This is a genomic window from Sporomusa termitida (genome assembly GCF_007641255.1).
Classification (GTDB): Bacteria; Bacillota; Negativicutes; order Sporomusales; family Sporomusaceae; genus Sporomusa; species Sporomusa termitida.
Map to the genome: position 1 here is coordinate 3,160,172 of NZ_CP036259.1, position 57,671 is coordinate 3,217,842.

Annotated in this window: 55 protein-coding genes and 2 riboswitches (2 of these 57 running past the window's edge); of the genes, 6 read left to right on the forward strand and 49 right to left on the reverse strand. The window is 51.6% G+C overall.

Annotated elements, in window-relative coordinates:
* Both lysA and SPTER_RS14925 read left to right on the forward strand, forming a co-directional pair.
* Nucleotides 1-77: the 3' portion of a diaminopimelate decarboxylase gene (gene lysA / locus SPTER_RS14920; protein ID WP_144351103.1), read on the forward strand. Its footprint begins 1,180 nt before the window's first position; the window shows 77 of its 1,257 coding nt (coding positions 1,181-1,257); its start codon lies beyond the left edge, outside the window; its stop codon occupies nucleotides 75-77.
* 49 nt (nucleotides 78-126) lie between these two features.
* Entirely contained in the window at nucleotides 127-924 is a 798-nt protein-coding gene (locus SPTER_RS14925) for an aminotransferase class I/II-fold pyridoxal phosphate-dependent enzyme (protein WP_144351104.1), read from the forward strand.
* Between the two features lie 13 nt (nucleotides 925-937).
* On the opposite strand, the gene SPTER_RS14930 is transcribed toward SPTER_RS14925, so the two are convergent.
* The 11 genes from SPTER_RS14930 to SPTER_RS14980 all read right to left on the reverse strand — a co-directional run bounded on the left by SPTER_RS14930 (nucleotide 938) and on the right by SPTER_RS14980 (nucleotide 12,032).
* Nucleotides 938-1,384, reverse strand: a complete 447-nt coding sequence (locus SPTER_RS14930) for a hypothetical protein (RefSeq protein WP_144351105.1) — start codon at nucleotides 1,382-1,384, stop codon at nucleotides 938-940.
* Nucleotides 1,377-1,970: a GTP-binding protein gene (locus SPTER_RS14935; RefSeq protein ID WP_144351106.1), complete on the reverse strand. Its 594-nt coding sequence runs from the start codon at nucleotides 1,968-1,970 to the stop codon at nucleotides 1,377-1,379. Before SPTER_RS14935 ends, SPTER_RS14930 begins: the two co-directional genes overlap by 8 nt.
* A 71-nt stretch (nucleotides 1,971-2,041) precedes the next feature.
* A complete protein-coding gene (locus SPTER_RS14940; RefSeq protein ID WP_144351107.1) occupies nucleotides 2,042-2,839 on the reverse strand; it encodes a methyltetrahydrofolate cobalamin methyltransferase in 798 nt (265 codons plus the stop codon).
* Nucleotides 2,840-3,095: 256 nt separating this feature from the next.
* Entirely contained in the window at nucleotides 3,096-4,475 is a 1,380-nt protein-coding gene (locus SPTER_RS14945; RefSeq protein ID WP_144351108.1) for a methyltransferase MtaB domain-containing protein, read from the reverse strand.
* Nucleotides 4,476-4,517: 42 nt separating this feature from the next.
* Nucleotides 4,518-5,156: a cobalamin B12-binding domain-containing protein gene (locus SPTER_RS14950; protein WP_144351109.1), complete on the reverse strand. Its 639-nt coding sequence runs from the start codon at nucleotides 5,154-5,156 to the stop codon at nucleotides 4,518-4,520.
* A 349-nt stretch (nucleotides 5,157-5,505) separates the two neighbouring features.
* Entirely contained in the window at nucleotides 5,506-6,168 is a 663-nt protein-coding gene (locus SPTER_RS14955) for a corrinoid protein (protein ID WP_144351110.1), read from the reverse strand.
* Between the two features lie 14 nt (nucleotides 6,169-6,182).
* Nucleotides 6,183-7,454 carry a PocR ligand-binding domain-containing protein gene (locus tag SPTER_RS14960; protein WP_144351111.1) on the reverse strand — a complete coding sequence of 424 codons (1,272 nt, stop codon included), beginning with the start codon at nucleotides 7,452-7,454 and terminating at the stop codon, nucleotides 6,183-6,185.
* A gap of 58 nt (nucleotides 7,455-7,512) precedes the next feature.
* Nucleotides 7,513-9,354, reverse strand: coding sequence for an ASKHA domain-containing protein (locus SPTER_RS14965; RefSeq protein WP_144351112.1), 1,842 nt, complete (start codon nucleotides 9,352-9,354; stop codon nucleotides 7,513-7,515).
* Nucleotides 9,332-10,009 carry a DUF1638 domain-containing protein gene (locus SPTER_RS14970; protein ID WP_144351113.1) on the reverse strand — a complete coding sequence of 226 codons (678 nt, stop codon included), beginning with the start codon at nucleotides 10,007-10,009 and terminating at the stop codon, nucleotides 9,332-9,334. The genes SPTER_RS14965 and SPTER_RS14970 overlap by 23 nt, the downstream gene beginning before the upstream one ends.
* A gap of 266 nt (nucleotides 10,010-10,275) precedes the next feature.
* The gene (locus tag SPTER_RS14975; protein WP_144351114.1) at nucleotides 10,276-11,145 is read right to left on the reverse strand and encodes an MBL fold metallo-hydrolase; all 870 of its coding nucleotides are present in this window, start codon (nucleotides 11,143-11,145) and stop codon (nucleotides 10,276-10,278) included.
* A 59-nt stretch (nucleotides 11,146-11,204) separates the two neighbouring features.
* Nucleotides 11,205-12,032 (reverse strand): polysaccharide deacetylase family protein, encoded by an 828-nt coding sequence (locus SPTER_RS14980; RefSeq protein WP_170233289.1) that lies wholly within the window; start codon nucleotides 12,030-12,032, stop codon nucleotides 11,205-11,207.
* Nucleotides 12,033-12,250: 218 nt separating this feature from the next.
* On the opposite strand from SPTER_RS14980, the gene SPTER_RS14985 reads away from it, so the two are divergent.
* Nucleotides 12,251-14,836, forward strand: a complete 2,586-nt coding sequence (locus tag SPTER_RS14985; protein ID WP_144351116.1) for a RyR domain-containing protein — start codon at nucleotides 12,251-12,253, stop codon at nucleotides 14,834-14,836.
* A gap of 2 nt (nucleotides 14,837-14,838) precedes the next feature.
* On the opposite strand, the gene SPTER_RS14990 is transcribed toward SPTER_RS14985, so the two are convergent.
* Nucleotides 14,839-15,600: a 4Fe-4S binding protein gene (locus SPTER_RS14990; protein WP_144351117.1), complete on the reverse strand. Its 762-nt coding sequence runs from the start codon at nucleotides 15,598-15,600 to the stop codon at nucleotides 14,839-14,841.
* Nucleotides 15,601-15,653: 53 nt separating this feature from the next.
* Nucleotides 15,654-16,097 (reverse strand): MarR family winged helix-turn-helix transcriptional regulator, encoded by a 444-nt coding sequence (locus SPTER_RS14995; protein ID WP_144351118.1) that lies wholly within the window; start codon nucleotides 16,095-16,097, stop codon nucleotides 15,654-15,656.
* 413 nt (nucleotides 16,098-16,510) lie between these two features.
* Between SPTER_RS14995 and SPTER_RS15000 the strand changes: the two genes are divergently transcribed.
* Nucleotides 16,511-17,716, forward strand: a complete 1,206-nt coding sequence (locus SPTER_RS15000; protein ID WP_144351119.1) for an ornithine--oxo-acid transaminase — start codon at nucleotides 16,511-16,513, stop codon at nucleotides 17,714-17,716.
* Between the two features lie 393 nt (nucleotides 17,717-18,109).
* Nucleotides 18,110-19,882, forward strand: coding sequence for a hypothetical protein (locus SPTER_RS15005; protein WP_211367291.1), 1,773 nt, complete (start codon nucleotides 18,110-18,112; stop codon nucleotides 19,880-19,882).
* Nucleotides 19,883-20,059: 177 nt separating this feature from the next.
* Here SPTER_RS15005 and SPTER_RS15010 read toward each other — a convergent pair whose 3' ends face one another.
* From SPTER_RS15010 to SPTER_RS24815, 30 genes are all read right to left on the reverse strand, one after another.
* On the reverse strand, nucleotides 20,060-21,754 hold the full coding sequence (locus tag SPTER_RS15010) for a two-component system sensor histidine kinase NtrB (protein ID WP_170233290.1): 1,695 nt from the start codon (nucleotides 21,752-21,754) through the stop codon (nucleotides 20,060-20,062).
* A 366-nt stretch (nucleotides 21,755-22,120) separates the two neighbouring features.
* Nucleotides 22,121-22,408, reverse strand: coding sequence for a hypothetical protein (locus tag SPTER_RS15015; RefSeq protein ID WP_144351121.1), 288 nt, complete (start codon nucleotides 22,406-22,408; stop codon nucleotides 22,121-22,123).
* A 67-nt stretch (nucleotides 22,409-22,475) separates the two neighbouring features.
* A complete protein-coding gene (locus SPTER_RS15020) occupies nucleotides 22,476-23,342 on the reverse strand; it encodes a DMT family transporter (protein WP_144351122.1) in 867 nt (288 codons plus the stop codon).
* Between the two features lie 87 nt (nucleotides 23,343-23,429).
* Complete coding sequence (locus SPTER_RS15025; protein WP_144351123.1) at nucleotides 23,430-24,005, reverse strand: GNAT family N-acetyltransferase; 576 nt, start codon at nucleotides 24,003-24,005, stop codon at nucleotides 23,430-23,432.
* Nucleotides 24,006-24,276: 271 nt separating this feature from the next.
* The gene (locus SPTER_RS15030; protein ID WP_144351124.1) at nucleotides 24,277-24,681 is read right to left on the reverse strand and encodes a GNAT family N-acetyltransferase; all 405 of its coding nucleotides are present in this window, start codon (nucleotides 24,679-24,681) and stop codon (nucleotides 24,277-24,279) included.
* Nucleotides 24,682-24,778: 97 nt separating this feature from the next.
* Nucleotides 24,779-25,741 (reverse strand): L-lactate dehydrogenase, encoded by a 963-nt coding sequence (locus SPTER_RS15035; RefSeq protein WP_144351125.1) that lies wholly within the window; start codon nucleotides 25,739-25,741, stop codon nucleotides 24,779-24,781.
* Between the two features lie 216 nt (nucleotides 25,742-25,957).
* Nucleotides 25,958-26,080 (reverse strand): hypothetical protein, encoded by a 123-nt coding sequence (locus tag SPTER_RS25690; RefSeq protein ID WP_281289446.1) that lies wholly within the window; start codon nucleotides 26,078-26,080, stop codon nucleotides 25,958-25,960.
* 179 nt (nucleotides 26,081-26,259) lie between these two features.
* Nucleotides 26,260-27,141: a radical SAM protein gene (locus SPTER_RS15040; RefSeq protein WP_144351126.1), complete on the reverse strand. Its 882-nt coding sequence runs from the start codon at nucleotides 27,139-27,141 to the stop codon at nucleotides 26,260-26,262.
* Between the two features lie 60 nt (nucleotides 27,142-27,201).
* Nucleotides 27,202-27,795, reverse strand: coding sequence for a molybdenum cofactor guanylyltransferase (gene mobA, locus SPTER_RS15045; RefSeq protein ID WP_144351127.1), 594 nt, complete (start codon nucleotides 27,793-27,795; stop codon nucleotides 27,202-27,204).
* A gap of 355 nt (nucleotides 27,796-28,150) precedes the next feature.
* Nucleotides 28,151-29,410, reverse strand: a complete 1,260-nt coding sequence (locus SPTER_RS15055) for a [FeFe] hydrogenase, group A (protein WP_144351128.1) — start codon at nucleotides 29,408-29,410, stop codon at nucleotides 28,151-28,153.
* 131 nt (nucleotides 29,411-29,541) lie between these two features.
* The gene (locus SPTER_RS15060; RefSeq protein ID WP_144351129.1) at nucleotides 29,542-30,780 is read right to left on the reverse strand and encodes a molybdopterin molybdotransferase MoeA; all 1,239 of its coding nucleotides are present in this window, start codon (nucleotides 30,778-30,780) and stop codon (nucleotides 29,542-29,544) included.
* 19 nt (nucleotides 30,781-30,799) lie between these two features.
* Nucleotides 30,800-31,822: a molybdopterin-binding protein gene (locus SPTER_RS15065; protein WP_144351130.1), complete on the reverse strand. Its 1,023-nt coding sequence runs from the start codon at nucleotides 31,820-31,822 to the stop codon at nucleotides 30,800-30,802.
* 36 nt (nucleotides 31,823-31,858) lie between these two features.
* Nucleotides 31,859-32,293 (reverse strand): MOSC domain-containing protein, encoded by a 435-nt coding sequence (locus tag SPTER_RS15070; RefSeq protein WP_144351131.1) that lies wholly within the window; start codon nucleotides 32,291-32,293, stop codon nucleotides 31,859-31,861.
* A gap of 82 nt (nucleotides 32,294-32,375) precedes the next feature.
* Nucleotides 32,376-32,894 (reverse strand): cyclic pyranopterin monophosphate synthase MoaC, encoded by a 519-nt coding sequence (gene moaC / locus SPTER_RS15075; RefSeq protein ID WP_342787094.1) that lies wholly within the window; start codon nucleotides 32,892-32,894, stop codon nucleotides 32,376-32,378.
* Nucleotides 32,891-33,871 carry a GTP 3',8-cyclase MoaA gene (gene moaA / locus SPTER_RS15080; RefSeq protein WP_144351132.1) on the reverse strand — a complete coding sequence of 327 codons (981 nt, stop codon included), beginning with the start codon at nucleotides 33,869-33,871 and terminating at the stop codon, nucleotides 32,891-32,893. Before moaA ends, moaC begins: the two co-directional genes overlap by 4 nt.
* 135 nt (nucleotides 33,872-34,006) lie before the next feature.
* Nucleotides 34,007-34,136: riboswitch (molybdenum cofactor riboswitch) on the reverse strand.
* 19 nt (nucleotides 34,137-34,155) lie between these two features.
* Nucleotides 34,156-34,749, reverse strand: a complete 594-nt coding sequence (locus SPTER_RS15085) for a flavin reductase family protein (protein WP_144351133.1) — start codon at nucleotides 34,747-34,749, stop codon at nucleotides 34,156-34,158.
* A 51-nt stretch (nucleotides 34,750-34,800) separates the two neighbouring features.
* Nucleotides 34,801-35,589, reverse strand: coding sequence for an MBL fold metallo-hydrolase (locus tag SPTER_RS15090; protein WP_144351134.1), 789 nt, complete (start codon nucleotides 35,587-35,589; stop codon nucleotides 34,801-34,803).
* Nucleotides 35,590-35,627: 38 nt separating this feature from the next.
* Nucleotides 35,628-36,095 (reverse strand): GNAT family N-acetyltransferase, encoded by a 468-nt coding sequence (locus SPTER_RS15095; RefSeq protein WP_144351135.1) that lies wholly within the window; start codon nucleotides 36,093-36,095, stop codon nucleotides 35,628-35,630.
* Between the two features lie 15 nt (nucleotides 36,096-36,110).
* Nucleotides 36,111-37,076 carry an NrfD/PsrC family molybdoenzyme membrane anchor subunit gene (gene nrfD, locus SPTER_RS15100; RefSeq protein ID WP_144351136.1) on the reverse strand — a complete coding sequence of 322 codons (966 nt, stop codon included), beginning with the start codon at nucleotides 37,074-37,076 and terminating at the stop codon, nucleotides 36,111-36,113.
* 11 nt (nucleotides 37,077-37,087) lie between these two features.
* Nucleotides 37,088-37,663, reverse strand: a complete 576-nt coding sequence (locus tag SPTER_RS15105; RefSeq protein WP_211367292.1) for a 4Fe-4S dicluster domain-containing protein — start codon at nucleotides 37,661-37,663, stop codon at nucleotides 37,088-37,090.
* A complete protein-coding gene (locus SPTER_RS15110) occupies nucleotides 37,630-39,825 on the reverse strand; it encodes a molybdopterin-containing oxidoreductase family protein (protein ID WP_144351137.1) in 2,196 nt (731 codons plus the stop codon). The genes SPTER_RS15105 and SPTER_RS15110 overlap by 34 nt, the downstream gene beginning before the upstream one ends.
* Nucleotides 39,826-39,863: 38 nt before the next feature.
* Nucleotides 39,864-40,814 (reverse strand): DUF169 domain-containing protein, encoded by a 951-nt coding sequence (locus tag SPTER_RS15115; protein ID WP_144351138.1) that lies wholly within the window; start codon nucleotides 40,812-40,814, stop codon nucleotides 39,864-39,866.
* Between the two features lie 25 nt (nucleotides 40,815-40,839).
* Nucleotides 40,840-41,925: a (Fe-S)-binding protein gene (locus SPTER_RS15120; RefSeq protein ID WP_144351139.1), complete on the reverse strand. Its 1,086-nt coding sequence runs from the start codon at nucleotides 41,923-41,925 to the stop codon at nucleotides 40,840-40,842.
* A gap of 50 nt (nucleotides 41,926-41,975) precedes the next feature.
* Nucleotides 41,976-42,806: a TIGR04282 family arsenosugar biosynthesis glycosyltransferase gene (locus SPTER_RS15125; RefSeq protein ID WP_144351140.1), complete on the reverse strand. Its 831-nt coding sequence runs from the start codon at nucleotides 42,804-42,806 to the stop codon at nucleotides 41,976-41,978.
* A gap of 540 nt (nucleotides 42,807-43,346) precedes the next feature.
* Entirely contained in the window at nucleotides 43,347-44,504 is a 1,158-nt protein-coding gene (locus tag SPTER_RS15130) for a DUF362 domain-containing protein (RefSeq protein WP_144351141.1), read from the reverse strand.
* Nucleotides 44,501-45,829 carry an MFS transporter gene (locus SPTER_RS15135; protein ID WP_246105314.1) on the reverse strand — a complete coding sequence of 443 codons (1,329 nt, stop codon included), beginning with the start codon at nucleotides 45,827-45,829 and terminating at the stop codon, nucleotides 44,501-44,503. The genes SPTER_RS15130 and SPTER_RS15135 overlap by 4 nt, the downstream gene beginning before the upstream one ends.
* A 126-nt stretch (nucleotides 45,830-45,955) precedes the next feature.
* Nucleotides 45,956-47,203: an L-lactate MFS transporter gene (locus tag SPTER_RS15140; RefSeq protein WP_144351142.1), complete on the reverse strand. Its 1,248-nt coding sequence runs from the start codon at nucleotides 47,201-47,203 to the stop codon at nucleotides 45,956-45,958.
* 817 nt (nucleotides 47,204-48,020) lie between these two features.
* Nucleotides 48,021-48,356 (reverse strand): 4Fe-4S dicluster domain-containing protein, encoded by a 336-nt coding sequence (locus tag SPTER_RS15145; protein WP_144351143.1) that lies wholly within the window; start codon nucleotides 48,354-48,356, stop codon nucleotides 48,021-48,023.
* Between the two features lie 28 nt (nucleotides 48,357-48,384).
* Nucleotides 48,385-50,625, reverse strand: a complete 2,241-nt coding sequence (locus tag SPTER_RS15150) for a molybdopterin-dependent oxidoreductase (protein WP_144351144.1) — start codon at nucleotides 50,623-50,625, stop codon at nucleotides 48,385-48,387.
* Between the two features lie 554 nt (nucleotides 50,626-51,179).
* Entirely contained in the window at nucleotides 51,180-51,320 is a 141-nt protein-coding gene (locus SPTER_RS24815) for a hypothetical protein (RefSeq protein ID WP_170233291.1), read from the reverse strand.
* Between the two features lie 518 nt (nucleotides 51,321-51,838).
* Between SPTER_RS24815 and SPTER_RS15155 the strand changes: the two genes are divergently transcribed.
* Nucleotides 51,839-52,798 carry an Rpn family recombination-promoting nuclease/putative transposase gene (locus SPTER_RS15155; protein WP_144351145.1) on the forward strand — a complete coding sequence of 320 codons (960 nt, stop codon included), beginning with the start codon at nucleotides 51,839-51,841 and terminating at the stop codon, nucleotides 52,796-52,798.
* Here the strand turns inward: SPTER_RS15155 and SPTER_RS15160 are convergent, their stop codons facing one another.
* The 6 genes from SPTER_RS15160 to SPTER_RS15185 form a co-directional block, all read right to left on the reverse strand.
* Entirely contained in the window at nucleotides 52,799-53,074 is a 276-nt protein-coding gene (locus SPTER_RS15160; RefSeq protein ID WP_144351146.1) for a hypothetical protein, read from the reverse strand. It abuts the gene before it with no gap.
* A gap of 91 nt (nucleotides 53,075-53,165) precedes the next feature.
* Entirely contained in the window at nucleotides 53,166-55,319 is a 2,154-nt protein-coding gene (locus SPTER_RS15165) for a sigma-54 interaction domain-containing protein (protein WP_246105631.1), read from the reverse strand.
* Nucleotides 55,320-55,433: 114 nt separating this feature from the next.
* Nucleotides 55,434-55,547: riboswitch (molybdenum cofactor riboswitch) on the reverse strand.
* A gap of 104 nt (nucleotides 55,548-55,651) precedes the next feature.
* Nucleotides 55,652-55,897 (reverse strand): hypothetical protein, encoded by a 246-nt coding sequence (locus SPTER_RS15170; protein ID WP_144351147.1) that lies wholly within the window; start codon nucleotides 55,895-55,897, stop codon nucleotides 55,652-55,654.
* A 15-nt stretch (nucleotides 55,898-55,912) separates the two neighbouring features.
* Entirely contained in the window at nucleotides 55,913-56,218 is a 306-nt protein-coding gene (locus tag SPTER_RS15175; RefSeq protein ID WP_144351148.1) for a hypothetical protein, read from the reverse strand.
* 19 nt (nucleotides 56,219-56,237) lie between these two features.
* Entirely contained in the window at nucleotides 56,238-56,489 is a 252-nt protein-coding gene (locus SPTER_RS15180; protein ID WP_144351149.1) for a hypothetical protein, read from the reverse strand.
* Nucleotides 56,490-56,678: 189 nt separating this feature from the next.
* Nucleotides 56,679-57,671: the 3' portion of a sulfurtransferase gene (locus SPTER_RS15185; protein ID WP_144351150.1), read on the reverse strand. 9 nt of this gene lie beyond the right edge of the window; 993 of the gene's 1,002 nt are visible here — the last part of the coding sequence; its start codon lies off the right edge, out of view — the gene reads right to left on this strand; its stop codon occupies nucleotides 56,679-56,681.

Below are 57,671 nucleotides of genomic sequence, written 5' to 3' on the forward strand. Positions count from 1 at the left end.
TTACAAACACCGGTGAGGATGTGCTCATTCGCCGCCGGGAGACAGTCGACGATTTAATAAGACACTTTGCGCTGTAAAAAAGCAAAAGGGGGTAAACAATGACAGGCAACTTTATTCAGCAGTTGTTTGCACAACGCATCGGGGGAAACTTATTCGGGCAAGACACAGTCGAGCAACTCTTTTTTGCCGGACCTGGCTTCACTGACGGCGGCCCAACGCCGTAAAGCCAAACTGTTATACCTCAATTACCCCAATAACCCCACCGGAGCAACGGCAACCAGGGAATTTTACGAAAAAGCAGTCCGCTTTGCCTATGACAACGAGATTATCATTGTTTCTGATGCTGCCTATGCCGCCCTGACCTTTGACGGTGAAACACCGCTGAGTTTTTTGTCAGTCGCCGGTGCTAAAGACGTAGGGGTAGAGATCCACTCCCTGTCTAAAGCCTATAACATGACCGGCTGGCGGTTAGCCTTTATCTGTGGCAACGAACTGGTTGTCAAAGGCTTTGCCGCTGTCAAGGACAACAATGATTCCGGCCAGTTTGCGCCTATTCAGAAAGCAGGCGTTTACTGTCTGCAGCACCCGGAGATATCGGTAAAAACGTCCCTAAAGTACTCCCGCCGCCACGACCTGCTGGTAGAGGTGCTGCGCAGCTCTGGGTTCCCGGTAACAAAACCCAAGGCCTCATTTTATCTCTATGCTGCGGCTCCCCGCCGAATAAAGAATGGCCCGGTGTTTCATTCGGCCGAGGATTTCTCCGAATACCTGATTACAGAAAAACTGATTTCCACCGTTCCCTGGGATGATGCCGGTGCCTATATCCGCTTTTCAGTCACGTTCCCAGCCCGGGACGCGGCTGAAGAGCGCCGGCTTATGGCCGAAATCAAACACCGCCTGGCTGATGTTGAGTTTATCTTTTAGGACATCCGGCCGGTTATTGCTTTACCGGCTGCAAACCTCTTTTCCTGCCGCCGGCCAGTTGCCCAGACCGGCCGCGCCGTGGATAAACCCGCCCGCCGAGCTCATGCAGTGCTTCTGCCACCACCTGCTCAACCTGGTTCATTGTATAGCCAAAAACGAGAACATTGACACACAGCTCCATATTGCTGACACCGGCTTCTTCATCATTAGGCCAGTATTTGGACGGGGTAATATCTACCTGCGTCAACCGGGTATGGGACAAAAAAAGAAACTGCTCAGGCACTGAGTCCGACAATTTTGCCAGCACTTTAATATGTCCCAGAATAACTTCATTCCGGGATAAGGCTCTGCCGATAGCACCAATGAACTCCTGTAACAGGCTTTCAGCCGCCGGGGTTGTAAGAGGCTCCGCAAAAATAATACGCTGATTCCGGCTAAAAACTGTTGCCTCGCTATTCACAGTTGATAACCTCCTCCAGCACGGCAGCGGGCAATTCCCGGATAGCGCTGACACTGACAACCCGGAGGCCGGGATCAATGTCCTGCAAATCACATTTGATCTTCTGGATCTCTTCACCGGCAAGATCGGCTTTATTAAGCACAATCAGGTCACTTCCCGCCACTTGTCCAATCACCAGCGGTTTTAACATCGCCACCAGCTCCGACCACCGTCCCCGGTCAACAATAGTAACCGTCTTAAAAGCGGAATATACCTTACTGTATTTTCTTATCATGCCGGCCGTTTTCGAGGGATAGGCCAGGCCGGTCATTTCAATAATCAGCCAGTCCGGTTTCACTGCCGTATAAATTTCGTCCATGGCACTGATCAAATCCGTGCCAATCTGGCAGCAGACGCAACCGCCAAACAGCCGTTTTACCTGCAGCCCGCGGTCGGAAAAAAGTTTGTCGTCAACCCCGGCGGCGCCGATCTCATTTTCAATTATAGCAACGGTCTGCCGGCGGCTGTCGGTCAGATATTTTGCCACCTGCAAAATAAGCGTGGTCTTGCCTGACCCCAGAAAGCCGCCAAAAAGCAAAATATGCATAGGTCTCTCCCCCTCGCCCTGATAACAGCAAGAGGCTATCCCCCCCACTTGGAGACAGCCCCTGCATCTAATTACCAGACAAAAGCGTCGCTGCGATAGGCCTCAAGATAGTTTACACAAAAATTATCACGGCCGGCCAGTGTTTCAGCCGTAATAATACTGGCCATCATCGCTTTGTCCAGCGGATTAATAATCAACCCGTCCAACCCTTTGGCAATCCCCATGACCGCAAACAGCTGATTCATGAATTTACGGTTAGGCAATCCGTAGGAAATATTGGATAACCCGCAAATAGAATGCACGCCTGGATAGTTATTCATAATGGCCTGGATCGCATCTAAAAACTCGATCCCGAAGGAATCGCTGGTAGCAATCGGCTGGACCAGGGCATCGACATAAATATTATCCAACGGCACATTATGCTGGGTTAAATTATTGATCAGTTTATCGGCAATTTTCAATCTGGCCTCGGTAGTCTCCGGCATGCCGTCATCACTCATGCATAACGCCACCACCTTAAGATCGGTGCCGGCAACAACAGGCAGCAAAGCATTATACCGCTCTTTCTCCAAAGAGATTGAGTTGACCATCGCTGTTCCCTTATGAACCGCAAGAGCCTGTTCTACGCATTTCGGGTCAGGACTGTCAATGCAACAGGGAGCATCTACAGCTTCTTGCACAATCTTAACCAGCCATTTCAGGTAATCTGCTTCCTTGCCAACGAAAACTCCGGCATTCACGTCAATATAATTTGCTCCGGCTGTCAGCTCATCTCTGGCTACTTTTTGAATGGTTTCAACATCCTGGGCTTCTATCGCCGCCGCGATGGCTTTACGGCTGGAATTAATCAGTTCTCCGACAATGATCATGCTTTTTTGTCCTCCTTCTCTCACGATTCAAAGTAAACCTGTGACTAGTAGTCCGCCCCGTCTAGCTATAGGCTGAATTGCAAGAACACTATAGATTTAGGCGTGGCGGACTACTAATCCCGCTCTAAAACTCCCGCTTCTCCAGTGGGAGTTAAGAGCAGCTAAGCCCCTGGCTAAGGGCAACTAACCTTCAGGTGGGAGAGGGGTAACCCACCTGAAGCTAAGTTTTCTTTATCACACCCGCGCCTGTCAGCGGTCAGTCCAGCTCATACTCGGACGGAATAAACTTATCCAGTTCCAAATCGCCTTTCACTTCATGCCAGAATTTCTCTTCATCATCAGGAATAGCGGCCACCTGGTCATCCATAATGTCCAGCCAGTTCTTCTCCCGTTCGGCAATAAAGACTTCTTTGTTGTCGACGGCCTTTCTGATGGCATCAATGGCCAGCTTCGCCCCGGCTTTGGTCCTGAGGAAAGGTGTCTTGGCCTTGACCAGCTCCCTGCTGATGTCAAAGACAACGTCAGGCCGCAAAATATAAGCCTGCGGGTCCCATTTGGAGTCAGAGTCTGCCAGTAGATCCCGGAAGGTAATCCCATAGCCCTTTTGTTTAGCCACATTCATCAGCCGGCAATCATAAATCAACTGCTCAATCGAAACGACCGGGGCGATGTCAGACAAGAGCCGGACGTTAGTCACTGATTCATTGCTCCAGAGATCGGCCACCGCGGCGGCAATATTGCCGACAGCACTCAGGTGGGCGCAGGCCGCTGATTTTCCTTCCATAGCGATCGGAATACCGGCAATGGCTTTGGCGTACACGCCTTCATAACCACAATCCTTATTCGGACCAACCGCACCGGCTTCATAAGCAGCAAGGGTTCTAGCCGCACTGGCTACCCGTACTACCGCCGCGAACACATTGGGGATAAAACCTTTGTGGGCCAGGACCATCGCCGTATTGGCAAAGCCACAGGCAGTATCACCGGCAGCCAGAGCCCCATGCTCCGCCGAGATCCGTACAATGTGCTCCCACAGGAATTTCATATCGCGCGTACCCATAATCCCTAAGGCAAAGATAACCTTGGTCAGATCGGCATTCACCAGCGCCTCGTCATGGATCTCTTTGCCGCCGGTTGACTCAATGGCGATAAAGTCGGCTCCGCCTTTAGCGGAACCTTCAATTGTCCGCAGCAGATTATCAAAGATTTCGCCACTGCGCATCAGCGGCGGCCGCTTAAATTCCCGCACATCACCGGGCGTACTGCGCAGAGCGCTTTTCAACCCGTATTTGGCTTCATATTCAGACATGGCATTGCGCAGCAGATTACTGACTTCAATGCCCCATTCCGGGACAAGAGTCATCTCCGGCAGCATTTCAAATTCCACCACAAGCCCCGGTGCATACAATTCTTTCGCCCGTTTCAGCACCCCATTAATCATTTCACTGTAAATCTCTTTGATTTCCGGTATCGTGCCTGCGTTCACTTCCATCGGCGGCAGGGTAAAATTTAATTCCGGATAAATTTCACCGCCACCAATCACCATCCCGTTTTTGCATTTAACAGGATTGGGTGCACTGCCATAGACAAAATCGTTCAAAGAATTATAAGCCAGTTTATCATACGTTCTTGCCATTTTAATCTACCTCCCCAACTCTCACTGTACTTTACTGGTCCTTTATTGTTTCTTTGCCAGTATTTTTTTAGCAACATCCACGGCCACAACAGCGTCTTCCGCGTAATAGTCGGCTTTGATGGTCTTGGCATAGGTTTCACTGACAGGAGCACCGCCGATCATAAACACAAACTGGCTGCGCACGCCGTCTTTTTCAAATTCCTTGATTACGCTGTCCATATAAGGCATTGTTGTCGTAAGCAGGGCCGACAGGCAGACCATATCAGCCCCTACCTCTTTGGCTTTATTTAAAAACGCCTGGGCAGATACGTCTATCCCTAAATCATACATCTCAATCCCCGCACCCTTCAGCATCATCCGTACCAGATTCTTGCCGATATCATGCAAATCACCTTTTACGGTACCAATAACAGCCTTGCCGATAGGCTTAACACCGGTAGCCGTCAAAATAGGCTCCAGAACCTGCATGCCGGCATTCATGGCCTTCGCTGCCATTAACATCTCCGGTACATACACTTCGTTATTTTTAAACTTTTCTCCTACTACCGCCATCGCCTGAATCAAGCCTTCATTTAAGATTTCGGTTGGTGATACGTTCTGGGCCAGAGCATCAGACACCAGCTCTTTTACCTTGGCAGTACTTCCTTTTTGCACAGTAAGTGAAAGTTGATTTAGATCCATTTTTCTTCCTCCTCTTATTTTTTCGGTGATTTTCTTTTCAGTCCTCACACTCATTATGTCACAATGGCCATATATGCTCTGATCATCTGAAATCGGCGTATTCACCTCCTTCTGACATACCCTGTTCCATATATTGCCTTTAACTGTTTTCATTATAGCACTGTTTTTATTCTGAAAATTCGCAACAGCTATGTACTTTTGAGTGCAATCCGTGCATATTCATACTTGCGAAGAAAATCACAAATTAAATTCACCGTAACCGGTAATATTCGCAGCTAAAATAAAACAGCCGGCCCTTGCCAAAAGGGCCGGCTGTTTATGCCAGCAGACGGTCAATATCCATTTTAGTCTATGTAGCCAGTTTCCGTCTTAATACAATCTTATTTAGATTATGCTCCAAAAAGCTTTTGGCATCCTTAGCGCATTTAAAGTAACAATCGGCCCCGATAGCCCGGGCAAAGGCTTCATCCACCGGCGCCCCGCCGATGGCTACAATCATGCCCTGCCGCATCCGCGCTTCCTCTAAAGCATTGATCACCTTGCGCATTACCGGCATCGTCGTTGTCAGCAATGCCGCCATCATCAGGATCTCGGCCTTCGTTTTATCCACAGCCTGAATAAATTTCTGCGGCGTGACATCAATCCCCAAATCGACAATATGGGCACCGGTCCCCATTACCGTTAACTTTACCAGATTTTTGCCAATATCATGCAGGTCTCCGGCCACAGTACCAATCACGATGGTACCTGTTGTCGGCCGTTTGGCTCTATGTTTCAGCTGCGGTTCCAGGATAGTCAGGCCGGCATGCATGGCCCGCGAGGACATTAATACCTCAGGGACAATGACCCGCCTGTGGCTGAATTTATCGGCAACCAGGTCCATACCGACAATAAGCCCTTTTTCCAGTACGGCAAGGGCCGGATACCCCTGGGATAAAGCTTTGCAACAAAGTTCGATTACGGCTTCTGCATCGCCGGCCTTGACTTTCTCAGTAATTTCCGTATAAATCATGGCCCATCCCTCCGTTATGACAAACTATTACGATAAGTTAATGGTGCTACGCCGATATGTTTGCAAAACACCTTGGCGAAATAACTTTGACTCTGAAAACCAACTGACTGGGATACCTGGGCGACACTCAGTTCCGGCTTTTTCATCAGCTCAACGGCCTGCTCCACCCGGACCCGGGTAATATAATCATTGACAGTACAATTAAGCTCCTGCCTGAACAGGCGGGACAGATAAGAGGGGCTGATAAACAGCTGCGCCGCAACATCATCAATTTTAATCGACCGCGAAAAATTCTCCATGATAAAACTTTTCGCCTCATTGACCAGTCCGCTGTGTTTCTTATCCTCCAGCGACAGGCTTTGATCCAAAAATGCCGTCACCAGTTTTTGCATACGGGAAAAAAACTCTTCCATCTGACGGCAGTCATTAATCTTCTCGTTAAATTGCTGCAGCATAACCATGACGACCTCCGGTTCAGCACCGCCTTCGACCGCAGCGCGGGAGACCAGCGCGGCCAGTTCAACAATCCGCATTTTAATGGTCCTTTGATCACCGGTGGCTTTAACAAACAGTTGGGTCAGCAGTGTATGCAGATTTTTTTCCGCCCGGGTTTTATCACCAAGCCGGATATAACGAAGGAAGCTTCGCTCCCGCTGCAGATAGGTCCCATAATCATTTTCCTCTTTAGCGGTAGACCGCTGTTGTTGTTTGCGCTCCTCCAGCTCTTTGCGGATTCGCTGCTGGATCTTATAGGTATCAACTTTTTCCAGGACCAGCAAATCCCGCTGCATCAGCTGATTGACAGTAACATATAAAACATCGGCCGCCGCTTGAAAGCGGTCCGGGGCAATAATATCCAGCTGGTTTACTTTTATTTCCATCTCCGCAAAATCATCCACTTCCGGATTCAGTTCGCGCAGTTCCTGGTAAAAGAACCGGTCCGGTTTCCACAGCAGCACCTGGCTGCAGATAATACTGCCCAGCGAAATCCCCCGCAGGCTGATAGGTACTACCCAGATCACCAGGCCGGCACGGCAGCGGAAGAAATACGGTTCCTCCCACTTTGATGCCTCCTGCGTGGCCTGCTTGTAAGAAGCCCGGCATTTGGCCACGCCGCTGGGTTTACTGCGGATATAACGGCAAAACTCGCAACGCTCGGCTGTGGCAAACAACCCGAAGGACTCGCCGGCTTTATTGACAATTGCCACATGCAGCCCGGTTGCTTTCGAAAAATTCTCTAATACCTCCTGGAGATACTGGAGATCCACCAGATTTCTGTCAACCATCGCTCTACTCCACCCCAATCTGTCTCATTATCTATTTAGTCCATCGGGGTAAACCTGATCATATCTGGCAGGGGGCTATATACATGCTTTCCATAAAATACATACTAAACGTGGCGCTGCCCCCCAGTTCAACATGAGTAATATTATCAGCCTGCCGGCACAGGCTGTCGAACGCCCGCTGGTCTAACAGCGCCTTAACGGCCCCGGCATGAGCCGCATTGCCTGCTGTCTGGAGTTTATGCAGGCTCAGTTGCGGAATAAGGCCAATGTCCACCGTACTGGCCAAATTAAGATGGGAGGCAAAAGTACCGGCCAGCACGACTGAATCCAGTTCAGCCAGCCCCAGGCCGGCAATGTCGAGCAAGGTCCGGATACCGGCACAAACCGCCCCTTTCGCCAACTGCAGCTGACTGATATCACGCTGGGTTAATACAACATCATTGCCGTCGGCGCTATAGGCCAGAACAAACTCCCGCCCCTGCTGGCCCTCACGGATATGGGCAAGCAGTCCGGGACTCAGTCTGGCCCGGACCTCCGGCTCAGCCGGATTCCGAATGCCGCCCTGTTCATTGATGATACCGGCCTGGCGCATTTGCTGCACCGCTTCAATAAGCCCGGAGCCGCATAGGCCTGTCGCCGCTACCCCGCCGATGACGGCAACCGCCACCGACTGGCTGTCAATCATGACCCGCTCAATGGCCCCCGGCTGAGCCCGCATACCGCAGGTAATGCCGGCACCTTCAAAAGCAGGGCCTGCAGCAGTGGAGCAGGCCCACATCCGGGACCCGTCCTGCAAATACAACTCGCAGTTCGTACCAATATCAATTAACAGATGGCGCCCCGGCCGCAAAAGCTCCTCGGCCCCAAGCACGGCCCCCAGGGTGTCACCGCCGACAAACCCCCCTACATTGGGAAATAAGAGGACTTTAGCCTGAGGATTGAGGTCCAGGCAGGTTTCAGCGGCACTAAGCTCCAGGGCGGTGTTGCAGACCGAAACAAACGGCGACAGGGCCAAAAAGGAGACATCGAGTCCCAGAAACAAATGGTGCATCGTTGTGTTGCCCACCACCACCGCTTTATAGACTTGCTGACTGTCAACCGCGGCGGCCGCGTACACTTTCTGCAACAGGCCGTTAATGGTCCCGGTTACCGCCCGGCGCAGCAAATCACGGTTATGCTGGCTCTGATTCGCAAACTCGATCCGGGAAATTACATCAGCGCCATACAGGGTCTGGGCATTTTCCGCCGCCGCCAGGTGCATCAGGGTTCCTGCCGCCAAATCATACAGCGCAACAGCAATATTCGTGGTCCCGATATCGATGGCCACGCCGTAAACAGGCGGCTTATCGGTTCCTGGCAGCACCGCAAGAATGTGGTGCTGCCATAAAACGGCGGTAACCGCAAAATGGTCCTGTCTGAGTAAAGGGGCTAACGTTTGCAGTTGCGGCAGCCCAATCGTCACCTCAGTAAGCGAGTAGCCGGCCTGCAGTTTCGCCACCAGCCGGTCCCTGTCGCTGCGTTCATCAGCAAGAGTTGGCAGGTCCAGTTTAACTTGTGCCAGCAGCAGACCACAATGCTCGCAGCTGGCCTGTTCTGCCAAAAACAGGAGTGCGGTCTTGCGGTCAATGTGGCCGCCGGTGCCGCAGACCACATTCATCCCTTCAGCCGGCTGAACCTGGCAGGCCAGACGGATGCCAGTGGCAATCTCGCCGGCACTAAGCCGCTGATATTCCACTGCTGTCGGCTCCGGCGCCTGACCGGCTATACTGACTTTGCATTTTCCGCAGGTTCCCTTCCCATTACAGATATTGATTACAGGCAGATTCCGGCGGAGCAATGCCGCCATTAAACTTTCCCCCGGCAATACATTCACCGGTTCAGCATTTACCTTGATCTGCATACCAATTCCCCTCCTCCACTATTATCGGGTTGCCGGGAGCGACCCGGATCACATCAGGCAGCAGCTCTCTGTTAACCACTGCTGCCAGTAACGCAAGATCACCCGGCACTTCGCTAACCTTCCAGTTGAAGAACCCGGCAATCCGGTTGACCTGCTGCCGGCATTGCCTGAGTGTTTCGCCCTCACAGGTCCTGATAAATACAGCTTCCTCGTATTTGCCATACAATGTCTGAATCAGATACAGAGCATCCTCTTCGCCGTATTTTTCCAAATATTCCTGATATTCAGCATAGGGATCTCGTCCATATTTCAGCCAGCCCTGGCTGAAATAATAGACTGCCGGATTACGGGCGGAGAGTTGCTGCCGCCGCCGGTCTGAGCCCAGTAACAGGCTGACACAGTCATGGGCGGCCGGCACTACCATGGGTACACTGGCGGAAACCAGTCCCGCCAGCGCGTGCGAACACCGCCCATAGGTCAGGATAATCAGGTCATAGTTCTGACTGGCATCAATGCGCCGCTGGATTTCCTGGTGCAGCTCGTCGGGAAAGGCATGCCAGGAAAAATCGAGAAATTCACAGTCTACCGTGGCTGGAAGCCCTAACCCTGTTACTTCGTTTTTAGTGGCCTGGCAGCCAATTAACTTAATGCGCAATCCTCACCCCTCCACTCCCCGGCCGGCAATTGGCAATTTATTTATATGTAAAAATTATGCAGTTACAAATTAATGATATATAATTTCAATTTTAAAGTCAATTGCCATTCGGCTGCGGCTAATCCTTCGTCTTTTCTTAAAATCTGGCATTGATTTAAGGAAGATGAAGGATTAAGGACTAATTTTTATTGTGAAAACCCTTTAAAATTGCTGAAATAAAAGAACCGGCCTTGGAAAATTAATAACAAGCCGGTTTTTGATTCTTTTTATGTCAATAATCTTTTTGTTTTTAATACAGTTTTTATCATTCCCTGCGCATTTAAGGCAAAGGCGCTGAACGGCTGCTCCAGCCTGCTTTCCTCATCGCGAAAATTTTTCTCATATGCGGTTAAAATTTCTTCATTCGTATAGCCCTGCGCAAATAAACCAAGAATAAATTTTCTGGTGTCCCCTATTGCGGTCAGACATTTGTCCCAATACCCAGCCGCCTCCGCTGCACTCAGCAGACCGAGGTGGGGTGAAATAATAAAACGGGGATTGGCAGCCCTGCACTTATAAATAGAGTCAATGGCGTCGGTATAACTTGTTATAAAGCCTGGATACACCACACCGGCTTTACTCATATACCCGGTAGTTTCACTGGGAAACAACGTGCCGTTACTGAGCATAAAGGATAACGAGCATTGGGTGTGGCCTTTTGTTGCCAGCACGGTAATGCGCAACCCACCCAGTTCCAGCATGTCGCCATCATAGAGGCACTGGTCCACTTTCAGCAATGCATTGTCATATTCTGCCGGCATGGCAGCCCCATACAGCAGGGCGGCCTGCCGTCCAAGGTCCTTAATTGTCTGCAAGGCATTCTGCCTGTTTAAAATACGCATGGCATATTCGGCACCAAGCACCCTGGTGTCCGGCCAGGTCCCTTTCAGATAAGGGATGGCCCCGATATGGTCGTAATGGGAATGGCTGATCAGAATAAAATCTAATGAGCGTGCAGCCAGCACCTGCCTGATATTGTTAATAAGCTGACCCGCACAATAGGCCATGCCGCAATCAATCAAGGCTGTTTTTCTTTCTCCCAGGATTAAAAAAGCGTTGCCGCCTTTACCGCCGGTAACATCTACAATTCTATCCATTGGTTCACCTTGTCATCGTTTGTTTGTCGGATTAGGAGCATTTTCTCCTTAGCTATTTATTACGGTTCAACAACCTCAGGCAGATAATCCAGCAATTTGGCCGGCGTCGGCGGCCTGTTAAGCCGGGTAAGCAACAGTTCAAAATCAGTAGTATCAAAAATGGGAATCCGCCTTAGTAAAAAAACATGATCCCGGCCGGGTTTGTTCAGACCACTTAATACGGTAAAAGCGCCCTGATAACCGCTGGCTTCTGCCACTTCCCAGACAGGCAGGTTATAATAACCGTAGGGATAGGAAAAAAGCACTGCCGGCTGGCCGGCGATCTGTTCGAGCTGTCGTTTATTAACCCGGATTTCGCGCCTGAGCTCCCTGTCATTCAATTGGGTCAGGTCCCGGTGCGTCATGGAATGACCGCCGACACTAAAACCGGTTTGCGCCATAGCCCGCACCTGCCGGGCGGAAAGACGCCGGTCACTGTCAACATTGATTCCCACCACCAAAAAAACAGCCGTAAAGCCATATTTCTTTAAAACCGGTACAGCATTCACATAATTATCATCATAGCCATCGTCAAAAGTAAACATAATCGGTTTTTCCGGCAGCGATACCTGCCGGCCATGCATATAAGCAACCAATTGCGCCGGGGTAATGCTCTCAAAACCGGCTTGTTGCAACAGCCTGAGTTGCCGTTCAAACTCAGCGGCGGTAACTGTCAGGCGGGGTAAGCCGCCGTCATCGTTGCCGACATGATGGTACAGCAGGACAGGGATGCCCTCTTCCCCACCGGCGCTGGCGATCCCCCCCGGCAACAGCATTAACGCTGCCAGCATGAAACCGATCACTTGTTTCTTTAGCGTCAGCAAATCGCCCCGCCTAATCAATAACAAACACCTCAAGCTCAGTATACCAGTTTTAATGATTTTCGACAATGCTTACCCGGGCAGATTGCGCCCAGCGTTACAAGCGGGGAATTTTTCTGTGATCCAATAATATTATTGTTACATTTTTATTTAATATCAATTACAATATTGGTAATACATACAGTCAATAAATGAGAGCAGATTAGCCTTAATTCGGCTGTCAAACCAGGGGGAGGTCACGAACTGTGAAGAATACCAAAATAAGTATTGTCGTCTCTGGCGATATATGTGTAAATGTACATCAGTGGCAAACAAAACATCAGGGTCCGCAGGGGTTAAACTGGCAGCATTTCCCCCAGCTGCATCAGGACATCAAAGGCGGCACAGCGTTATTACTGGCCAAGCTTGTTGCTTTGTCGACAGGGGCGGCCATTCATTCCCCCGAACTGCAGGCTGAAGATAAAAACCTGCCGCCGGAGATTCTCCGCTCCACGCTGGAGCTGGGTCTCTTTCCCGTACAGCCGCAGGCAGATCAGCCTGACAGCGTCTACCGCATAACCCGTTTTCTTGGCTTTACCGGGCCTGCTGCCGGCCCTCCCGCCTTGCTGCCAATTACCGGTGATGATGTTCAGGCCCGACTGGTGATATTAGATGACAACAATGACGGCTTTAACGCCCGGGAAGAATACTGGCCGCTGGCCCTGAAGACGCCCGGCACATCGCCTGTTGTTATTTATAAAACCAACAACCCCGCCAGTTCCAGTCCAATTTGGCAGCAGATAGAAAAAACCCACCTGCAAAATACCATTGTCGTTATTTACGGCGACGATTTGCGGGCCAAAGGCGTTAATATCAGTCAAGGCCTCTCCTGGGAAAAAACAGCGCTGGAGTTTGTCTGGCAAATCAATAATAACCCCACCCTTGCCTATCTGGCCAACGCCCGCCACCTCATCGTCCCCCTGGGCCTGGAAGGCGCTGTCTATTATCGCAATGACGGCCTGGCTGCTGAATCGCGCTTGTTTTTCATGACCAATGAGTTTGAGGGCAGTTTCATTAAAGAGTCCCAGGGCAAAATGTACGGCCTCTCGTCCTGTTTTGTTGCCGGTCTTGCCCATAGTATTGCCGCCGGTATCCTGATTCAGGAGGATCTGACTAAATCAATCGAAGAAGGAATCCGCGAGGGAATTGTTGCGGCCCAGAAATACTATAACCTCGGTTTTGGCGCCAGCCTTCCGGAAACCGCCTTTCCTGATCCCTGTATATTTATCGAAAGCGAAAATGATTTTATCTATAAAGAACAAATTCAGGATGTTCCCATTCGCAATTCCAACAACCCCAAATGCCGGGCCTGCTGGTATATTATTAAAGACAAAAGCTCTAGCGGCCTGTCGGAGATTGCCTATGATATTGTAAAAAACGGCGAAAAGAGCGCCCTGAAATTTATCCCTATCGCCAGATTCGGCAACTTAATCACAGTGGACAGAACAGAAATTGAGGGTTACCGCAGCATTAAAAACCTTATCCTGGAGTACATCTCCGCCAAAAATATCACCCGGCCGCTCTCCATCGCCGTGTTTGGCACCCCGGGCTCCGGCAAATCGTTTGGTGTTACCGAAGTAGCCGCCACCATTGCCCCCGGCTTAATTCAAAAACTAAACTTTAATCTGTCCCAGCTGCAAAGCCTGGCAGACCTTATCGCCGCCTTTCACAAGGTACGGGACCTTGTCCTGGAAGGCAAACTCCCGCTGGTCTTTTTTGACGAGTTTGATTCAGCGTTCAATGGCAGCCTGGGCTGGCTGAAGTACTTTCTGGCCCCGATGCAGGACGGAGTATTCCGGGAAGGAGATTCGCTGCATCCACTCGGCAAAGCCATTTTCGTATTTGCCGGCGGCACCAGCAGTACCTTTACTGAGTTTTGCGGCGAAACACTACAGGATGAAGCAGAATACAAACAGTTCTTCAGGCATTTCCAAAGTGCCAAAGGGCCGGATTTTGTGAGCCGCCTGCGCGGTTATGTCAATATTCTGGGACCCAATCAGACCGATGAACAGGGGGACCATTTATTTGTGATTCGCCGGGCTATGCTGCTGCGTTCCCTGTTAGAACGCAAAACACCGCATTTGCTTAATGAACACCGGCAGGCGCAGATTGACGACGGCGTGTTGCGGGCCCTCCTGAAGGCACCAAGATATAAGCATGAGTCAAGGTCAATGGAAGCAATACTGGAAATGAGCCGGCTGTCCACAGCCAAAAAATGGGAACAGTCCCATCTGCCGCCGAAAGAGCAGTTGAAACTGCACGTAGATGAAGAACAATTTGCCCGGCACCTGATGCATGATGCCTTCTTTAGCGAAAAGATTGAACAGCTGGCGATGAACCTCCATCAAAAATCAGGTTATCTGCGGGAAGAGAATGACAATCCGGCAGCCAGTTGCCGGTGTCCCTGGGCTGACCTCAGGGAAGAGCATAAGGCTTCCGCCCGCAGCCTGGCCAAACACATTCCCAACGCCTTGCGCAAAATTAACTATGATGTTGTTTCTGTTAATGAAAAGCCGGCGCCCATCGAATTCTCCGCCAAGGAGCTGCGGATTTTAGCGGAATATGATCATAAACGCTGGTCACTGGAAAAAAAAGAAGCCGGCTGGAAGCACGGCCGGCTGTATAACGAACAAAAAAAGCTCCATCCATTATTGATTCCCTGGGATATTCTGACCGCGGAAGTACAAACCAAAATCATGGAGAATATTAAACACTGGCCGGAAATTCTGGCCGACGCCAGCTTCACGATTGAGCGCCTGAAGTCGCTGTGTTATTGCGAGACGCAGATCTGATCCTAAGCTAAGCCGACAGGACAATTCTTTAAACAGTTGAAGCACATATACTGGTTCCCTAAATAGGCGGCCTGCCTCAGCCGGGCATAATGTTCATCCACAAGCATTGCCTGTTGCTCTGCCGGTGATTTTCCCAAACGCTGCAGTTGAAACGTAATATCTGCCCCCAGGCCATAGGGCTGTGAATGGCTCAGACATTTCATAACATCGGTGCGGCCTTCCTCAGCCAAGGCTCCGGCCGGGCAGTTTTCCACACACAGATTGCAGTGAATGCAAAAGTCCTCATCACACCGGGCCGAGGGCCGTAAATCAAGATTGGTGATAATACTGGTAAAAATAACACGGGTGCCAAACCGGGGATGAATAACCAGATTATGCCGGCCGATTTTTCCCAGGCCGGCAGCAACTGCTGCATGGCGCTGGGAAAAATCGGCGATTGCCCGGCGGTCATTATGCATTTCAAAAGGATAAGAGATCGATATGGTAGCAACCTTGGCCTGGTATTTGTTCTCCAGCTGCCGTGCAATACGGTAGCTGGCCGTATGGGCAAAGGAGCCTAAATCCAGATACCCGTTTTGGGCTGCGCTCATACTGGGGCTTTCACAACTTGTCAGCGGTTTAAAGGCCAGCACAATGACCGATTTCGCATCAGGCAGAAACTTGGTAATGGCATATGACTTGGGGCTTTGATAGTCAGCAGCACAGGCAACACCAACATCATCCACCCCTAACTCCAGAATATAATCTCTAATTTGTTGTTCCAATTCTCACCACTCCTTTTGTTTTACGTGTACATACACTCAATTTCAAAAAAAAATTACGGCAGCAGTGCCTCCAGTTTGGCAATCAGGTGATTAAACTGCTCAACCTCCGGCTCGCCCAGATATTGCCGCAAGGCTGCCTGGGCCTCGTCCCACAGGCCTGTCGCAATATTCACCGCCGATTTTCCCGCGGCGGTAAGGCTGATGTGCCGGGAGCGCGGGTCTGTGCCGGTATTCACGGTAATAAGACCAGCCTCAGTAAGCGGCTTCAGATTGCGGTTTAGCGTAGTCCGGTCAATACGCATAATTTTGGCAAGTTCACTGATTGTAACAGGCTCCACATGCTCAAGATACCGCAATAATGAATATTGTGTAACCTTAAGTCCGCTTGGCCCTAGAATCTGCTCATAAAACTCGGTTACCGCCCGGGAAGCCCGCCGTATATTAAGACACAGGCAGGGACTGGGGGTTTTAGGATAATAGCCTGTAACAGATTCCATTGCTCCAGCACCTTTCAAAGATATTTGCAAAACAAAGTGTATATGCACATATTTGTCTACTGCTATAATATAACCTAAATTACGGCCTGTCAATACTACAAAGGTAAAAAAAGGGGTATCTCCGCAGGTAATTCCAGCCTATTGCTAAATACCTAAGTTTCGTTAACCGTTAACAAAACGCAGAGCTTTTACAGGTCTGCGCCGGATAAGTAAAAAATACCTTAGCCTATAAGACTTCAGCTTAGGCCTTACCCATTCCTGAACAGGTGCCGGTGGGTTCGCCAGGGTTGGCCCTGACCTGCGGCGGGCTGTATATTTTGATCAGATACCCCGGAACGGCAGGATTTGGCCTGGCCATCATTGAACAGGTTACAGGAGAAGCAGCAATAACAAAGTTATAAGGGAGAGCGATTATGGTTATTTCCGATGAAATTATGCGCAGGACCGATTTGCTGGGAGCCCATAACTATCATCCCCTGGCAATAGTAATAGCCCAGGCAGCAGGGGTATGGGTGGAGGATCCCGAAGGCAACCGCTATATGGATATGCTTAGTTCCTACTCGGCCCTCAATCACGGTCACAGGCACCCGAAGATTATCAGCGCGTTAAAAGATCAGGCCGATAAAGTAACCTTAACCTCCAGAGCTTTTTATAATGATCAGTTATATCAGTTTTTTGAGCAGCTGGCCAGGCTCACCGGCAAGGATATGTTCCTGCCCATGAATACCGGCGCGGAAGCGGTGGAAACGGCAATAAAGGCGGTACGGCGCTGGGCTTATCGCCATAAAGGCGTGCCGGAGAATCAGGCCGAAATCATCGTCTGCACCGGGAACTTTCATGGCCGCACAATGACGATTACCTCCTTTTCCTCCGAACCTGAATACCAGGCCGGCTTTGGCCCCTTTACGCCCGGTTTTGTCCTGATTCCGTATGGTGATTTGGCCGCACTGGCGAAAGCGATAACTGCCAACACAGCCGCCTTCCTGCTGGAACCGATTCAGGGCGAGGCCGGCATTGTACTCCCCCCTGACGGCTTTCTCCGGCAGGCCTGCCAACTGTGTAAGAATAATAATGTCTTGTTTGTCGCTGATGAGATTCAGACCGGTTTGGGCCGGACGGGAAAACTGTTTGCCTGTGACTGGGAGGATGTCAGCCCCGATATGTACATACTGGGTAAGGCGTTAGGCGGCGGGGTGCTTCCCATTTCCGTCGTCGCCGCCGATAAAAGCATTCTGGGGTTATTTAACCCGGGCTCCCATGGTTCTACCTTTGGCGGCAATCCCCTGGCCTGTGCAGTGGCAATAGCCGCCCTGGAGGTGCTGGCCGAAGAAAACCTGGTGGAAAACTCGCTTACCCTCGGCCAGTATTTTCTTGACAAACTCCGGCAGCTCTCCAATCCGGTCATCCGCGAGGTGCGCGGCCGGGGTCTGTTTATCGGCCTGGAACTGACAGTACCGGCCCGGCCCTATTGCGAGCAACTAAAAAACAAGGGCTTGCTGTGTAAAGAAACCCATAAAAATATTATCCGCTTTGCCCCGGCCCTGACAATTACCAGGGAAGAAATAGACTGGGCCTATACCCAAATACAGCAATGTTTTGCCGAGTCTGCCAGTAAATAGCAAGCTGAAAAATCGCCTGCTTTCGGCCATTAAACCGAAGGACAGGCGATTTTTTCATTCGGAAAAACTGAGCTGTAGTACAAATTATTATCGGCCTTCCAATGCTTCGCTACTAACACCTGCTCAGTTTTTCTGCAAGCTGTATTGGTCAATATATCTACCAAATTATCCTGCATAACATATCGCATTATGTACTTACTCATCATAATATATATTATATGATAGAGATTATGAAACAAATAAAAGCGGCGGAAAACATAAACTTAAATTTGTCTCGTCATTATTACCCGCTTAACGGCAATGTACACGAAGACTATATACTTCTGAATGTAAAGCAACTATTGAAGTTCAATTCTATTGCTTATTCCATAGCGTAATGAGGGAGGAATATACTTGAGTACAATAGGTCTTCAACTGCAAAGGTTCTTAGATGGCACAGTTTCTTCAGGCTCCAATGTAATATTTGACACTATAGTAAGCAGTTTTGGTCTTGTAAGCTATAATGCACTTACAGGTGAAATAACAATATCCAAAACAGGGCGATATCTTATCAATTGGGGGGTTATAACGCAGTCAACCCTGGGAGCAGGTGGTTTATCTTTTTCAATAGTAACATCGCAAGGCGATAATTTGCCGGGAGATTCCCCCATAAAAACAGGGGAGATCATCGGCTTTGCACTTATCCAGGTTGATTCAGTACCGCTAACATTAAGTTTAGTGAATCAGTCACTGAACACCATAACTTACTCTTCTGTGATCCCTATTAAGGCTTTGTTAGTATTAGTTGAAGTACCTGAAGAAGAAGGTGTTACCGGAGCAACCGGCTCTACCGGTACGACAGGCGCTACCGGCGCTACTGGTGAAACCGGCGCCACCGGGGCTACCGGCGCCACTGGTGAAACTGGTGCCATCGGTGCTACTGGCGCTACTGGAGATGCTGGAGCCACTGGTGAAACTGGCGCCATCGGTGCTACTGGTGATACCGGGGCTACTGGCGCTACTGGTGCAGGGGCTACTGGGGCTACCGGCGATACTGGTGTTACTGGCGCCACCGGTGCTACTGGTGATACCGGTGCTACTGGTGATACCGGCGCCACTGGTGCTACCGGAACCACCGGTGATACCGGCGCTACTGGTGATACCGGTGCCATCGGCGCCACTGGTGCGACTGGTGATACCGGAACCACCGGTGCGACCGGTGCTACTGGTGATACCGGAACCACTGGTGATACCGGAACCACCGGTGCTACCGGTGCAACTGGTGATACCGGAACCACCGGTGCTACCGGTGCGACTGGTGATACCGGAACCACCGGTGCTACCGGTGCAACTGGTGATACCGGAACCACCGGTGCTACCGGTGCAACTGGTGATACCGGAACCACCGGCGCCACTGGTGATATCGGCGCCACTGGTGATACCGGCGCCACTGGCGCCACTGGCGCGACTGGTGATACCGGAACCACCGGTGCGACCGGTGCAACTGGAGATATCGGAACCACCGGTGCGACCGGCGCCACTGGTGATACCGGCGTCACCGGTGATACCGGCGCCACTGGTGATACCGGCGCCACCGGCGCTACCGGCGCTACCGGCGCTACCGGCGCTACCGGTGATACCGGCGCTACCGGCGCTACCGGCGCTACCGGTGATACCGGCGCTACCGGTGATACCGGCGCTACTGGTGATACCGGGGCCACCGGCGCTACCGGCGCTACCGGTGAAACCGGCGCTACCGGTGAAACTGGCGCACAAGGATTATCGGCATATGCTTATATATACAATACAAGTGACCAAGTAGTAGCTCTGGAAGCTGATGTTACTTTCGATGCTAACAGTAACCTCAATGGTATTTCTCATACCCCCTTAACAGCTTCAATTACCCTTGATACTGCCGGTGATTATGCAATATGGTTCGTAGTTGCAGGGGTAGAGCCAAACCAGTTTACCCTCTGCCTGAATGGCACTCCCATTACGTCCAGCACCTATGGCTCTGGCGCTGGTACTCAACCCAATCCAGGTATGGTGATTGTTACTGCCGGTGCCGGCGATATCTTAACTTTAAGAAATCATACTAGTACTGCGCCGATAACATTGCAAACACTAGCAGGCGGCACCCAAGCTAACGCCAACGCCTCTGTCCTGATTCAGAAAATCAGCAGCTAAAAAAACAACCCGGCACAGGGGAAAAACACGGTCATTAGTTGACCGTGTTTTTTATGTCCTACTGCTATTTTCCAGGGCTGAATCCACAGGTGCGGAAGCCTGGACCTCAGGGATCAATATCCTGCCAAATCACCTCAGCTGACCACCATGTACCAATAAATCGCTGCATTCGGCGCTTTAAGGAGTTGTCATTTCACACCCCATAGAATAAATGCCTACTTCCGGGCCGGACTTGGGTAAACGGCAGCATTCTTCCTTGACATTTGGGAAAAACATAATGAAAGTTGTCCCTTTATCGACCTCTGATTCCACCTTAATCGTCCCGGCATGCCCTTCAATGATATTTCGGCACACTGCCAAACCTAATCCGGTTCCATTCTGCTTTGAGGTATAAAACGGCTCAAAAATTTTGTTTAGTAATTCAGGTTGAATACCGGTACCTGTGTCCTGGATTATAAGATTTATACCACTCATAGTTTTTTCAGTGGAAATCCTGAGGATACCGCGGGGGCTCATGGCATCAATCCCGTTGCGGGCCAGGTTAAGAACAAGTTGCCGTATTTCTCTTGGATTGAGACGTAATGCTTCAGCCTTTTCGCACAGATTATACTCCAGCTCAATACCGTTTTTTAGTGCATCAGATAAAATAAGGGGGTACAGCGAGCGTAGTACCTCATTAATATCAAGGGGCGTTTTATCAATCAACCGATTCCTGGTAAGCGACAAAAAGTCTTCAATAATTCCATTCATCCGGTCTAGTTCTTCTAAGATAATCCCATAATATTCCTGCTGGTCCTCCCGGCATTTCCTTTGTAATAATTCCACAAAACCTCTTATTGCACAGGCCGGATTCCGTAACTCATGAGCCATAGAGGCTGCCGTCTCACCAATTGCATTAAGACTCTCCAGCCTTGCCATTTCCTGCTTGGTCTTCTCAGCTTCGGATATATCATGATAAATTGCAATCGCACCGTTAACCCGGCCGGTATCGGCATTGATGATAGGTATCCCGTTTAATATCCAGTCGTAGCCAAGCTGTCTTAGGTATTCATTCCTAATCTCCTGTCCGTCCATTACCCGGGCAATAAAGCTTTTCTTGTATTCAATACCCAACTGACTGGATAATGCCTGAATGGATTCTCCAATTAACACTTCCCGGCTGTATGTGAAATATCTGTTATATAAATCCTGCATTGCTTTGTTCAAATTTGCGATACAACCGTTATCATCCAGTTCAATAATTGGCAACGGGCAAAGATCTATTAGGCAGGCAAGCTTTGAGCTTGCCTGCCGGTCTATCGCTTCCCTGCCTTCGGCCTCAGCATCACTGGTTAGACAGGATAACCGGCTGCTTTCAATTGTAAATTTGTAAAAAACCAAATATAGCAACGACATTAATAAAACCCAGACACCAAACACCAAAGTTAATAGCGTTGTTGTGTACTGACCAATCTCCTTATCCAGATAATCCAACATATAACCTGCCCGCATATGGCCGCTAAACTGGCCGTCAATATACAGCGGGTGGCTTATATATAGCACAGACTGTTCTTCCCAGCCTGCCGGTTTATCAAAAGAAATCCCAATGTCATACTCAGGGTTTTCCTTTGCTGTCTCTAATAAAAGCGGTTCATATAGGTTATTAAGAATAGCAGCCTTTTCTGCCTGATTAATTGCTAGTCCGTTAACCCTGCTAATGTCTTTGGTCAGATCGTCAGCATTAAGCTTTCTTTCAAGGGTTGAGGCTAATTTTAATAAACCAATCTGCTTATTTGTAATAAGCACATTCTTTTTTTCAGCTATTAAATAACCGGCTATAGCTGCGGCGGCTATAGTAATTACAACACTGACAATCAGATACGCCTTCCACATAATGTTCAAACGATGCAAACAAAACATCCCTCTCTTCCTTTATAGTTTACATCTCCATTAAAGTTGATCTTCTCGAAATGACTTGCCAATTACCATTACCGCTTATTAAAATTAAGGTTGCTTACGCAAACATCTGCCCGGTAAGCTGTTTACCGGACCTCCACCAACTTAATACTGTTTCCTGTCATTTTGCCGTATCGCCTAAAGAATACATCAAATACGTATCCCGACAAATCCCTAAAACCCTCATTATTTCAACATATAAACTTGTTCGTCATTATTATTTTAATTCCTTTATTTTCCAATGAGCAGAACATATTTTTTCTGACTCAAGAGTAACCGGGCCGTTGCGTCTATCCACTTTATTTATTGGATTTCTTCCATTGAATCAACCTGGAACATGCATGACCCAGCCTCGTTAAGAAGCTGCCGGAGCATTGCCTTGTCTATAGCTGCCGCTGGAGCTTGAATATCAACGACGGCCTGACCGACATGCTGCGGAACTGATTTTGCCGCTTCAATATTCAGGCCGGCAAGTTCACTGACATAACTGCGGATATAAACGATTATTTCGTCTGCCGTCCGGTCAGTATTGCCGAATACAATCCGTAAACGGCCGGCCTGATTTTGAGGTAACCCTTTTGATTGACTCATCACATAGCCTCCTAAAAAGCGCATTTTTATTTTTAATTATACCTGCACTGCCAGAAAGAATTTGGACTCAAAGAGACGAGGCCCCTGCGTCTATGGACTTGTATACAACCGTACCGAGAATAATCAGGCCGCCGAGAATTTCTCGTAGTGTTGGTATCTCTTGCAGTAACATAACCGCAAAAATGATGCCATATACCGGCTCAAGGCTGGAGATAATACCGGCAGTCTGGGTTTTAATCCTTTTCAGGCCACTAATAAACAGGGAATGAGAAACACCTGTAAAAACGACACCTAACAGCAGCAGCAAAAGTATATCATTAACCTGCACCACCGGCTGCGGGCGGAGGAAGACAAACGGAAAGAGCAGGATGGCCGCCGCCGCTTGCTCATAGAAGGCAATGACCAAGCTTGAGTATTCAGCGGCAAAATTCCGGTTAAGCAGCGACAATACCGCATACGTGAAACCGGAGGTTATTCCCCAGACAACACCCTGGGTTACACTATTATTTAATTGAAATTCCGGGATCACCAGGATAACACCACCGAGTGTAAGTAAAGCAGCAATTATATCGGCAAGCCTGATTTTTTCTTTAAAAAAATATGGTTCCAGAAAGGTTACAAAAACAGGAAATGTGGAAAATGTAAGCAACCCGATAGCAACAGTGGCTACCTGAATCGATAGAAAAAAAGTCACCCAGTGGACTGCCAAAAGCATGCCCATAACGGCCAGATAAACATAATGCCGCTGCTGGTTCAGCTTGATGTTTTGCCGGAGATAAACCAGCAGCAATATTAGAAATATACTGGCAAAAACCACCCTGCCAAAAACAATGAGGCCGGCCGGCAAAGTCACCAATTTCCCAAATAAGCCTGATAACCCAAATAAAAAAACTGCTACGTGAATCTGTAATAAGCCTGCGTTCTTTGCTTTCATATGGTACTCCAATCATCTTTCCCGGCGCCGGCAGCAAGCTGCTGCTGCCCTGTGCAGCTGAAGCCCCTGCCCGCGATGCTGTTAGCGTTACTGAATTCCTCTTGCCTGGTGCCAGTCCGACCGGAGAATGGCGTATTGTTTAACATCCCAGTACCTGCCTTTAGCGAACATTCGCTCACGGGCAATCCCTTCAAAAGTCATACCCGCCTTTTGCATAACCCGGCCTGACGGCTCATTGGGCAAAGCGTGAATACACTCAATACGGTTAAGCCTCAGCTCATTAAAAGCAAATTGCAGTATCCGCCTGACGGCTTCGGGCATAAGGCCGGCTCCCCAATAGCGGCGCCCCGACACATAGCCGATGGCCGCCTGATTATTTTTCCTGTCGACCTGGGGAAACCCCAGGGTACCAATGAGTTTTCCGGTTGCCCGCAGAATAATCCCCCAGTCCCCGGCCTCATCCCTGCAATACCGCTCTAACGTAAAATTTATAAAGGCCCGCGAATCTGCTATCGTCTTATGGGTAGCCCATGACAGGTATTTCGTTACTTCCTGATCTGAGGCATATGCAAAAACTGCTTCTGCATCTTCAGGACCAAGCCTTCTCAACAGCAACCGCTTGGTCGCCAACTGTGGTGTATTCCGAAAAAAAAGTTCACTCATAGTCATCCCGCCGCCTTTCTATCACTGAGTGATGTTACTAACCCCTTCTCACTCTACCACTGCCGGCAATGAAGTGTAAAACCCGGACAGTCATGCAAGCGCTGCCTTAAACCATAAAAGAAAGCCCCGCAGAATCACAGTCCTATGACTCCGCGGGGCTGTACCCACGTGTAAGGCTTGCCAAGCCTCTGTGCAGCTCCAGCATCGCTGCTGTTATGCACACTCACTTTAAAAATATTTTTACATAAATTTTCCAGAAAGTCAATATTGATTAGAGGCCAATATTGCATGAATAGATACAGATATCCGCTCTTTCCTGAAAGCCGATACGGTCCCAGAAGTCCATCCCCTGCCGGTTATCTGCCAGCACAAACAAATGGCACTTGGCGATACCGGCTGCTTTAAGCTGCGCTAAACACCGTTCTGCCAGGGCCCGCCCGATTCCCTGCCGACGGTAGCGGGGATGCACTGTCAGGTGATAGAGAAACCCCCGCCGCCCGTCATGGCCGCACAGACAGGTGCCAATCAGCTCCTGCCCCGCTGCCGCAACAAAGCTCAGCCCCTTGTTCCGGCTTAGAAACTGGTCAATATTCGCAGCGGAATCGGCCTCGCTCAACCCCAGCCCCGGTGTCCGTTGCCACAGGTCCAGAGCTGCTTCATAATCTGACGGCAACAATTCCCGTATTATATATTGCCTGAAAATGCCCACCTCCTGCCGCTGCCGGTCTTGCCTATCCGCAAACTTATCAACCTGCAGCGCTCTGTAGGGTTAGTTAGCCGACTAACCCTACAGAGCGCAATACCTGGGAGATGCTGGCCGCACTCTTATGCAGCTTTTCTTTTTCAGCCGCCGGCAGAGGAACGTTGAGCCTTCTGGTTACACCGGTGGCAGTAATCTGGCAGGGAAGGCTTAAGGCAACCTGACTCAGCCCATAGTCTCCCTTTAGGGTTGTCGATACAGGAAAAATACTGCCTTCATTAAAGAGCACTGACCGGGCCAGCCGGCAGGCAACCATGGCGATCCCGGAGTTTGTGCAGCCTTTAAAATTAAGGACATCATAAGCCACACTCACAACCTCCGCCGCTGTTTTCTCCCGATCCAGCGGCTCAGCCGGCTGAAAATATTCATCCAGTCTGTCACTGGGGATTCCGGCCACATTCACAAGGCTCCACGCCGGAAAAGCCGAGTTGCCGTGTTCCCCCAGCATATAGCCATGGACATTCTTGGGGTCCACAGCGTATTTATTGGCTAAAATTCGCCGGAGCCGTGCCGTTTCCAGAGTTGTGCCGGTGCCGAACACTTTATGCCGGGGATAGCCAAAGAGGTTCTGGGCGCAATACAGTGTTATATCAAGCGGATTAGTGATTATAATGATAATGGCATCCTTTGTATATTGCGTTATCGCGGTCATGACATCTTTGATTACCTGGACATTTCTGTCGGCCAGCAGCAGGCGGTCTGTTTTCTCTCCCGGCAGAATGCTGGGACCGGCGGCGACAATAATCACCTTGGCATCCTTGCATTCTTCATAGCCGCCAGCATGAATATGTACGTTCGGGCTATAGGTAAACGGGGTGCCGTGGCTGGCATCCAGGGCTTCACCAATTGCCTTTTTTTCAATGATATCGATAAGCGCAATGTCTGCTGCCAGGTTAAAAGACAAAGCGCAGTTCAATACCGCTGAGCCCACGTGGCCCACACCAACAATTGCCAGCTTGTTCTTTGCACAATTCATAGTCATACCTCCAGTATATAATTGGGGTTAATCGCTGGCAGCCGGTCCCTGCCTTATTCTTACAGCCTGCCATTCTCCAGGCAGACTAAAAATCCCGGTTGCCAGCAAACACGGTTGGGAAAACGGCTTGCACTACGCCCTGACCGACAAGGCGGCAGCTGCGCCTGATAGACAATGCTGCCGCCGGCGATTGTGCACCGGCCCCGGGTCTCGGCGCTAGCATCCAACTAAGCTGATAACACATCCCCGGTAGACCACAATGAGGTCAGCCAGTTTGCCTGCTGCCAGCGGCCCCTTGGCAGTTTCGCTGCCGGCATAGGGGACTGTTCCACAGATCATTATTCCAGCCGCCGGTCAGGCATTTGTCCGGTTAGTATAATTTTACGCCCATATTGCTGCCAATTCAATAAAATCATACAATTTTACAACACAAAAAATAGAGCTGCTCAATAAACAAGTAGCTCTAATTAGTTTTTCATCTTATTAGGACTCAGCAGCAGACATATAACTAAATGTGGTTATACCCGGTCTGTATCACGGACACGAAGCAGGTTTATCTCGTTACCCTCAATAACCCGGGTAAGGGTTTGTAACAGTTCGTCTTTACCCGCCGGCAGCACCTTATCCAGATAAATACAATTAGAAGGATGCATGGAAGTAATACCTGTGTTTGCCAGCTCCATATTCTCAATCATTAACCGCATTTCCTGCAGAATCTCCCGGTCTGTCGGCACTAGGAACTCCCCGCTCTGCATTTTTTCATAAAGTTCAGTTCCCGGTTGTACAATAATAGTCAGCATACCGATATAATCGGGCTGTATCTGATTACAAATGTGCGCCGTATTTCGGGCATGCGCCCGCGCTTGCGGAGTTCTTCCTGCCAACCCTAAAATTACGGTAATAAACAGATTGATCCCGGCCTGCCTGACCTTTCTCCCGGCCGCCACCATTGCTTCACAGCTAACGCCCTTGTGAATCTCCCGCAGAATTTCCTCATCGCCACTTTCCACCCCCAGATGCGCCTCAACTAAGCCATATTTTTGCAGTTTCTGCAATTCGCTCAGACTCTTATTTAGTATGCTGCCGGCACTGGCATAGACGCCGACATAGGCAAGCCCGGGAAAGGCAGCATACAGATATTGCAAAATCGTTACTAAATCTTGAGTCGGCATAGTCAGGGCATCACCATCGGCCAGGAATACCTTTTTCACATCGCCATAATACTCTTTCGCAAGCTCAATATCCTCCAGAATCTCATTGAGTTCGCGGACGCGGTATTGCTTGTCTTTATACATATAGCAAAATGTACATTGATTATGACTGCACCCGATCGTACACTGCAGGATGTAATCATCCCCGGCTATATGGGGGCTGTAAATATTTCCTTCATATCGCATCATACCCCTCCCTAAACTACGACTGCCCGCTGTCGCTGCCCGCAGACTCCATTTCAGTGCCGTTTATTTTACATACCGCCCGTTCTGGTCAAGCCGGGTTAAGTCGCCCGGTGTATTAAGATTGTAAAACAGTTCTTCCAGATTTCCGACCGCCTGTAATTCAGGTTCGGCAATTTTAAGGACCCGCACCAGGGGATAAAATTGATATACCTGGCTCACCCCGGCCTGCAAGCACTGCTCGATAGGGCCGATACAGCTGCGGGAATATACGGCACACAGGGGTTCCCACCGCTGCCGTATTGCCGGCGCTATAACATCATATCCGCTTCTCCGGGCAAGCAAGTATCTGGCCAGCTCGCCTGTAAATAGCGGCATATCACAGGAAACCACAAAGGCGTACTGATATTGCGCCGCCAGTAGACCGGCATGCAGGCCGGCCAGCGGCCCCAGGCCCGGATAATGATCAGGTACCTCTTTAACACCGCTGCAGTTATATTTTGCCGTATGATTGCTTGCAATAATAATTTCATCCACAACACCTGCCAGCTTGTTTAGCGTCCGTTCTATCAGTGTTTCATTATTAAACGAGAGCAGCGTTTTGTCCCGCCCCATCCGGGAACTGCGCCCGCCTGCAAGAATAATACCACTTACCTCCATGGCTTTGCCTCCTAACGGCTGCATACTTCTTTACCTATAGCTTAAACCGGTTAACCGCATTTTGCAATTGCTATGCAAGCTGGGCCAGGTGCTGGCTGGCAGCAGCAATCTCTTCCATAGATGCCAACTCAGAACCATGCTTTACTTCCTGCGTACCGGCCGTCATAGCGATGACCGCCTAGCTCGGTTTTGCCCTGGATGGCGCCGATAAGGGCAGCGATCTGTTTTGGCTGCCTCCTGCGATTGTTCGGCAGCCGGCGAACCGCCTCGGCTACCACGGCAAAGCTGTTCACCGGCCCTGAACGCTTCGATCGCAGCGTTCAGGGCCGGAGATTGGTTTGAGCGCCCTCAGGGCTTAGGCCAGGGATAGCATCGCCCGGGCTTTGCCCAACCACAGGGAATCCATCGGATTAACAGGCTGCCCGCCGCCATTTACACAGCCGCCGGGACAGTTCATTATTTCAATAAAATGATAGGGTGACCGGCCGGCCCGGACCTGTTCCAAAAGCGGCTTAGCATTCTCTTTAAGCCCATGGGCAACCGCCACTTTAAGGGTAACGTCCCTGCCGGTTTTAGCATCTTTCATAGTCGCTCCGGCTTCTTTCACGCCAGCGAGCCCCCGCACCTGCTTAAACTCAGGTACCGCCAGCTCCCCGCCGGTAATAACAAAATAAGCGGTGCGTAAAGCAGCCTCCATGACGCCGCCGGTATTGCCGAACAGCACGCCCGCACCACTATATTGGACAAAAGGATTATCCTGGTCGGTAAATTCGGGAACATTGGCAAAGTCGATGCTCAGCTTTTTAAATAGACGAGCCAGGTCCCGGGTGGTAAGCACTGCATCCACATCCGGATAACGGCCGGCTTTACCATGCCTGTTCCAATAGGCCGCAGCACTGGTAAACTCTGGTCTTGATGCTTCAAATTTTTTGGCAGTGCAAGGCATTATCCCCACCATAAAAAGTTCTTCAGGCTGTACCTGCCACACTTCTTTTGCGCCATAAGTCTTAGCCAAAGCACCAGCTATCATCATCGGCGACTTAACAGAAGACAAATGGGGGATAAGCTCAGGGTAATACAATTCGGCATATCTAATCCAGGCCGGACAGCAGGATGTAAATTGCGGCAGCGGTCCCACCGGCTGCCCGGCCGGCTCTCCCAGGGCATAATGCCGGATTTTGCCGATGAGTTCCAGGCCTTCTTCCAGGATGGTCTGATCAGCAGTAAAGTTGGTGTCCAGAATCTTAAATCCGGCCTGCTTAAGAGCACCATACAGCTTAGCAGTAACTAAACTACCCGGTTCCATGCCAAACTCTTCGCCAATGGCAACCCGGACAGCAGGTGCGATAGTACCCACAACCGTTAGTTGCTTAGTCTCCAGCTTTTCAATCACCTTGTCGACACCATCAACCATATCCCTGGGCGCCCCAAACGGACAATGGACTAAACACTGACCGCAGGCCACACACCGGGTCTTATCGATGGTGTGCGCGGTCCCGTATTTGCCGTCAATGGCCTCTGCCGGACAAAATGCTTTACAGAAATCACAGCCTTTACAAATTTTGCGGTCAATTTCGATCACCCGGACTAATTCCCGGGCTTGAAATCCTTTCATAGTAGACCTCCCCTCTAAAGATTAGTAAGAGAACTCAGCTCACACCAAACCTTCACCGCTTGCCGGCAGGGCAAGTTACCCTGTTAAGATCAAGCGTTACAGGGTTGTCTGCTGACAGTTTGATAAAGGTCTTACAGGAAACCTCCCGGCTCATGGCCTAACACCACTGCGGAAACTTCCTGGCCGGCAAGCAGCGGGCCGCTCCCGGCCGGCACGTCGATCAGTGCGTTGCAGTCAATCATTGATTTTAACACCCCGTTGCTTTGCTCACCGGTAAGCTTCACATAATTCATGGCCTTGTCGCGTTGCACCCGCGCCCGCAAAAAGCGACGCTGCTGGCTGGATTTATTAAAGTTTTCGGTCAGAATGGCCGAAACTTTAAGGGGAAACTGTTTCTCCAAGCCCATCATTTTCTTGATCAGCGGCACCACCAGCAGGTCGAAAGTGATTAAGGCGGCAGCAGGATTGCCCGACAGACCGATAATTAATTTATTATTATAGCTGGCGGCAATAACCGGTGAACCGGGTTTCATATCCAGCTTCCAAAAAATGAGTTCAGCCCCCAGCTGCGTCAGCGCCGCCGGAACAACATCATAATCGCCCACGGAAACGCCGCCGGTGGTGATAACCAGATCCGACGCCTGGAGCGCCTGAGAAATTCGCGCAGCAATGGCCGTGGTTTCATCAGGTACAATGCCCATATCCACCGGCGCTGTTCCCAGTTGCAGACAGTAGGCGCCTAAACTGTGGAGATTGCTGTTATATATTTTTCCCGGCAGCAAGTCCCGGGACGGGTCCAACAGCTCATCACCGGTACTGAGAATAGCGATCCTGACTTTTTCAAAAACCGGCACTGCCGCCACGCCAATGGCCGCCAGTAACCCGACCAGCGGCGGCGTCACCACCATACCGCCGGGGGCAATCGTCTCGCCCTGGATTACATCTTCCCCCGCCCTGATCACATTTTTACCCGGTGTAACCGGACTAAATAACTTAATGCTATTTCCTTCTCTGGTTACATCCTCAAATTTAACAATCTCGTCCGCCCCCTCCGGGACAGGCGCCCCGGTCATCACCTTTATAGCAGTGCCGGCCATGACCTTATTACGGGGCACATAACCGGCCCGGACCTCTTCGATTACGGTGAGCGTTACGGGCTGGGACGGCTTAGCCTGTTCACTGTCTTTGGCCTGCAGGGCATAACCATCCAAAGGCGATTTACTAAAAACCGGCAGATTTACGCCGGACTGGATATCCCGGCCCAACACCCGGCCTGTCGCGGCCAGCAAAGGTACCTGGCCCTGTGCAACAGGCCGGACTAATGTTAATAATGTTGCCTGCGCTTCTTCCAGGGAAATACTTGTTTTCATTCTTTATCCCCCTTATCATCTATGCACCAGTCCCAAAGGAACAGGCCGGATACTGGCAAACCTCACATTCCAGACATAATCCTCCCAGCCCCAGCTTTACGATCATGGGTCTGGTAAGCTGCCGGCCGGTCAGGACTAAGGGCAGCAGCAAATCAAAAACAGTCGTTTTATGATACATGACACAGCCCGGCAGTCCCAGAACAGGGACCTGCCCCAAATACGCCACCATCAGCATTGACCCCGGCAATACAGGCGCGCCATAGGTGACAATTTCCGCACCGGCCTTCCTGATCCCGCTGGGGCTGACATCATCCGGGTCAACCGACATGCCGCCGGTTGTCAGGATCAAATCAGCCCCGTCAGCGATTAAGGCCCTCACGGCCTGGGCGATTTGGTCCCGGTCATCAGGCACAAGGATATGCTGCATTACTTCACAGCCGTAGCCTTCCACCTTGGCTTTTACGACCGGTCCGAACTTATCCTGAATACGCCCATGATAAACCTCGCTGCCGGTCGTAATAATACCGACCTTACAGGCGCGATATGGGGAAACGGCCGTGACCGCGGCGGCTTGTCCAATCGCTTCCACTGTTTTGATTTTCGCTTCCTCAATCAGCAAAGGAATAACCCGGACACCGGCAACGATATCCCCTTTTTTTACCGGTCTGTGGTTGTTCCGGGTTGCGGCAACAATCTCCTCAATCATATTGATGCTTGTTAAAAACTCTTCATTTACCGTGAACAGGCCGTCATACTCGGCTACAAGACTGACTTTACCCTCCCGGGGCTCAGTCAGAGCAAGCCCGACCCCTTGTATTGCCCGGGCAATACGCAGGCCGGCGTCATTTTCATGCAAGAATCCTTCCTTAACCTCCCATACATATAAATGCTCCTTCCCCAGCTGCAAAAGCCTGGGTATATCCTGTTCGGTAATGATGTGGCCTTTTTTAAACGCCTGGCCCTTGAATTCACCAGGCACTATTTGGGTAATGTCATGGCAGAGCACGTTGCCGATGGCTTCTTCCACTCTGACTATCTGCATATCTCCAACCCTCTCTGTTGTTGCTTAACACCGTATTTAGTCGAGCCTCACTATTTCATCCCCCGGTTTTATCCAGCCCGGGGTAATTACCCTGGCAAAAATCCCTTCCCGGGGCATGACACAATCGCCTGTTTTTTCCCGGATGGCACAACCCTTATGGCACTCTTTACCAATTTGTGTCACCTCCAGCACGGTTTCGCCTACCCTGAGCCGGCTGCCGACCGGGAGCGTAAATAAAACGATGCCGGCGGTGGTAATGTTTTCGGCAAAGCTGCCTGTGGCCAGATTGTCAAGGCCCAGTCTTCTGATTTTATCAATACTTTCATTGCCAAGCAGGCTTACCTGCCGGTGCCAGTCGCCGGCGTGGGCATCGCCCTGCAGCCCCCAGTTCAGCGCAAAGTAGCCTTTCGCCACCGCTTGCTTGGGCTGGCCTTTTTCCTTACTGCTATTTATTGCCAGTACTTTCGTCATTCCCGGGACCTCCCCGGCGATGCTTGTACCGGCCGGCCGCTTTCATCATGCCGCTTACCGCGGGCGCCTTTATCACTCATAATCAGAATTGCTGTTTTATACATGGTATCCCCTCTCCCAACTGTTCCCGTTTGACATGGCCGCTCTTCCCGCCGCTTTTTTCCAATAGCCGGATATCGCTGATTTCCATCCAGCGGTCAATCGCCTTGGTCATATCATACACCGTCATGGCCGCAATCGAGGCGCCGCTGATAGCCTCCATCTCCACGCCGGTCTTCCCGGTTGTTTTTACCTGGCAGCAAATGGTGATGCTGGCGTCCGGTTCATTGATGGCAAAGCTGATATCTACCGACGTGAGCATCAAAGGATGGCACATGGGAATAAAACCGGCAGTCTGCTTGGCCCCCATGATGCCGGCAACCTGGGCAACCGCCAGAACATCCCCTTTTTTGATGCCGCCGTTTCGGATCGTCTGCAGGGTAGCAGGCTGCATGCGGACAACCGCCTGGGCGGTGGCGATGCGTACAGTATCTGTTTTTTCACTGACATCCACCATCCGGGCATAACCAGCCGTATTAAAATGGGTAAAATCCATCATCATCCCCCTATTTGATACATCTTGCGTTTATTATCGGCGCCCCAGCCTTCAGACATATGATGACAGCGCGGCTTTTCCCTGATTGCTTTGCTGAACAGGTGGGCAAGTTTCTCATCACTGGCCCCGTTTTGCAGAGCCATTTTCAAATTAATTTCCTGTTTGCCGAACAGGCAGCCCCGCAGCTTGCCATCGGCAGTCAGGCGCAGCCGGTTGCATTCGGAACAAAAATGATCGCTCATCGCGCTGATAAAGCCAATACTGCCAAGGCCGCCGTTTATCTGGTAACATTTGGCAGGCCCATTCCCCTGTACGGCCGGGCCGCTGTATAAATCATACTGCTGGGCAATAATTGCTTTGATCTCACTAACACTTACCATCCGGTCCGTCTGATAAAAGGGCAGGTCCCCGACCGGCATAAACTCGATAAACCGCACATGGAGCGGCATTTCTTTGGCCAGCCTGACAAAAGCAAGGATTTCATGGTCATTGATCCCTTTCATAACCACGGTGTTTATTTTTACCGGGGCCAGCCCCAGCGCCAGCGCCTTGGCAATAGCCCCGGTCACATCAATCAAATTCCCCCGGCTGGTAATATAGTGGAAACAGTCCGGCTCAAGACTGTCCAGACTGAAATTCACCCTGGTTAGCCCGGCAGCTTTAAGCTCTGCGGCCAGGTCCGCAAATAGTACCCCGTTTGTTGTCAGCGCGATCTCGGTAATTTGCGGAATCGCCGCGATTTGCGCAACAAGGTCTGTGATATTTCTACGAACCAGCGGCTCGCCGCCGGTTAACCTTACCTTGCGAATTCCCACCCGGGCCGCCACCCGGACCAGCCGGACAATCTCCTCCAGGGCCAGTATCTGCGTATGCCCAAGACTTTCTATTCCCTCAGCCGGCATGCAGTACTTACAGCGTAAATTGCACCTGTCCGTGACCGAAACGCGCAAATAGTCGACCTCTCTGGCATAACTGTCAAGCATATAGACTCACTTCCTTCCTGGTAAAATGAATATTGCGCTGCTGCGTATGCTTCAAGCCGCCCGGCGCGTAACAGCTTGCTAAAGTTATTACCAAACAAAAACTTCTGTGCCGCAAGCGCACAGAAGTTTTATCTCAAACTCATGAAACGCCTCCTTTCCCAAATGGGAGGTAGTGGAATTTCTTCCACTGCCCCGTGAACCGCCAGGTCCAGACTGACAGACCATAGATATCTTTAGGTCATGCAGCTCGGAGTGTCAATTGTTATGGAATTTACAGGCCAGTCTTATACATTCTTCCCTTCTTCTTGATCCACAAGCTGTAAGCCAATGTGATAGGTCTGTCCCAAGCACTCACCCAGTGCATAATACTTTCGGTCGGCGGCACTGCTAATAAGCGGGCTAACACTCGCCATCGCCGGATTTTCATTATCACGGAGCACAGCCGCATCGGCTTTGGCATCCAGGATCTGCCCAATAAACTGGGTATGGCCGCCAAGCGCAACCGTATGCAGCAGCTTACACTCCAACACCAGCAAAAATTCCCCGATATAAGGCGCATCGACCAGTTCACTCCTGACAGGAGTGAGACCGGCAACGGCAAACTTATCGGTGTATTTGCCGGAGGCAATACCGGCATAATCGGCCGCAGCCAGATGGTGCCTGGAGGGGACATTCACCGTAAAGGCCTTGCGTTTGGTAATATTGCTATGGGTTAACCGTGACTGCTGCACAGCTATGGCAATACACGGCGGGACTGAACAGCATATTCCGCCCCAGGCAACGGTCATAATATTGGGCCGGCCATGATCGCCGTACGTTCCCACGATCCATACCGGCGAAGGCATGGCCACCACTTTTGCTCCCAGCGACTTTTTCATTGTTTCTCCCGCTTCCTTGTGGTATTGCCGCCATAAGCTTTTCAGCTGCGGCTACAGCGTAATATGCATACCGTCATAAGCCACCACCACATTACCATAGGGCGCCACCTCTGCCTGCAGCTCCCTGGCGGTCACCGGCCGGCTGTAGTGGATGGCCAGATGAGTGGGCACCGTCTGCCTGGCGTTGACCTGCCGGCCAAGAGCAATGGCTTGTTCCAGGGACATGTGCACATCAGGGTACCAGTTGTCACCATGGAAGGTTGCATCACAGATCAGCCAGTCCACACCGGTCACCTGTTGTGCGCTTAGGGCCGGCAGTCCGGCTGTATCGGGGAAATAAGCCAGCCTGGCAGCCCCGGCGGCCAGCAAAAAGCCGGCCGTTTCGATGCCGTGATTGGCCGGCAGCGGCGTTAGGCCCACTGCGCCGAAAAGGTATTGCCGGCCAAATGCCCAGGACCTGACGGCAAAAACATCCGCCAGATTGGGGAAGGCTGCCGCAAACTGCTTCCCGGCACTAGGCGGCAAAAACAGGGGCACCGGTTCCCGCCTTGCCAGTTTTACGTAGTACTCCAGCTCGCCCAGGCCGCCAAAATGATCATAATGCCAGTGGGTCAGAAAAACATAATCAATCCGGTCAATACCTTCCCTGAGCAGCTGCCGCCTTACATCCGGCGAGGTGTCAATAAGGATCTTGCTGTCGCCGGTGTCCAGCAGCGCACTGCTGCGGGTCCGCGCCAGCTCCGGCTTTCGTCTGGCTTCCTGACAGCCGGCGCAGTTGCAAAAGAACGACGGTAAGCCTGGCCCGGCTCCGGTCCCCAGTAAAATAAAACTTCCTTCCATTTCCGCTTCGCTCCTAATTGTAATATTGCAGGTTTGCTTCAGGAGCGCGCAAACAGCATGGCCACAGGCCGGCAGGCTGCTTGTTCCGGGCACGCCTCACACTGCCGGTCATAAGGGGCGGCAAGTGCGGAAAAAGCACAGGCCGCAAACCCGTTTTTTTCATAAAAGCGGGCCGCTTCCCCTTTGGCAACTGTTGTCACCTGGTAAGGCCGGGCACGATGGCTGCCAAACTCAGGCCGGCAATAGTGTCCCGGTCTGTGCAGCAGTTCCTGCAGCAAATGCCGGCCGGTCCCCTGGTTGCGGGCGTCCGCTCTTACAGCAAATACCAGTAAATGAAACCGGTGGTCATCAACCTGGGCCAGCATCGCCCCGGCCATAATTTTATGATCCCGTTTTATCAGCAGATGCTCCTCGATATCGCCGGCAAGCCCCATCCCGCACTCTGTAAACAATTCCTGCAGCTCTTCTTCATCGTTATCGGTGGCAAAGACGATCTCTGTATTCATAGCAATACCCCTGCTTTACTTGTGAGGATGCAACCAGCAGGCCTTTTCCTGCCAGCGGCTTTCAAGGGCACCAGCCAGTTTGGTGATTTCGGCCTTGCTCATTTCCGCCCGTTCCTCACCAGGCAACACAACCCTGACCGCCGCCCGTAAGAAATCAATCCGGAAACAGATCCCGCCGGCCAGAATCAGCACGGCGGCAATAGCCAGCCAGTATACTGAGGAAAACAGCAGGTTAATCAGCAGCGGTATGACCGTCCCCAGGCTAATGACCCCGCCCCAGAAGGTTTTGCTGAACTCGCCATTCCATAATTTATTGGCCCCCCGCCGTGCCTCTTCCGCCGAGGACAGCCGCATTCCCAGCACATAGCCCGGCACGGTAAGCAGCTGGACAAGCAGCAGACCGGCCGCCAAACCGCTGATCGTGGCGGTATAGGCGTGCTCAGCGTAACCAAACACAAACAGCAGCAGGATCAGGGCCGCCGCCCCGGTGGCCGCCCCGTTGACCAAAAAGACCCCCAGCAGCCCGCCGCCATTCCAGAAAGACCGCCCCTTGGCCTCACCCAGCTCAATTGCCGGATAGGTAACATAGAGCAGTGCCGTTATAATGGCCAGAACAGCAACAATTGTTTTGAGCCAGCCAAGTCCCGCCCAGGGGATAAAACTGAAAAAAAACGTCGCATAGACAAACACCAGCGGCATATATACGCTTTGCAGCAGCGAACCAAAACTCATGACCGAAGCAAACGGACGGGCATTCACCAGATGGCCCCTGCTTTTATGGGTTAGCTCAATTAATAATAACAAGGCACCGACGGCAGCCACTGCCAATGACACCAGTCCGGCCCAGCCGTTGATGTGGCCGGCTATTTCCATTCCCGCCAAATCGGTTACCGCAACAATAACAAACAGCATGGCCCCCATTGCGGCCAGGAAAAAGTACCACGCCGGCAGACTTCCCCAATACTCTTGCTGCTTTTCCATTCCATCCCCTCCTATGGCATAATATAGTAAATTGACGGTTTTGTCCCTAAATAGGAATATAGCGGCTGCGCATTATGCTTCCGGATCTGTTTGACCAGCTCACTGTCAGGATCATCAAGATCCCCGACCGATCTGGCCTGCAGCTGGCAGGTCTCCACACACCGCGTGACCAAACCCTCGTCCAGCCGGTTAAAACACATTGTGCACTTTTCCACAATACCATTTTCCTCGTTCAACTGGCGGACACCATAGGGGCAAACCACCATACAGAATAAACAGCCCACACATTTATCCGGATCGACTGTCACAATCCCGTCGGCCCGGTGGCGGCTTGCGCCGGTGGGGCAGCCGTCAACACAGGGAGCATCCGCGCAGTGCATGCAGCCGGTCGTGATATTATAAGCGGTTATGTTGGGGTATTCGCCCACAGGTCCCACTTTGGCCACCTTGCAGTATTTCATGGCAAACGGTAAGTTATGCTCATTCTGACAGGCTATCGTACAGGCGTGGCAGCCCACGCATTTCTTTAGATCAATCAGCATTCCCCAGTGCATCAGTCGTTCCCCTCCACTTTCGAAATCCGGCACATAATGCCCCGGGAGCAAAAGCTGCCGCAAAGCTCGTCACAGGTATCCGGATCATCATCCACACATACATTGATGTTGGATTCAAATACCCCCATCAGTTCCGGGTCTTTCACCTCTTTTTCCGGGAACCACCAGCCCCGTTCGGCCTGAACGACATCAGGTGCCACAGCCGCGGTAATAAACGCAGTCTGCTTGACCTTGCCGGTCGGCGTCTCAATCCAGAGCCAGTCACCTTCTTTAATCGCCAGCTGTTGGGCCAAAGCCGGATTAATCGCTACCCGCGGATAGGGCCGCAGCAGCCTGATCCTTGTCATTTCCCGGTGCTCGGAATGGAAGAACGGCATAAAGCCGCCCCCGGCAACGAGGCTTAGGGGATATTGCGCCGCCAGCTCCGGTCTGGCCTCATGGCTAAACGGCGGCTCTACATAGTGCGGCAGCGGATCATAACCCAATTGCTCAAAAATTGAAATCTTCAGCTCGATCTTGCCGGACGGAGTGGCTACGCCTTTGGTCTGATATTTCTGATATTCCCGTTCAGCAAAGTGCATCCGGTAACACTGCACAAACTCCTCATAGCTTTCAAGCTCCAGGCCGAGCGGGTCAAGCCGGTATTTGAACACCTCCTCATCGGTTTCCCAGGGCCAGTACTCAGCCTGGCCTAAGCGAAGGCCTAGCTCCCGCCAGAACTCGGTATCTGTTCTCCGCTCAAACATCGGCTCGATCGCCTTCTCCGAAGCAATCAGCCAGTCGGAAACGCCATAGGTAGTAGTCATCACCGGCCTTTCCAGCCATGAGGCAGCCGGCAAGACATAGTCGGCCAGCATGGCTGACGGTGTCATCCAGTATTCCATAGCCACCAGCAGCTCCAGATTTTTCAGCGCTTTATAGACTAATTTGGAATTAGCATAGGATACCAGAGGGTTATTGGCCAGTACAATGCAGGCTTTTACCGGATAAGGGTCACCGGTCGCCATCGCCCGGAACACCGTCGAGGGGTTGGCTTCACAGAACCATTCGGCCGGAATACTCTTGCCCCATACCCGCAGCATATTATCTGTCAGCAATTGATAACCAGGCCAGGAATTCAGCTTAAACCGGTCTGATCCCAATTGCTTGGCCCGCTGCTCTGCCGGCAGCATGTCGTTTAATTCCAGCTCCCAGTCGGTGATAAAGGTCGGATGGGGGCCAGGCATAACATCACCGCCCGGAACATCAAGATTGCCGCAGATAATCCGCAGGGCCACCCGGGCCTGGGCCGAGGCGGAGCTGCCCCGGCCCAACTGGTCGGTGGCAACCCCCCACTGAATACAGGCCGGCTTGCTCAGCGCATAGATCCTGGCGCTCTCCATAATCAGTTCCGGTGAAATACCGGTTTTTTCGGCGGCCCAGTCAGGCGTATATTCCTCCACCCTGTCGCTCAGTTCTTCAAAGCCCACTGTCCAGTCATCAATAAACTGATAGTCACATAACCCTTCATTGATAATGACATGCAGCCAGGCTAACGCCAGCGCATTGTCTGAGCCGGGCCTGATTGGCAGCCAGAGGTCGGCCTTGGCAGCTGTTTCACTGTAGACCGGGTCAATTACGATGATTTTGGTGCCATTGGCCTTGGCCTGCAACAGCCCGCGCATCTCCGGCAAATAGGAAGCCCCGGGATTATGGCCCCAGACAACAACGCATTTTGCCCCCATAATTTCCGGGTCAAAGGCCGCCCAGCCATAGGACGCCGCCTCGGTTAAGAAGTTGGGAATCCAGCACACCGGGGCCGTATGAACAACGTTCGGGCTGCCCAGAAGGTTAAAAAAGCGCCGCCGGGCAAAATCGTCAGTCCGGTTAGTGCCCCCCGTAGTGGCAATTGTCTCAGCCCCGTACTCTGCTTTTAAAGCCGCCAGACGGGCCGCAATATCATCTAAGGCTTCCCCCCAGGCTACACGTTTAAACTGGCCTGACCCCCGCTCACCAACCCGTTTCAACGGGTAGTTGATCCGGTTGGGGTGGGTTAAATGGTCTAATGCCGAAGCCCCCCGGGGACACTGCGCTCCGGCATTAAACGGGTGCTCCGGGTCTCCCGCCACTTTTGTCACCACTCCGTTTTCGACTGTTGCCAGCATGCCGCAGTTCATATGGCAGAAATGGCAGGCTGTCTTTTTTATTTCGCTCATCCTTGTTCCCCCAATATCATGCAAATTTAACATTGTACTTACCGGACTGTCAGCTGTATGGCTTTTTGCGGACACTGGCCGGCACAGGTATAGCAGGCGCAGCATTTTTCCGCCGCCGGCGCACTGGCCTTTTGCTGCCCGCCGTCAGCTACCAGCTGCAGCACGGCTTCCGGACAAAATGCCTCACATAAGCCACAGCCCGTACAGCGGTCGGCGTCAATCCGGATGGCAACTGTGCCGGCGCTTGCCGGCCCCGGCACCGAGACTTTATCAATAACCGGCGGCATATAAATTTTCCGCCGCGCTTCCGGAATACTTTTGGCTGCCAGCTTTGCCAGCGCGTCCGCCAGTGTTCCCAATTCTTGAAACGGCACGGAAACATAGGCTTCAAAATCACTGATCTCGCTGATCGCCCGGGCGCCATAACAGCCAAACGAAATGTTCATTTTCTGGTTTTTCATAACCTGTACAGTCAAATCGGCACAGGTGGAATTGTAGCCGGAGGTGTGGAAGGCATGGCGCTCGCCGGTGCTATAGCTCGCTGCACAGCACAGCCACATCAGTTGTTCCGGATACAGCGTGAAAATGACTACATCCGGCTCAAAGCCGGCATCTTCCAGCGGGGCCAGCACCGTTGCCGCATAGGTTCCCGCAGCAAACTCCTGGCGGGTGGCTATCATTTTCCGGGCACAGGCCAGCGTCGGCAATTTCTTGAACAGCAGATACAATTCACCGGACCGCAGTTTGGGGGACATGGGAATCAAACCCATAATCGCGGCCCCGTCCGGACAGGCATGCTTGCGGGGCGGCATATACAGGCTGTTGCCCCGCCTGGCAATGGTAATGGCCTGACAGTGCCTAAGCGGAACTGAGGGTTCATATACATGCTCAGGCACTTCTTCCCCTGGTTTCAACAGTTTTACGGCCACAGGCGACCATCTGAGCGTCAGTATAGTGGTAAGTGTTGTCGCAAGTTCACGATAATTCAAGCTTCTCGGTCTCCTTTGTAAACGGTTACTCGGCCATCATTTCTGCCCACAGTCTTTCCCCGGCGGCCCCGGCCAACATCTGGCCGGCCCGGGCCTTGGCCCCCTTAAAATCCTCACTTATTGCCAGGAGTACATTCAGGGCATGGGTCACCGGCATGGCGGCTTTACCTTCCAGTTTCAGGACACAGCTTAAACAGTAGCCGATGAGAATATCGGCGCCGGACTGCCGGGCTTCCGCCAGTCTTGCCTGTACGAGTTGTTCGGTTAAATCCGGGCGAAAATGGGAAAGCTGCCCGCCACTGCCGCAGCAAATGGCCTGGGCCCCGCTATGCTGCATTTCCCGCAGGGAAAAACCAGCCTGAGCCAACGCCTGCCGGACCTGCCGGCCAAAGCGGCGGGCAAACCGGTCGGGGCAGGCATCATGAACAGTACACTTGATTTTGCTGTTCCGGTCAGTTGGTGCCAACTTCAGCATTTCATACACCGTCCGGACACTGACATTACAGGCCTGAAAAACGGGCTCCAGTTCGTAATAACACCCGGGACAGGCTGTAATAACCCTGGTTATGTTATGCTGTTGCAAAAATTCTTGCAGTTGGCCCTGCAGGGCTTCGGCTCTGGGCCGCAGGCCCAGCTGCCGCAGGGGTTTGCCGCAGCAGGCTGTCCAAAAGCCCCGGCAATCTACGTCAGCCTGCAGGCGGTAAAAGACCGCCCGCGTCAGTCCCGGTGAATAGGTCAACAGGGTACAGCCGGGAAAAAACCAGGTTCCCCCGCTGCCGGCATTCTCTATATCACCGTAGTCAACCCCGTAGCAGCGGCGATACATATTCATAACATTGTTGGGCCGGTCGGGAAACAGATACCGGTATTCATTACTGTCAAATTCTCCTTGCCTTACCGCTTCCTCCCGGCGGCAGGCAAACAGCTGCCGCGGGCTTAAGCCCAGGGGGCAAACCGCCTCGCACGCGCCGCACAGCGAACAGCTGAAAGCTTCGGTAACCGACGCCCCCCGGCCGGCGATACGGGCCGGTGATTCTCCTGTTTGTGCCAGAAATTGGCACAGGGCAGTACATTTACCACATTCCACACAATCCTTAGCTAACATATCCATACATCATTTTCCTTCAAAACACTGCTTCGCTGCTGCCGGCGCTCTCCGCTTCAGCGGTTTGGCGGCACGGCCGAGCTTTCCAGGCCGATTTCGTCTAAGACGGCCAGAGTATTCACCGGCACCTTGATGTTTTTGTCACACCGGGCCGCCAGTTCCAGCGCCTTGATCACCGGAATCATGCTGGCCAGGTCCACCGGAATATCCACATCAGGCGCGGCTTCCACCACCCCAAACGGAATATTCTGTTGGGCCGCTTTGGTGACGAGCATATCCAAAGCCGTTATCCCGTCGGTGTTGTAAAATACCCGGTTAAAATCGAACGGGGTCGTACAGGTGTAACCGACAACAGAAAAGCCCCCTTCCTGGCAGGCCCCTTCGACCAAAGCCGCTCCCAGCCCCGGGGGGGCAGTCTCAATACTCCGGGCCGCATTCCGGCCCGGCTCGCTGCCGGCCAGCCGTTCCAGCTTGGCAACCGTATCCTGCAGGATGACAGGCTGCAAACTGGGCAGGTCACCGCCGACAATCACCACACTGTCGGCCAGGCGGTCGGGAGCGCCATTTTTCAGAATATAGTCGGCTGCATATTGCATACACTGGTCGAAATTGCCGCCCTGGTCGGCATAAACTTCTTTAATCTGCGACCGGTCGGCAGTCCTGGCCAGTAATTTTTCCAGGTACTCACGGTCACCAGCCTGGTTATAGCAGACCCGGACCTCGCCGCTCCCGGCTGCCAGACAAACATTAATCACATCCAGCAGACAGCCTTCATAAAAAGCCATTGCCTCTGCCGGCGTCAATATCCCGCCCCGGTTTGCCGTAAGCCGGGTCTTGGTATCTCCGGCCTTGGGAACTTTGGTAAAAACAACGATTGTGGTGCGCATGGTGTAACCTCCTATATCTACCTCTACCTTTGTCGTCTGCCAGGCACAGTTTGTACTCCGGTTGCAGGTGCTCCCGCCTGGCCCGGCATTTCTCATTAACTTGTTATTGCCTACTTCTAATGCAAAACTCATGCCAACTGTTTGTTTGCTGGCCAAAGCCAGCATGCCCTTATAGATAAAGCATTTATGCCAGCAATGCTGTGCGGCTTCCTATTATCATTTTTTCATTTTGAGAAACATCCCGTTTTTTTGTCTCATTTTAAAATTACTGCGTCTCTGCCGCCCCGGGACTCAGTCCTGAAACCTGGCTTGGGCCCTGGCGGCAAAGCCCGCCAACGCTAAAGATTCTTCCTGTCCTTTAACCAGGTTTTGCCTGCCTAAATTTTGCCAGGATAAAGAAAACACGACTTGCGCCGAGCCTTTGGCGCAAGCGGAAGCCGCTGTTTCCCTTATCCGGGGAAAGTTATCCTTTCTATCCGGATAAAAACCAGCGGCCTGCACTGCGCCCGGGGCGGCAGGCAAGCCGCTGCTGCCAACTTGTCAAAATACCTCAATTAATTCGTATTCCAGTGATCCCATACCAATGTGGGCCGCATGTTCCATCTGAATGGCAGCATTGCGTTCAGGAAATGCCAGTTGACCCAAGGTATGTCCGTAAGCAGCTTTCGTCAGATCCTGGGTTGCTTTGTCAATCGCCACCGGGTCCCAGGCGGCAAGAATTCCCAGATCAGGTATTAAATTGTCAGCCGGTTGTTTGACAAGGCAGTCGCAGTGTTTCGTCATATTCAGCAAGACATTAATATAAAAACATTTACCCGGCTTATTAATCACTGCTCCCCAGGCGTGTTCAGCCATACTTTTCTGCAGAAAACCCTCATCGGCAGTAAAATCATAGGTAACGGCATCGAACCGGCAGACAGCAATACATTCGCCGCAGCCAATACAGCGATTGTCAGCAATATACATCTTGCCAGCCTGTTCAATAATAGCGTCAGCCGGACACCACTGCCGGCATTTTTGGCAACCGGTGCACAGGCTCGGCTTAATGGCCGGCAGTATGGCCGAATGCTGCCGCCTTTTCCCCTTACGGCTTGCTAAGCCCATGCCAAGGTTTTTAATACAGGCTCCTAACCCTGTGGAAATGCACCCCGTGGCATGAGAGACCACGAACAGCGCATCAACCCCCATCAGCTCTCTGGCAACATGTACTGTTTTATGCAGCTCCCCGGGGATAGGCACCTCATATTCGGTATTACCCAGCAAGCCGTCAGCCATCAGAAAAGGGGCGCCGACCTGCTCAATGCCAAAACCCTGGCGATGGGCCTGCAGCAGATGGTTAACCGCATTATGCCGCTCACCCTTGTACAGGGTTGAGGTTTCCGTCAAAAAGGGATTTCCGTTTGCTGCTTTGACCTTGTCCACCAATGCCCGTATCAGTTCAGGCCTGACGCGGGTATTATTCTCCCCTTCCCCCACATGCAGTTTAATAGCCACGAAATCATTACCGGTGATGATCGCTGCGGCATCGGCTGCCATGTAAAGCCGGTGCATTGCCTGCACCTGGGCCTGCACAGCATCACCATCTGCCAGCCTGGCAAAATATACTTTAGCTGTCAGGCTAATCTCCCCCTTTACCATAGAACTAACTTTTGGGTTATCCTGGTCAGGTCTGGCTGCCAATGCCAACCACCTGCTCATACTTTTCTAACCCAGAGCGTAATCATCGCTACCGCGCCAATCAGGCAGAATGCCACCAAACACATCAGCCCGCCCATATAGTTGCCGGTCATATTGATGAAATAGCCGACAATCATTGGCGTAATGGCTCCCCCCAGGCTGCCCAGACAGCTCTCAAAGCCACTGCCGGCCCCCAGGGCCTTGGCCGGCACAACCTTTTGGATAATGGCCCAATGACCGGGCTGGCCGATAAGCAGAGAGGCTACAGCCACAATCAGCCACAGCGCCGCTTCAATCTGCCCGGTAGCATGAGCCGCAAAATAAATGCCCACTGCGGCCCCCAGCATATGCAGGATACCGAAAGTCGCTTTTCGCTCAATCTTATCGGTTACATAGCCGGCAATAATCAGAGCAACAATCCCTACGGCATAGGGAGCATTCGCCCAGAAGCCCATACTCGTCCACGAAAAGCCCAGGGCCTGTTTCAGATAGGAGGGAATCCAGGTCGCCAGCCCCCACCAGGCGGAAGTACTGAAAACATAAAAAATCACACATAGCCAGTAGTCGAAGTTGAGCAAAAATCCCTTCCAGTTCTCCCAGGCCGAATTGGAATCAGCCGCAGCTCTGGTGGCCAGGGCCTCGGCCTCCTCTCTTAAACCGTATTCGATATGCTCCAGTTCCAGGTGATTGACCCGTTTGCTTTCGCGCGGACTGTCGGTAGTGAAAAACCAGATGAGGACCAGCGGAATCAGTCCCAGTGCCGCCAGGATGAAAAAACTGGACCGCCAGCCCCAGGCCCCGATAACCCAGACCATAAAAGGCATGGCTAACGCCGGTCCGGCTGTTAAACCAATCAGCCAGGTTGAATTTGCCCGGGCCCGCTCCTGCGGCGGGAACCAGTTTTTTACATATTTCATCTGCATCGGCCAATGCATGCCTTCGCCTAAGCCCAGGATACAGCGGGCTGCAACCATGCCGGCAAAGGTAGACACAAGGCCGCCGTAAATACAGGAAACTATCCATAAAACAATCGCTACCGACATTACCTTACGCGGTCCCCATAAATCGCCCAGCGGACTTAGCAATGCATTAGTAATGGCATACGTAAACAAAAACATCGACATCAATGAGCCCATTGCCAGGGCATCGCCCTGGATGCCCATCTCCTGGAGAAAGGTGTCGTCGGCAACCAGTACGGATATATTGACCCTGTCCAGATACGCAACTAACAATGTCACCAGCAGGATGAGTATCACGACCACCCGCTGTCTGGTTGGTTTCTCCCCTGCTGCTGCCAGACCAGTCAAGCCGTTCTGACCATCGCCCGGTGTTTTCTGCTCCCCCATGCAAACTCTCCTTCAATTTGATTTGCTGAATTGTTTTCATTAAATATGGCATTGGTGATTGATTACCCGTTGAGGTACGCAATGACCAATGTCACTGCAAGTAAGGCAGTAAAACTGCTGTTACTTCTACATAGCACCGGCTGTGCCGGCACGGATCTGGCCGTCCCGTTTATCCAGGGCCCTGAATAGCAGCGCAAACAGCAGGCCCAGTACATTCAGCCCTAACGCAATCCAGAAAGCCTGCTCATAATTGCCGGTGGCGACCCGGACCGTTGCCGCCGTCATCGGGCCGAATATCGCCGCTAAACTAAAACCAATAAAGGTGATCCCATAGTTAACCCCGAAATTTTTCAAACCATACCTTTCACTTATAATTGACGGCATAGTACTCATGAACCCGCCAAAGACGGCGCCAACCCCGATCCCGGAAACGGCAAACCCGGCTACCGAGCCGGTAAAAGCCAGATTCAGCATGGCCAAGGCCGAAATGACGTACATGACCATGATGGTGCTGGAACGGCCGATTTTATCTGATATATACCCAAAGGCTACCCGCCCCAGGGCATTGGAGATCGCAACCAGACTGACAAAGAAGGCCGCATCCATTGGCGTCAGTTTAAACATCTGCTGGCCGATGGGCGAGGCAAAGGCTGTGATCATCAGGCCGGACATAGCGCCGCAGGTGAGCATAACCAGAACCACCCACCAGATTTTATCCCGCAGCATCTGGGTCCAGGTCAGATCGGACGCCGCCGGCCGGGAAGCAGTGACAGCCACCGGCGGCGTCCAGCCCTCCGGTTTGAAGCCTGGTGGTGCTTTCTTAATAACCAATGAGCAGAGAAAAATAATGACAAAAAAGACAACACCCAGGATTTTAAAGGTGGTAAGCACCCCCACGCTGATAATCATGGAACCGGCAATCGGCGCAACGATCGTGGCCCCCGAGCCATACCCGGCTGCCACCAGGCCGGAAGCCAAACCTCGCCTGTCAGGAAAGAATTTGACAGTATTGCCTAAGGTTCCCGCATAAACAACCCCGCCGCCGATTCCGGCCAGAACGCTATAGGTAAAATAGAGCATTTCCACGCTGGCTACAAAACCAGTAATAAATAAACCGACGCTAAACATAATACCGCCGATAATAACATTGGCTTTAGAGCCTAAGCGGTCCTGGATATAACCGCCGCCGATCATGGCAACAGGACTCAGAGCGTGGTTAATCGTAAACGCCAGGGCAATGGCCGTTGCCGGCCAGCCAAATACCTTACCCAAGGGCAGGGAAAAGACACTCCAGGCATATAAAGTCCCTATACAGATATTGGTTATGATCGCGGCGACCAGGATCAGCCAGCGATTATACTTTTGTTCTGACATTTTTCTCCCTCTTTTCGCTTGTAATCCTTGCTATTCCTTACTAGACACTAGCTGTTGCTTTTAACAATGTAAACTTTCCCGGGTAATATTGCTATGATTAATTAATGGTGGAAAAATGCTGTATAGAGGCAGGCCTTACTGCATATTGGCCTGCCTCATTCCCCCTAAGATATCCTATATCAACTCTCATATCAGAAATACTCTACTTCTTTTCTGCATTGTCAGTGGGTAACTCGGTTCCGCAAAAAGGACACTTCTTCTGCTTAATACCGGCCATTGCCGAGACTTTCTTCTTGCAATTCGGACACTCTGTCGGCTTGGATAATGAAGCTGGTCGAAAACACATTATGTAGTACCTCCTTAACTATATAGTCCTAACGTTTCAGCTGCTTTCCGGCATTGCTGCCCCGCAACCACCTCCCCTGAGCCCTGATTAACAATGCTTGCCACTGCATTGTCGTCAAAGTAATCTCGCAATAAGTATGCCAAAGAAATTAAATACCGTCAGAACCAGCTTATAATCAGGGCCGGCGCTAGTTTTCCCCGGCGGCCGGCAGTAGGGTTACAATCTCTTTTTAGGATTTTCCAATCCTTAATTCCTGTTCATGCCAGGAAAAACAGGCGAAAGCAAGCTGCTCTGTTTTGCAAGCCTGTATCAAATTAGGAATAGGCCCGGGCTTGTCCGCTGCAGCTGCCTGTAAACCGATTCGCTGCCAGGATATTAAAAACACAATGCCACAACGGTCCCGGCCCGGGACCAGTCATGGCACTGGAGCTCGCTTATAAAGGCCTCAGGCTACGGCTGAGCGCTCTCGCCTTACGGCACAAACATTACTACCTTTTTGCCTTTATCTGCCATCTTTTTGGCCAGTTCCTCCACCGGTCCCACTTCCATGCACTGACCCAGGCAGTGAAGAGCGCAAGCCGGCTTCTCACCTTTGGCCACCCGGTCTTCACATAAATCACAGAGCTGGGTAGGAACAGGAACAAAATTCCATTCCCACTTATCGCCTTCTACATTCCAGGGACCCACTTCCGTCATCTTGATCCCCCATTTGTCCTTAGGGATATTTCTTTCATTCCGGCAGGCAACCTCGCAGCTATGGCAGCCTGTGCAATATTCATAATCAATCATTAAGCCATTACGCGACATCCTTATCCCTCCATTCAAATTTATCTTCTTAATCTTCTGCTTTATACACCTTGCAGAGTATGCTCTTGAAAGGAGCACCAAAGCCGAGCTTCCCAATGTGCTTATGAGGGATTAGTGTGTTGATATTCGATTTCCACACCCCATACAGGCTAGGCTCTTCCGCTTCTTCTTCCGGGAACCACCAGCCATGAGTGGCATGAACAACATCGGGTTTAATGGCCGGCATCAAATGAGCCTTTTCCTTGCACTTGCCAAACTGGTTTTCAATATAGACCCAGTCGCCTTCCTTAATCCCCAGGCTGGCAGCAGTTTGCGGATTGATTTCCATAATTGGATCCGGGTCAATATCGCGCAAGCTTTTAATCTGGCGATGCTCAGAGTGGAAAGAGGTAACCTTCCGGGCTCCGGTGGTAAGCACCAGTGGATATTCCTTGGCAAGCTCCGGTGTACTTACCGGGCTGTATGGCGGTTCTTTATAGTAAGGCAGCGGATCTTCGCCCCACTCTTCAAAGAGGGTCGAGCAAAGCTCAACCTTGCCGGTCACCGTATTGAAACCAGGCTCGCCGTCATAACGCAGCAGGCCTTGCTCGTGTTTCCGGTACGTATACCCCGGCTGGAACACGCCGGCTTCCCGCAGGCCGTTGAAGTCAATACCCAGCTCTGGCTTGAGCTGGTCACTGAAGAACTCTTCCACACTTGCCCACGGCCAGTTTTCCGGGTTGAGGCGTTTGCCCAGTTCCATACAAACTTCAATGTCGGACTTGCATTCTCCAACCGAGAACGCTTTGTTCATCGCGCCGACAAAGATCGCATTCCGGCCAAAGTGAGTAAGCACTACGCCATCGTGCTCGGCAAAGGTCGGCAACGGCAGGAATACATCGGCGAACGCCATGGCCGTCGGCGTCATAAAGCAATCCTGGACCACATTGAATTCCAGCGTTTTCAGTGCCTCATACCATCTTTGGGGAGCCGCCGAATTGGTGGGGGTAATAAAATTGCTGCTGTTGAACCAACCCATTCTCAGCCTATAAGGTTTGCCTGTTTCCAGAGTATCAAGGGTTTCATCCGGATGCGTAGTCGCCAGGGCAGTACTCAGGGCCGGCCATTCCTTGGCCCCGATCCGCTTGTCCCACAGCTCTTCTGAAATCTGAGACCGGGTTTCCACCCGCCATTTTCCCAGCAGGGCTGCGGGTGGCCCTAAGGTGATGCCGCCAGGCACATCGAGGTTGCCGGTAATGGCTGACAGCGACAGGATGGCATGACCAAGCTGAACACCATTGGGATTTTCGTCAACCGCCAGTCCCCATTGGATGGCAGTCGGTTTGGCCGTCGCCATGGCTCTCGCACATTCAATGATCTTGGCGGCCGGTATGCCGGAAATCTCGGCAACCTTGGCCGGCGGGTATTGTTGCACCCGTTCTTTAAGCTGCTCAAAACCATAGCACCAGTCTTCAACAAACTTGTGGTCATAGAGATCTTCGTTAATGATGACATTAAGGAAGCCGAGGGCCAGCGCAGTATCTGTTCCCGGCCGCAGCTGCATCCAGTATTCCGCCCGGGCCGAAAGCCAGTTCAATCTGGGATCGATCGAGATGATCTTGGTCCCCCGCTTCATCATGTCAACGATCGAATGGCCATAGAAGCCATCGGGGTTTGACCATAATGGCATTTTGCCCCACAGCACCAGGTATTCAGGTACTTTATAGGCAGGATTGTCATAACGGTCCGGATAGTGACCGGCAAAATCAATTTCCGGATAGCCGGCCCCCAGGATATAGTCGGTAATTGCGCAGCGAGGTCCGTAGCAGGACCAGCCGCTGAGCGGATAACAGACATTCGGGGTTTGGAGCGACGAAAAACCAAGCGGATAATAATACAGGCAGGCTTCCCGGCCGGTACCGCCGAACACGACGATCGACTCGGCCCCATGATTTTGCTTAAATCCGTTTACCTTTTCCACAATGATATCCCAGGCTTCATCCCAGGTGATTTTCTCCCACTTGTCTTGGCCCCGGTCTGCCGGGGCCCGCTTCATGGGATAAATGATCCGGTCAGGGTGATGTACGAATTCCGGCAGGGATAAACACCTGACACACAGCCGGCCCTGGCTGATGGGATGTTCAGGGTCCCCCTCGACTTTGACCAGCTTGCCGTCTTTAACATGTAATTTCATGCCGCAGCCTACCGGGTGATCTCCCGGGGGCGACCAGCCACAAGTTCGGACTGTATAACTCCCGTCTTCGTGTTGTTGCTTCCATTCTTTTTTCATAATCTCACCAACCCTTTCAAAACTCGCTTATGTATTGCCCAACCCTAGTACCTGCCACCACCCCCTTTAGGCATTGCCGGACCAGCCGTCCCGCCAGCGGTTATTTTGGCCGCTTAATTGGTGTCTACAGCCGCTGCCCCGAACCCTCCTCCGGTTTGCCTGTATCTCCCGGCCAGTATTAATGCAACAACCATGCCAGCATGCTTATCCTTTTATAAAGTGGCTTTCTACCAGGATTACTCAGCTTTTTTCCTTTGCCAGGTCCAAACGGGATGATCTCTTTTTGGGAGCCATACATTCTGCCTTGCCGTCGCCAATGCAGGAAAAACACCCAGCCATGGGCCAGTCCTCTTTTGCGAACACAATACTATTATGGGATCACCATAATAGCCCCGGCCACGCTCGTCCGCACCGGGACTCCGCCGGCCCTCCGGGCTCATCCGCGCCTGTTATCCTTCCTCAGCCGAAACCTGGCCAAAGGCGTCTTTATCTCCGGCCCCAGCCAAACAGCAGGCGCCGATTGTATCATAACAGGCGCCCAAGCAATACCCTGGTTATTTGTTAACCTTGGGTGTGGAATAGTTCTGTCCCGGTTTCCGTGCTGATGCCGGCAATTGAGGTTTAGCGGCAGTTTGCTCTTTCTCAGCCTGCTCGGACTGTTGAGCTTTTTCCTCGGTGCTTTTGTTGTCAGCCATGCAGATCACCTCCTTATAGCTGATTTATTAGCAATAATCATGCCAGCATGTACAATCCCCGTAGAGCCCGCTTATTATCAGGCCTGACAGCGTTATTTACCGGCAGCGGCCGCCTCAATCGATTTCTCTTTTTGAGATCCCCGGGTGGAAGCGTACAGGGGCAAAAGGCAGGAAGTCTGTCGGCAAACCCTCAGTCTATATTTGGGAGCATAATATCATTTTAGGATTGGCCAAAACCAGGACTGACCTTCCTTGCCGCCGGCATAACCTTACCCGGTGTCTACATTTTCAAGACAAATAAAAAAGGCTTGTCGCTAACGTTTTAAAAAAAAATGCCAAGCAGCACACCTTTTATAAGCAAAGAACACGGAAACAGCAGAAGCCCCGTTCCTGCTTGAGCACCCCGTGCGCACCCTCTGCCAGGAGAAGGGTGGAAACCCTGCGGTTGCGCCGTCCCCCTGGTTCATCTTGCCTCCCTCCTCCCGCTTATGCTATACTCAAGGTAAGGATGTGATACCATGCCGGCTGATCATACCTCTAATACTTCGCACCATGCCCATGATAAAGGCTATAAGCAGCTGCTATCCAATAAGCGGACCTTTCTCGCCCTGCTCAAAACCTTTGTGCGGGAAGAGTGGACCGCCGACCTCCGGGAAGAAAACCTGGTCCGGGTAGAAAAATCCTATATCCTGCAAGACTTTACCGAAAAAGAAGCCGATATTGTCTATGAAATGAAAACAGGATCTAACAACATTATCTTTTATTGTTTGCTGGAACTGCAATCCACCGTTGATTACCTCATGCCATTCCGCCTCCTGCTCTACATGACTGAAATCTGGCGGAACAGCTTCAATAATATTCCCTCTCAGGAACGGGAGAAAAAAGATTACCGGTTGCCTGCCATTATCCCCATTGTCCTCTATAATGGTACAGACAACTGGCGGGCTCCCGGACAGTTCAAAGAGATGCTGGCAGGTCATAATCAATTTGGCAGCCACTTACTGGACTTTTCTTATATTCTGCTGGACATCAACCGCTATCAGGAAGATGACCTCCGCAACATGGCCGGGCTTATCGCCAGTGTATTTCTGCTTGACCGCACAGTCAGGCAGGATGACGACATTATTACCCGCCTGCGGATCTTGATGAACGGCCTGCGGTGTATGCACCCGGATGATTTCCGGCAATTTACCGTTTGGTTGAAGCATGTGCTCAAACCGCGTATCACCCCGGCATTGCATAATCAAATTGACTCTATCCTGAATGAAGTAGAACCCGAGGAGGTGGAAGCCATGATTTCCAATATTGAGATTGCCCTCGCCGAAAGTCATCGCCGGGCTCAACTGGAAGGCAGGCTGGAAGGCAAACTTGCAGTCGCCCGCAAGCTGTTGCTTCGCGGCCACACACCGGCAGACATTATGGACTTAACAGAACTAACAGCCGCACAAATTCAGGAGTTGACAAAAGAATTGCAGTAACTAATTAGAGAAGCAAAATGAACGTCCCCCTGCTTCCATTGCCGGTTTGACCGCCTTGCCGACCAGGCCGGGCCGGCTGATTGGCCGTGAGGCTATAGCAGACATCAAAGCCAAGCGCATGTGTAGGGTATAACAACCTTGCACTGCGCTTTTAAATTCCCCCTGCAAACAGCTGGCGGCAGGGCCTGCAGCCTTCTGCCCCGGCCTAAGTGCTCCACTCTCGCTGGTTGTATAAGCTGCTGTAATTGCCGGTATTTCACAAACCTGATTTTCCAAACGGACGGCTCCCGGCTACGGCCGGTTGCCGTCATTTCTGTGCTTTGGAGGCTCGCTTAGGGTGACAGCCCCTCTGCCACCAGCCAGTATATTAATATTCAATGTCATAGTCTTTCAGTTTTCTGTACAGGGTAGAGCGACTGATGCCCAGGATCTGGGCTGCGCCCGGCACATAATTATCGGCATGCAGCAACGCCGTTTGTATCGCAACTTTCTCCAGGTTTTCCAGGCAGAGCAGCTCGCCGGCCTGGCCTTTGCGGTTTGTAAACTCCTCTATCTTCAGCGGACAGGTTTCCAGAATAATGTAGTTGGGCAGATTTTCCGGCTTAATCAGCTCACCCTGGGCAGTATTTACCGCATAAATCATTGCGTTTTGCAATTGCCGCACATTGCCGGGCCATTGGTATTCATTGATTTTTTTCTGCGCTGCCGGGCTGAGTTTGGGAACCTGCCAGCCTTGTTTCCGGCAATAGTTTTCCACGAAAAATTCACTGAGGAGTTTAATGTCGTTGCCGCGCTCCCGCAGCGGCGGGATATTAATTGTCAGTACCGATAAGCGGAAGTAAAGGTCCTCGCGAAACAGATTTTCTTTTACCATTTTATAAATATCTTTGTTGGTAGCCGCAATCAGCCTGAAATCAACTTTCTTGGAACGGCTGCCGCCAACCCGCATGATTTGCTTGTCTTCCAGCGTTCTCAGTAACACAGCCTGCACCTCCAGCGGCATGTCGCCAATCTCATCGAGAAAGAGGGTGCCGCCATGGGCCAGTTCAACCTTACCGGCTCTGCCGCTCCGTTCGGCACCGGTAAAACTGCCGCCTTCATACCCAAACAGTTCGCTTTCAATTAACTCCCGGGGCATAGCCGCACAGTTTACGGCCATAAACGGGCCTTGCGGGCAATACACATTATGGATGGCCTGGGCATACAGTTCCTTGCCTGTCCCGCTTTCCCCCACCACCAGAATGTTCTCCGGTGAACTGGCAAAGCGCCGCGCCAAAGCCATACTTTTTTTAAACTCCTTATTCTCACTGATAATATCTGCAAAGGTATAGGCAGACGTACTGCCGGCCCTGCTGTTTTGCTGAATGGCGACCTTTTCCGCCCCACTGATTTTTAACAGGGCGACCTCTAATTCCTGGGTATACTGGTTTAGCACCGGCCGGATACTGACATGATAGAAGCTTCTGTCGGCCCCCACGCACAGCCTTTCTTCCGTCGAAACACTCTCACCTTTTTTCACTAACGCCAGCAAAGAGGAATTGTTGCCAAGAAATTCATTGATATTGCGGTTATGTGCCTCTTCGGCTCTAAGCTTCAGAATCCGGGTACCGGCCGGATTGATATACAGGATCTGCCCGTCGGCGTCAATGGCGACAACGCCGTCGTCAATAAACGCCAGCATAGCCGTCAGTACATTATTCATAGTGGCAACCTTATCCTGGTTAATCTGCATCTGCCGGTTGAAGGCATCGGCCCTTTCATTGGCAACATATAAAGCAGCATTGGCCCTTTTCAGGTAGAGCTGGTTCTCAATGACCATAGCCATAGAAATAAGCAAACCCATGCTATGGGGCCCCAGCTTTTTAAGGGTTTCTTCTTCCGGCGTATTCAGCAGCGGCTGACTGACCAGCACCAGGGCGGCCTGAATCTCGCCTGCTTCATTTGTGATTGGCACCGCCGAGGCAATACTGTTTTGAAAGGCCACACAGTAATGCTCCGGCCCCAGCAGCTGCACAGGCCGTTTAAGACGGAAACACAGTTCATGGGCCGTAGTCCCTTCCGCATCCTCACTGGCAACAATACCTGTCCGGGAATCATATTCAGGCAGCGAGGTGAAGCTTTCCAGGCTGCCTTCATTCAGCAGGATAACGCCGTCTATGTCGAATAAGTAAAAGATGTAGCCACACTCGACGATAATTTTTTTAAATGTTTGGGCCAGATTCTTGGTTGCCTCAATCAGAGCATGATTTTTGTTTAAAATTTCAGATAATTTTTGCGGGCTTAAATTGGAATTGGTAACTACCGAATAAGGATTCACCCCCCACTTACGGGATCTGATCCACGAGGCGGCGACTTCCTGGTCCATGTACGGGTAATTCCGCGGATCTTCTGCTTCATTCTGCAGAAAATCCTGCTTACATCGCAGTATGGCCTGCCACCGTTCCCGTGAGAGTAGCCCCCTGTTAGCAATAAAGTACCCGGTCTGTAAGCCTGAGACATCATGAGTGTGCTTCATAACCATCAACTACAGCTCCCCCTTATTTTTTCTAACAGACAGATTTATAAAATACTGCAAATTGCTTGGACGGCACGCATGACCGCAGATTGAGAATTAATACACATATAAAAAAAGAAGCCTGGTTTTTCCAGACTTCCTTCGCACAATTGGGCAGGCACAAAAATTACTTTTCATACCTTTCGGTCATCACCTCCCCCAGGGGGATATGACAACTCGGAACTCTCTTGTAATTATGTATTATTCTAATACGTTCGCCATAAGTCCTGTTAAGAAAGTATGTAGTAGCTATATTTTTTGACAAAATTCGTCATTAGTACTGTATTAGCTCACAGTATTTAACAGGCGAACTGTCCTTTATTGATGGCAACAAGCTTCTGTTTGGCTGCTTCCGTCGTTTTCCCCAAAGGAACACTGGTTTTATCCACCATATTAAGCAGCACATATTCCCCTTTGTTCATTATAATCGTCTCGCTGCCGAATTCTGTATTTGTAAAAGACGGATATTCCACTTCCCACTCTCCTTTGGTATAGAATAAACCGCCGGCAAACAGGCTGCCGCCCCGCTGGAACGCTACAGCCAAAGCCGGTACAGCCGCCTATTCTGTGCCGTCTTCACCGCCGGCAGCCGGACCGGCCATGCCGGCGGGAGGCGTATGCCATTTACAGGTTTTTACCAGCCCGTCCTGCGATGGCTTTTTATGCTTGTTACAGGGATTCGCACACAGTTTCCCAATATATAGGCACATAACGGTTGGCCGTGCTTTCGGCGGCGGCAGGTCTGCGCCGCATTGCTTGCAGTTCTTGCGTTCGGGGAAATTATAGGTGCCACAGGCCGGGCAGGGGGCCGGTTTTTCCTTAGGCGGCTTACAGCCGCCGCAATAGGGATTACAGGACCAGCACATAACGGTCTAGCGTTTACCGCTAGCCGGCATCAAGCCGGCTCAGCGCAGTCAATAGTGTTGTTTTCAGATGCAGCACATGGGTGGACTCCGGGTATTCCACGCCGGCCTGCTGAAAAATCTCTCTTAGCTTTTTTTCTATATCCTGGTGGGATTGATAGTCTGCCAAATCCATGGCCAGATTGCCCATAAATGCCGTTAACGAAGTGGCTGTCTGGTCGCCTTGCTGGATCTTATTCCATACGGCCGTCGCCGCCTGTAATGTGAATGGCATGATAGTCCCTCCTGTTGGCTTTGTTGCTTTGAGTATTGCACCATTTACGCCCCCCGTCAAGATTCAAATCAGGACAGATTTTCACCTTTTGTCCCGTTTTGCTACGCCTGTACCCTGAACCCGGTCATCCGGCCGCTGGATTGCCTGATCGCAAGGTTTAACAGGCCGTAAGATCCTTTACGGGGAGACTCACAGGCCTGCCGCCTGTCTCAAATTAGGACTGCCGCCTTGTTCCTGCCCGGCAATCCGGCCGCTGTCTGCCGGCAATTCCCTGTTTCGACTCCACTCCGCCCAGGACCCTGCGTAATTTTGTACCTGTTTGTACCCGAGCAGCTCGCTTAGCACATAGGCGGTATGAGCGGCACGAACACCGGCCTGACAATAAATAATAACTCTTTTATCCGGCGTAACGCCCCTGGCTGCGAATAATTGCTTCAATTCGCCGGCAGTTTTAAGGGTTTGATCACCGTTTAGAGTATCGGCCCAGTACAGCCACACGGCCCCGGGGATCCGTCCCGGCCTGGCCGCCCCCGGGGCCTGAACGGCACCGGCGAACTCCGGCCATTCCCGGACATCGAGAATAACCGTGCCGGGATCAGGCTGCTCCACAGCCGCCAGTACCTCGGCCATTACCGCTAATTTGCCGGTTTCCGGTCCAATGATCTGAAAATGGCCGGCCGCGGCCGCCGCGGCCCTGTCGGTTATTCCGTACCCTGCCGTTTCCCAAGCACGCAAACCTCCGTCCAGCAGCTTTACCTTATAATGGCCGGCCATGTCCAGCAGCCACCATAAATGAGCACTATATGCCGGCCCGTGTTTATCGTTGCCGGCATATAGAACCAGGGTATCCTGATTTGTAATTCCCCGCTTGCCCAGCACCGCCGCCAGGTGGCCAAGCTCCGGAATCGTTCCCGGGGTACCGGCATAATCACTCACCCCCATATTTATGGCCCCGGGAATATGCCCGGCTTGGTATTGCTCCGGCGGCCTGACATCAATCACTTTAACCTTTTTATTCGCCAGCAGCACCTGCAGCACTGCCGGGTTAATAAGCGCCGCCCTGGCGGCATAACCCGCAGGGCCGTTATTGCTGCCGGCGGCTGCACCGCCGGCAATTGCCTGCCACCATAGAAACAGGGTTATGGCCGCCGCCATAACCCCACCGGTAAGAGATGCTTTTTG

Excerpts from the sequence above, each read along its gene's own strand:
- SPTER_RS15060 (WP_144351129.1), bottom strand. The coding sequence starts at position 30,780 with ATGAAAACAAGTATTTCCCTGGAAGAAGCGCAGGCAACATTATTAACA.
- SPTER_RS25690 (WP_281289446.1), bottom strand. The coding sequence starts at position 26,080 with ATGATCTGTGGAACAGTCCCCTATGCCGGCAGCGAAACTGCCAAGGGG.
- SPTER_RS15020 (WP_144351122.1), bottom strand. The coding sequence starts at position 23,342 with ATGAAAGCAAAGAACGCAGGCTTATTACAGATTCACGTAGCAGTTTTT.
- SPTER_RS15140 (WP_144351142.1), bottom strand. The coding sequence starts at position 47,203 with ATGTCAGAACAAAAGTATAATCGCTGGCTGATCCTGGTCGCCGCGATC.
- SPTER_RS15095 (WP_144351135.1), bottom strand. The coding sequence starts at position 36,095 with ATGAATACAGAGATCGTCTTTGCCACCGATAACGATGAAGAAGAGCTG.
- SPTER_RS15055 (WP_144351128.1), bottom strand. The coding sequence starts at position 29,410 with ATGAAAGGATTTCAAGCCCGGGAATTAGTCCGGGTGATCGAAATTGAC.
- SPTER_RS15090 (WP_144351134.1), bottom strand. The coding sequence starts at position 35,589 with ATGGAAGGAAGTTTTATTTTACTGGGGACCGGAGCCGGGCCAGGCTTA.
- SPTER_RS15070 (WP_144351131.1), bottom strand. The coding sequence starts at position 32,293 with ATGACGAAAGTACTGGCAATAAATAGCAGTAAGGAAAAAGGCCAGCCC.
- SPTER_RS14995 (WP_144351118.1), bottom strand. The coding sequence starts at position 16,097 with ATGGAATCTGTTACAGGCTATTATCCTAAAACCCCCAGTCCCTGCCTG.
- SPTER_RS14950 (WP_144351109.1), bottom strand. The coding sequence starts at position 5,156 with ATGGATCTAAATCAACTTTCACTTACTGTGCAAAAAGGAAGTACTGCC.
- SPTER_RS14965 (WP_144351112.1), bottom strand. The coding sequence starts at position 9,354 with ATGCAGATCAAGGTAAATGCTGAACCGGTGAATGTATTGCCGGGGGAA.
- SPTER_RS24815 (WP_170233291.1), bottom strand. The coding sequence starts at position 51,320 with ATGGCTGACAACAAAAGCACCGAGGAAAAAGCTCAACAGTCCGAGCAG.
- SPTER_RS15035 (WP_144351125.1), bottom strand. The coding sequence starts at position 25,741 with ATGAATTGTGCAAAGAACAAGCTGGCAATTGTTGGTGTGGGCCACGTG.
- SPTER_RS15120 (WP_144351139.1), bottom strand. The coding sequence starts at position 41,925 with ATGGATATGTTAGCTAAGGATTGTGTGGAATGTGGTAAATGTACTGCC.
- SPTER_RS15065 (WP_144351130.1), bottom strand. The coding sequence starts at position 31,822 with ATGCAGATAGTCAGAGTGGAAGAAGCCATCGGCAACGTGCTCTGCCAT.
- nrfD (WP_144351136.1), bottom strand. The coding sequence starts at position 37,076 with ATGGAAAAGCAGCAAGAGTATTGGGGAAGTCTGCCGGCGTGGTACTTT.
- SPTER_RS15015 (WP_144351121.1), bottom strand. The coding sequence starts at position 22,408 with ATGAGTCAATCAAAAGGGTTACCTCAAAATCAGGCCGGCCGTTTACGG.
- SPTER_RS15010 (WP_170233290.1), bottom strand. The coding sequence starts at position 21,754 with ATGTGGAAGGCGTATCTGATTGTCAGTGTTGTAATTACTATAGCCGCC.
- SPTER_RS14940 (WP_144351107.1), bottom strand. The coding sequence starts at position 2,839 with ATGATCATTGTCGGAGAACTGATTAATTCCAGCCGTAAAGCCATCGCG.
- SPTER_RS15130 (WP_144351141.1), bottom strand. The coding sequence starts at position 44,504 with ATGAGCAGGTGGTTGGCATTGGCAGCCAGACCTGACCAGGATAACCCA.
- SPTER_RS15025 (WP_144351123.1), bottom strand. The coding sequence starts at position 24,005 with ATGAGTGAACTTTTTTTTCGGAATACACCACAGTTGGCGACCAAGCGG.
- SPTER_RS15145 (WP_144351143.1), bottom strand. The coding sequence starts at position 48,356 with ATGTCGCGTAATGGCTTAATGATTGATTATGAATATTGCACAGGCTGC.
- moaA (WP_144351132.1), bottom strand. The coding sequence starts at position 33,871 with ATGCTTGACAGTTATGCCAGAGAGGTCGACTATTTGCGCGTTTCGGTC.
- SPTER_RS15085 (WP_144351133.1), bottom strand. The coding sequence starts at position 34,749 with ATGAAAAAGTCGCTGGGAGCAAAAGTGGTGGCCATGCCTTCGCCGGTA.
- SPTER_RS15180 (WP_144351149.1), bottom strand. The coding sequence starts at position 56,489 with ATGCCATTCACATTACAGGCGGCGACGGCCGTATGGAATAAGATCCAG.
- SPTER_RS15110 (WP_144351137.1), bottom strand. The coding sequence starts at position 39,825 with ATGAGCGAAATAAAAAAGACAGCCTGCCATTTCTGCCATATGAACTGC.
- SPTER_RS14945 (WP_144351108.1), bottom strand. The coding sequence starts at position 4,475 with ATGGCAAGAACGTATGATAAACTGGCTTATAATTCTTTGAACGATTTT.
- SPTER_RS15165 (WP_246105631.1), bottom strand. The coding sequence starts at position 55,319 with ATGGTTATGAAGCACACTCATGATGTCTCAGGCTTACAGACCGGGTAC.
- SPTER_RS15155 (WP_144351145.1), top strand. The coding sequence starts at position 51,839 with ATGCCGGCTGATCATACCTCTAATACTTCGCACCATGCCCATGATAAA.
- SPTER_RS15150 (WP_144351144.1), bottom strand. The coding sequence starts at position 50,625 with ATGAAAAAAGAATGGAAGCAACAACACGAAGACGGGAGTTATACAGTC.
- SPTER_RS14955 (WP_144351110.1), bottom strand. The coding sequence starts at position 6,168 with ATGATTTATACGGAAATTACTGAGAAAGTCAAGGCCGGCGATGCAGAA.
- SPTER_RS14975 (WP_144351114.1), bottom strand. The coding sequence starts at position 11,145 with ATGGATAGAATTGTAGATGTTACCGGCGGTAAAGGCGGCAACGCTTTT.
- SPTER_RS15135 (WP_246105314.1), bottom strand. The coding sequence starts at position 45,829 with ATGGGGGAGCAGAAAACACCGGGCGATGGTCAGAACGGCTTGACTGGT.
- SPTER_RS15175 (WP_144351148.1), bottom strand. The coding sequence starts at position 56,218 with ATGTGCTGGTCCTGTAATCCCTATTGCGGCGGCTGTAAGCCGCCTAAG.
- moaC (WP_342787094.1), bottom strand. The coding sequence starts at position 32,894 with ATGATGATGGATTTTACCCATTTTAATACGGCTGGTTATGCCCGGATG.
- SPTER_RS15000 (WP_144351119.1), top strand. The coding sequence starts at position 16,511 with ATGGTTATTTCCGATGAAATTATGCGCAGGACCGATTTGCTGGGAGCC.
- SPTER_RS15040 (WP_144351126.1), bottom strand. The coding sequence starts at position 27,141 with ATGATGCGATATGAAGGAAATATTTACAGCCCCCATATAGCCGGGGAT.
- mobA (WP_144351127.1), bottom strand. The coding sequence starts at position 27,795 with ATGGAGGTAAGTGGTATTATTCTTGCAGGCGGGCGCAGTTCCCGGATG.
- SPTER_RS14960 (WP_144351111.1), bottom strand. The coding sequence starts at position 7,454 with ATGGTTGACAGAAATCTGGTGGATCTCCAGTATCTCCAGGAGGTATTA.
- SPTER_RS14935 (WP_144351106.1), bottom strand. The coding sequence starts at position 1,970 with ATGCATATTTTGCTTTTTGGCGGCTTTCTGGGGTCAGGCAAGACCACG.
- SPTER_RS15125 (WP_144351140.1), bottom strand. The coding sequence starts at position 42,806 with ATGCGCACCACAATCGTTGTTTTTACCAAAGTTCCCAAGGCCGGAGAT.